At 74.2% G+C, this 53,236-nt stretch carries 40 protein-coding genes, 1 rRNA gene and 4 pseudogenes; 25 read left to right on the forward strand and 20 right to left on the reverse strand.

The features are described from left to right. Nucleotides 1-627: 627 nt before the first annotated feature. Nucleotides 628-1,890, reverse strand: a complete 1,263-nt coding sequence (locus B124_RS29280; protein WP_496506003.1) for a diacylglycerol kinase family protein — start codon at nt 1,888-1,890, stop codon at nt 628-630. Nucleotides 1,891-2,035: 145 nt separating this feature from the next. Between B124_RS29280 and B124_RS29285 the strand changes: the two genes are divergently transcribed. Further along, nucleotides 2,036-3,319: an adenylosuccinate synthase gene (locus B124_RS29285; RefSeq protein ID WP_496506004.1), complete on the forward strand. Its 1,284-nt coding sequence runs from the start codon at nt 2,036-2,038 to the stop codon at nt 3,317-3,319. A 24-nt stretch (nt 3,320-3,343) separates the two neighbouring features. On the opposite strand, the gene B124_RS29290 is transcribed toward B124_RS29285, so the two are convergent. The 3 genes and pseudogenes from B124_RS29290 to B124_RS29300 form a co-directional block, all read right to left on the reverse strand. Continuing rightward, nucleotides 3,344-5,224, reverse strand: a complete 1,881-nt coding sequence (locus B124_RS29290) for a protein kinase domain-containing protein (RefSeq protein ID WP_496506005.1) — start codon at nt 5,222-5,224, stop codon at nt 3,344-3,346. Between the two features lie 31 nt (nt 5,225-5,255). Beyond that, entirely contained in the window at nt 5,256-7,595 is a 2,340-nt protein-coding gene (locus tag B124_RS29295) for a serine/threonine-protein kinase (protein ID WP_496506006.1), read from the reverse strand. Nucleotides 7,596-7,846: 251 nt separating this feature from the next. Further along, nucleotides 7,847-8,425: pseudogene (locus tag B124_RS29300) on the reverse strand (MarR family winged helix-turn-helix transcriptional regulator); the annotation flags it as partial. 189 nt (nt 8,426-8,614) lie between these two features. On the opposite strand from B124_RS29300, the gene B124_RS29305 reads away from it, so the two are divergent. Continuing rightward, nucleotides 8,615-9,295: a GntR family transcriptional regulator gene (locus tag B124_RS29305; RefSeq protein WP_496506007.1), complete on the forward strand. Its 681-nt coding sequence runs from the start codon at nt 8,615-8,617 to the stop codon at nt 9,293-9,295. A gap of 129 nt (nt 9,296-9,424) precedes the next feature. After that, nucleotides 9,425-10,075 (forward strand): putative DNA-mimic protein, encoded by a 651-nt coding sequence (locus B124_RS29310; RefSeq protein ID WP_496506008.1) that lies wholly within the window; start codon nt 9,425-9,427, stop codon nt 10,073-10,075. 90 nt (nt 10,076-10,165) lie between these two features. Here the strand turns inward: B124_RS29310 and B124_RS29315 are convergent, their stop codons facing one another. Beyond that, nucleotides 10,166-11,035 (reverse strand): SLATT domain-containing protein, encoded by an 870-nt coding sequence (locus tag B124_RS29315; protein WP_496506009.1) that lies wholly within the window; start codon nt 11,033-11,035, stop codon nt 10,166-10,168. Nucleotides 11,036-11,326: 291 nt separating this feature from the next. Between B124_RS29315 and purD the strand changes: the two genes are divergently transcribed. From purD to B124_RS29350, 7 genes and pseudogenes are all read left to right on the forward strand, one after another. Continuing rightward, nucleotides 11,327-12,598: a phosphoribosylamine--glycine ligase gene (gene purD / locus B124_RS29320; RefSeq protein ID WP_496506010.1), complete on the forward strand. Its 1,272-nt coding sequence runs from the start codon at nt 11,327-11,329 to the stop codon at nt 12,596-12,598. 275 nt (nt 12,599-12,873) lie between these two features. After that, a complete protein-coding gene (locus tag B124_RS29325; protein ID WP_496506011.1) occupies nt 12,874-14,910 on the forward strand; it encodes a hypothetical protein in 2,037 nt (678 codons plus the stop codon). A 134-nt stretch (nt 14,911-15,044) separates the two neighbouring features. After that, nucleotides 15,045-16,496 carry a N,N-dimethylformamidase beta subunit family domain-containing protein gene (locus tag B124_RS29330; protein WP_496506012.1) on the forward strand — a complete coding sequence of 484 codons (1,452 nt, stop codon included), beginning with the start codon at nt 15,045-15,047 and terminating at the stop codon, nt 16,494-16,496. Between the two features lie 384 nt (nt 16,497-16,880). Further along, nucleotides 16,881-17,228: a cupin domain-containing protein gene (locus tag B124_RS29335; RefSeq protein ID WP_496506040.1), complete on the forward strand. Its 348-nt coding sequence runs from the start codon at nt 16,881-16,883 to the stop codon at nt 17,226-17,228. A gap of 123 nt (nt 17,229-17,351) precedes the next feature. Further along, nucleotides 17,352-17,693, forward strand: a pseudogene (locus tag B124_RS29340) (DUF7873 family protein); the annotation flags it as partial. A gap of 590 nt (nt 17,694-18,283) precedes the next feature. Further along, the gene (locus B124_RS29345; RefSeq protein ID WP_496506013.1) at nt 18,284-19,141 is read left to right on the forward strand and encodes a helix-turn-helix domain-containing protein; all 858 of its coding nucleotides are present in this window, start codon (nt 18,284-18,286) and stop codon (nt 19,139-19,141) included. A gap of 6 nt (nt 19,142-19,147) precedes the next feature. Next, nucleotides 19,148-19,390 (forward strand): DUF397 domain-containing protein, encoded by a 243-nt coding sequence (locus B124_RS29350; RefSeq protein ID WP_496506014.1) that lies wholly within the window; start codon nt 19,148-19,150, stop codon nt 19,388-19,390. 103 nt (nt 19,391-19,493) lie between these two features. On the opposite strand, the gene B124_RS29355 is transcribed toward B124_RS29350, so the two are convergent. After that, entirely contained in the window at nt 19,494-20,216 is a 723-nt protein-coding gene (locus B124_RS29355; RefSeq protein WP_496506015.1) for a maleylpyruvate isomerase family mycothiol-dependent enzyme, read from the reverse strand. Between the two features lie 182 nt (nt 20,217-20,398). Here B124_RS29355 and B124_RS29360 point away from each other — a divergent pair. Continuing rightward, nucleotides 20,399-21,593, forward strand: a pseudogene (locus B124_RS29360) (RNA-guided endonuclease InsQ/TnpB family protein); the annotation flags it as partial. Between the two features lie 105 nt (nt 21,594-21,698). Further along, nucleotides 21,699-22,619: a helix-turn-helix domain-containing protein gene (locus tag B124_RS29365; RefSeq protein WP_496506041.1), complete on the forward strand. Its 921-nt coding sequence runs from the start codon at nt 21,699-21,701 to the stop codon at nt 22,617-22,619. Nucleotides 22,620-22,701: 82 nt separating this feature from the next. On the opposite strand, the gene B124_RS29370 is transcribed toward B124_RS29365, so the two are convergent. Both B124_RS29370 and B124_RS29375 read right to left on the reverse strand, forming a co-directional pair. After that, complete coding sequence (locus B124_RS29370; protein WP_496506016.1) at nt 22,702-23,436, reverse strand: dienelactone hydrolase family protein; 735 nt, start codon at nt 23,434-23,436, stop codon at nt 22,702-22,704. A 169-nt stretch (nt 23,437-23,605) separates the two neighbouring features. Further along, complete coding sequence (locus B124_RS29375) at nt 23,606-26,425, reverse strand: helix-turn-helix transcriptional regulator (RefSeq protein ID WP_496506017.1); 2,820 nt, start codon at nt 26,423-26,425, stop codon at nt 23,606-23,608. A 101-nt stretch (nt 26,426-26,526) separates the two neighbouring features. Between B124_RS29375 and B124_RS29380 the strand changes: the two genes are divergently transcribed. Next, the gene (locus tag B124_RS29380) at nt 26,527-27,648 is read left to right on the forward strand and encodes an alkene reductase (protein WP_496506018.1); all 1,122 of its coding nucleotides are present in this window, start codon (nt 26,527-26,529) and stop codon (nt 27,646-27,648) included. 98 nt (nt 27,649-27,746) lie between these two features. Continuing rightward, entirely contained in the window at nt 27,747-28,664 is a 918-nt protein-coding gene (locus B124_RS29385; protein ID WP_496506019.1) for a phosphoribosylaminoimidazolesuccinocarboxamide synthase, read from the forward strand. 51 nt (nt 28,665-28,715) lie between these two features. Here B124_RS29385 and B124_RS29390 read toward each other — a convergent pair whose 3' ends face one another. The 3 genes from B124_RS29390 to B124_RS29400 form a co-directional block, all read right to left on the reverse strand. Then, nucleotides 28,716-29,453 carry a TetR/AcrR family transcriptional regulator gene (locus B124_RS29390; protein WP_496506020.1) on the reverse strand — a complete coding sequence of 246 codons (738 nt, stop codon included), beginning with the start codon at nt 29,451-29,453 and terminating at the stop codon, nt 28,716-28,718. A gap of 106 nt (nt 29,454-29,559) precedes the next feature. Further along, entirely contained in the window at nt 29,560-30,366 is an 807-nt protein-coding gene (locus B124_RS29395; RefSeq protein WP_496506042.1) for a sugar phosphate isomerase/epimerase family protein, read from the reverse strand. Between the two features lie 197 nt (nt 30,367-30,563). Then, nucleotides 30,564-31,490 carry a Ppx/GppA family phosphatase gene (locus B124_RS29400; RefSeq protein ID WP_496506021.1) on the reverse strand — a complete coding sequence of 309 codons (927 nt, stop codon included), beginning with the start codon at nt 31,488-31,490 and terminating at the stop codon, nt 30,564-30,566. 19 nt (nt 31,491-31,509) lie between these two features. Here B124_RS29400 and B124_RS29405 point away from each other — a divergent pair, with 19 nt between their 5' ends. Further along, nucleotides 31,510-32,355, forward strand: a complete 846-nt coding sequence (locus B124_RS29405; RefSeq protein WP_496506022.1) for a DUF3109 family protein — start codon at nt 31,510-31,512, stop codon at nt 32,353-32,355. 183 nt (nt 32,356-32,538) lie between these two features. Here the strand turns inward: B124_RS29405 and B124_RS29410 are convergent, their stop codons facing one another. Further along, nucleotides 32,539-34,407, reverse strand: coding sequence for an RNA polymerase sigma factor (locus B124_RS29410; RefSeq protein WP_496506023.1), 1,869 nt, complete (start codon nt 34,405-34,407; stop codon nt 32,539-32,541). Between the two features lie 73 nt (nt 34,408-34,480). Then, on the reverse strand, nt 34,481-35,059 hold the full coding sequence (locus B124_RS29415; RefSeq protein ID WP_496506024.1) for a phosphatase PAP2 family protein: 579 nt from the start codon (nt 35,057-35,059) through the stop codon (nt 34,481-34,483). A 127-nt stretch (nt 35,060-35,186) separates the two neighbouring features. On the opposite strand from B124_RS29415, the gene B124_RS29420 reads away from it, so the two are divergent. Further along, nucleotides 35,187-36,035, forward strand: a complete 849-nt coding sequence (locus B124_RS29420; RefSeq protein WP_496506025.1) for a hypothetical protein — start codon at nt 35,187-35,189, stop codon at nt 36,033-36,035. Between the two features lie 66 nt (nt 36,036-36,101). On the opposite strand, the gene disA is transcribed toward B124_RS29420, so the two are convergent. Together disA and radA are read right to left on the reverse strand one after the other, a co-directional pair. Then, complete coding sequence (gene disA / locus B124_RS29425; RefSeq protein ID WP_496506026.1) at nt 36,102-37,226, reverse strand: DNA integrity scanning diadenylate cyclase DisA; 1,125 nt, start codon at nt 37,224-37,226, stop codon at nt 36,102-36,104. 110 nt (nt 37,227-37,336) lie between these two features. Next, on the reverse strand, nt 37,337-38,791 hold the full coding sequence (gene radA, locus B124_RS29430) for a DNA repair protein RadA (protein WP_496506027.1): 1,455 nt from the start codon (nt 38,789-38,791) through the stop codon (nt 37,337-37,339). A 561-nt stretch (nt 38,792-39,352) separates the two neighbouring features. Between radA and ilvD the strand changes: the two genes are divergently transcribed. Both ilvD and B124_RS29440 read left to right on the forward strand, forming a co-directional pair. Next, nucleotides 39,353-41,206 carry a dihydroxy-acid dehydratase gene (gene ilvD / locus B124_RS29435; protein WP_496506028.1) on the forward strand — a complete coding sequence of 618 codons (1,854 nt, stop codon included), beginning with the start codon at nt 39,353-39,355 and terminating at the stop codon, nt 41,204-41,206. Nucleotides 41,207-41,306: 100 nt separating this feature from the next. After that, nucleotides 41,307-41,810, forward strand: coding sequence for a hypothetical protein (locus tag B124_RS29440; RefSeq protein WP_496506029.1), 504 nt, complete (start codon nt 41,307-41,309; stop codon nt 41,808-41,810). A 21-nt stretch (nt 41,811-41,831) separates the two neighbouring features. Here the strand turns inward: B124_RS29440 and B124_RS29445 are convergent, their stop codons facing one another. Further along, nucleotides 41,832-42,101, reverse strand: a complete 270-nt coding sequence (locus B124_RS29445; RefSeq protein ID WP_496506030.1) for a hypothetical protein — start codon at nt 42,099-42,101, stop codon at nt 41,832-41,834. A 310-nt stretch (nt 42,102-42,411) separates the two neighbouring features. Between B124_RS29445 and B124_RS29450 the strand changes: the two genes are divergently transcribed. Further along, nucleotides 42,412-42,828 (forward strand): ArsR/SmtB family transcription factor, encoded by a 417-nt coding sequence (locus tag B124_RS29450; RefSeq protein WP_496506031.1) that lies wholly within the window; start codon nt 42,412-42,414, stop codon nt 42,826-42,828. A gap of 31 nt (nt 42,829-42,859) precedes the next feature. On the opposite strand, the gene B124_RS29455 is transcribed toward B124_RS29450, so the two are convergent. Beyond that, nucleotides 42,860-44,053: an RNA-guided endonuclease InsQ/TnpB family protein gene (locus B124_RS29455; protein WP_496506032.1), complete on the reverse strand. Its 1,194-nt coding sequence runs from the start codon at nt 44,051-44,053 to the stop codon at nt 42,860-42,862. 158 nt (nt 44,054-44,211) lie between these two features. Between B124_RS29455 and B124_RS29460 the strand changes: the two genes are divergently transcribed. From B124_RS29460 to B124_RS29475, 4 genes are all read left to right on the forward strand, one after another. Beyond that, nucleotides 44,212-44,505, forward strand: a complete 294-nt coding sequence (locus B124_RS29460) for a hypothetical protein (protein ID WP_496506033.1) — start codon at nt 44,212-44,214, stop codon at nt 44,503-44,505. 194 nt (nt 44,506-44,699) lie between these two features. Then, nucleotides 44,700-46,838, forward strand: coding sequence for an MMPL family transporter (locus tag B124_RS29465; protein WP_496506034.1), 2,139 nt, complete (start codon nt 44,700-44,702; stop codon nt 46,836-46,838). Between the two features lie 182 nt (nt 46,839-47,020). Further along, a complete protein-coding gene (proC, locus tag B124_RS29470) occupies nt 47,021-47,848 on the forward strand; it encodes a pyrroline-5-carboxylate reductase (protein ID WP_496506035.1) in 828 nt (275 codons plus the stop codon). Nucleotides 47,849-47,856: 8 nt separating this feature from the next. After that, entirely contained in the window at nt 47,857-48,588 is a 732-nt protein-coding gene (locus tag B124_RS29475) for a response regulator (protein ID WP_496506036.1), read from the forward strand. Between the two features lie 40 nt (nt 48,589-48,628). Here the strand turns inward: B124_RS29475 and B124_RS29480 are convergent. Together B124_RS29480 and B124_RS29485 are read right to left on the reverse strand one after the other, a co-directional pair. Next, nucleotides 48,629-48,829: pseudogene (locus B124_RS29480) on the reverse strand (phosphoribosylaminoimidazolesuccinocarboxamide synthase); the annotation flags it as partial. Nucleotides 48,830-48,831: 2 nt separating this feature from the next. Continuing rightward, nucleotides 48,832-49,569 carry a DedA family protein gene (locus B124_RS29485; protein ID WP_496506037.1) on the reverse strand — a complete coding sequence of 246 codons (738 nt, stop codon included), beginning with the start codon at nt 49,567-49,569 and terminating at the stop codon, nt 48,832-48,834. A gap of 109 nt (nt 49,570-49,678) precedes the next feature. On the opposite strand from B124_RS29485, the gene B124_RS29490 reads away from it, so the two are divergent. Beyond that, nucleotides 49,679-51,421: a sensor histidine kinase gene (locus tag B124_RS29490; protein WP_496506038.1), complete on the forward strand. Its 1,743-nt coding sequence runs from the start codon at nt 49,679-49,681 to the stop codon at nt 51,419-51,421. A gap of 24 nt (nt 51,422-51,445) precedes the next feature. Here B124_RS29490 and trpS read toward each other — a convergent pair whose 3' ends face one another. Next, the gene (gene trpS, locus B124_RS29495) at nt 51,446-52,495 is read right to left on the reverse strand and encodes a tryptophan--tRNA ligase (protein WP_496506039.1); all 1,050 of its coding nucleotides are present in this window, start codon (nt 52,493-52,495) and stop codon (nt 51,446-51,448) included. Nucleotides 52,496-53,125: 630 nt separating this feature from the next. On the opposite strand from trpS, the gene B124_RS29500 reads away from it, so the two are divergent. After that, nucleotides 53,126-53,236 (forward strand): 16S ribosomal RNA (locus B124_RS29500); the annotation flags it as partial.

Consider the following 53,236-nt stretch of genomic DNA (forward strand, 5'->3'; position numbering starts at 1 on the left):
TGACCCTCCGTCGTCGTAGGGAGCGGCGGGGTGGGGGCGGGTTCGGCGCCGCTCGGGGCGGAAGGCGCCCTCCGCAGGCGGTGCGGGCGCGATACGAGGGCGGATCNCCGCCTGCTCCGTGACATCGCCGGCGAAGCGGGAGTGCGGCACTCCTGGGGAACGGAGCAGTGCGGCCCGGGAGGGCCGATGCTCACAACCCCCGTCGCCCCAGCCCTACGCGCACGACGCCCACCCCGACACCGCGCCCATCCGCCCTGCGGGGTCACCCGCCGACCCGGGCAACCCCCGCGATGCAGGCCGCCGTTGCGCCGTACCACCCCCAGCCGGGCCCACCCGACAGGTCGTGTCCCACGGCATGGTGCAGGCAACGCACACCCCGAGCACGACTGTCCCGAGTCCGAACACCGGCTCCACGCTGTCCGCGGCACATTCACGCTTTGCGCGCGGCGGGAGTGCCGGCCACGTCTCCGGCGAGCCCAGCGGCGGGACCACGATCCGCGGAAGTCATGGCGCCGGGTCCCCTGCACCTCCCCGCGGGACACCATCCGTCTCCTTAGGGCAAGCCACACGCACGGCGAGGCGGTGGTGGCTGTTCTGGCGCCAGGCGTGCGGAGTGCCTCCGGCCGGTCAGCGGGTCGGGGCGGTGATCAGGCTCCAGGCGTTGGGGTGGGCGGTCCAGGTGCGTTGGCTTACCGGTTGGCTGAGGAGGGCGTCTGCGCGGTAGCGGAAGTCGCTGCCCCAGACTCGTACGCTACGGGCCTCTGCGTGCAGCGGGTCGTGGCCTCCGCGGGGGCGGATCACCACCTGGGCGAGTCCGCTCGTCGGGTCCGTGACGACCCTGACCTGCGCCGTCGTGCCGTCCAGGTCCGCCAGCAGCACTCCGTCCGCCTCCACGCGCAGGCGGAAGCCGGGCGGGGTGGCCGGGGCCGGCTCTTCGTCGGTGTCCGTCGGCGAGCGGTGTTCCGCGCCGCCCGACTCCCAGCCGCCCGTCGCGTCCTCCGCGCCCCACTTCGTGACCATCGGTGGCCGGCCCGGTACCGGGCCGGGGACCGGGTCGCCGCTGGGGCGCTGGCCCGCCGCTCGTGCCGCCGCCGCCCGTGCCGCCAGTGCCCGCAGGCGCGCCGCCGGGGTCCAGCGCCGGCCGGCGCCGGCCGCTCCCGCGCTCACCCGCTGGGTCAGCCCCGCCAGGCCGCCGCCCAGCCCGCCGCCCAGCCCGCCGGACGCGCCCACGCCCTGGGCGCCGGGCGGGCCGCCGCTCGGCCTGCCCCCGGGGCCGCCGCCCGACGTGGCCCCGGGGCCGCCGCCCTGCGCGCCCCCGGCCCCCGGCCTCCGGCTGCCCGTCCGCGGCCGGGGCCCTGCCCCCGGCCGGTCGCCGTCCGGCGGACCCGCGCTGCCCGGCCACTCCGCGCTGCCCGGCCACTCCGCGCCGTCCGCGCCCGCGCCGTCCGCCGACTCCGCCGGCAGGCGCAGCGCGTCCAATACCACCCCGCCGCCGTCGTCCACCAGCAGGCCCAGCCGGCGCTCCTCGCCGTCCAGCACCGTCCTGGCCGCGTCCACCGTGCCCGTCGGCACCCCCAGCGTCGCCGCCAGGCTCCGTGCCGTACCCACCGGGACCAGCGACAGCGGGGCGTCCGCCAGCGTCTCCTGGCGGCGCAGCTCGCCCACCACTCTCAGGAACGCTCTGTCGTCACCGATGACCACCGGCCGCCGCCCGCCCCGGCGGGCCAGGGCGCGGGCCAGTTCCGGCTCGGTCTCCGGCACGCAGATCTTCGTGGCCGCCGCCGCGGAGAGCACGTCCCTCGCGATCCGTACGGCTTCCCCGTCCGCCCGCCGTGCAGCGGGGTCGATGAGCACGAGCAATGAGCGCCCGGTGGGGTCTGGAGCCGACACCACGGTCCTTCCTCAGGTAATCTCTCGGTGCAAGAGCCCCTGTCGCACTTGTGCCAGGGGCTTCGTCTATCCGGGGCCCGGTCCGATCCCCGGTGCACGGCGCACCGCACGTTGGACATGCCCCGCCCGGAAGGGGTGTACGCCTGTGCCCGCACTTGTGCTGGTCGGTGCTCAGTGGGGTGACGAAGGCAAGGGGAAGGCCACCGATCTGCTCGGCGGCTCGATGGACTACGTGGTCCGCTTCCAGGGCGGGAACAACGCCGGGCACACGGTGGTGGTCGGCGATCAGAAGTACGCGCTGCACCTGCTGCCGTCGGGCATCCTGTCGCCGAGCTGTACGCCGGTGATCGGCAACGGCGTGGTCGTCGACCCCGAGGTGCTGCTCAGCGAGCTGAGCGCGCTGCAGCAGCGCGGCGTGGACACGTCCAAGCTGCTCCTCAGCGGGAACGCGCACCTCATCACGGCGTACCACACCGACCTCGACAAGGTGACGGAACGGTTCCTCGGCACGCGCAAGATCGGCACCACCGGGCGCGGCATCGGCCCGGCCTACGCCGACAAGATCAACCGCGTCGGGATCCGGGTGCAGGACCTCTTCGACGAGTCGATCCTGCGGCAGAAGGTCGACGCGGCGCTGGACCAGAAGAACCAGGTCCTCGCCAAGCTCTACAACCGCCGCGCCATCCGCCCCGACGCCGTCGTCGAGCAGCTCCTCGGCTACGCGGAGCAAGTGCGCCCGTACGTCGCCGACACCACCCTCGTGCTCAACGAGGCCATCGACGCCGGGAAGGTCGTCCTCTTCGAGGGCGGGCAGGGCACGCTCCTCGACGTCGACCACGGCACGTACCCCTTCGTCACGTCGTCCAACCCGACCGCGGGGGGCGCCTGCACGGGAGCCGGCGTCGGCCCCACGCGGATCAGCCGGGTCATCGGCATCCTCAAGGCGTACACAACGCGCGTCGGCGCCGGACCGTTCCCGACCGAACTCTTCGACGAGGACGGCGACCGGCTGCGCACCATCGGCGGCGAGCGCGGCGTGACCACCGGCCGGGACCGGCGCTGCGGCTGGTTCGACGCGGTGATCGCCCGCTACGCGACCCGCGTCAACGGCCTGACGGACTTCTTCCTCACCAAGCTCGACGTCCTCACCGGCTGGGAGCGCATCCCGGTCTGCGTCGCGTACGAGATCGAGGGCCGCCGGGTGACGGAACTGCCGTACAGCCAGACCGACTTCCACCACGCCACGCCCGTGTACGAGATGCTGCCCGGCTGGTCCGAGGACATCTCGAAGGCCAAGTCCTTCGACGAGCTGCCGAAGAACGCGCAGGCCTACGTCAAGGCGCTGGAGGAGATGTCGGGCGCGCCGGTCTCGGCGATCGGCGTCGGTCCCGGGCGGGACGAGACGATCCAGATCAACTCGTTCCTCTGAGCGTGCCGCTAAGCCTGTCAGCCGTCAGACCGTTCCCTTGAGGCGCTGCTCCTGGAGCGTCGTCAACTGCTGCACCGTGAGCAGCGCCAGGACGCTCGTCGTGATCAGCACGAACGAGAACAGCACGTCGAACAGCACGATCCGGACCGCATCGGTGGTCGAGCTGCCGACCTCCCAGTTCTCCGCCGTGACCAGGCCGAGCACCAGGGTGGTGATCCATGCGGCCCACCAGCAGTTCAGCACGCCCTTCCCGTACGTCACGGGCCGCCGGCCGTAGCCGGCGGGCGGGCGCGCGTGCGGCGGGTAGGGGCTGCTGATCCGGAAGATGTCGTTGGCGATCTGGAGGGGGATCCAGAACTGGGCGACCGGGATGTACCAGGAGCCGATGGCCATCCCGGACGAGTAGCGCGTCTGGCCCGGGGCGAACGCCTCGGCGTTGTTGCGCAGCCGGAAGAACCAGACCGACCACAGCACGCCGCACACGATGAGCAGCAGCAGGTTGCCGGCGGTGAGGTTCTCCATCCGGTCGAGGTCCTCGGCCATGTACCAGGTGTCGGCGCCGTCCTCGCTCAACGTGACCAGGAGGTTGAACTCCTGGATGACCTGGAGGCAGACGTACGCCGCGTACACGCCCAGCATCACCTGGAGCGCCGTGGCGATGGACCGCACCCGGCGCGGGCGGCCCGGCAGCGGCGGGCGCGGGGTCTGCCAGCCGGTCTGCGCGTAGCCGGTCTGGCCGTAGGGGGGCGCCGGGGCGCCGTAGGGCGCCGGGCGCGCGGTGGGCGCGGCGGCGCCGTAGGCGGGGCGGTGCTGCTGCGGCGGGGTGTGGGGGCCGTGGGGCGGGGTGCCGTAGGGCTGGGGGTGCTGCGGCTGCAGGCCGGTCTGCCCGTACGGGCCGGGGGCGGCGCCCGTGGGCGGCGGCCCGTACGCCGGGGCGGGGCCGGGAGGCCCGGCGGTTCCGGCGGTTCCCGTGATCCCGGCGGTTCCGCCCGCGGTCTGCGGGGTCTCCGCGTCCAGCAGCTCCACCGCCCGCCGCGCCAGCAGCTCCAGCAGCGCCCCCGGCAGCCACGGCTTGACCTGCGTCGCCTCCTCCGTCAGCGCCACCAGCTCGTCGACCTGCGGGCGCGCGTCCGGCTCCTTGGCGAGGCAGCGCTCTATCAGCGTGCGCAACTCGCCGTCGATGCCCGACAGTTCCGGCTCCTCGGCGGCTATGCGGAACATCAGCGCGTGCGCGCCGCTGTCGTCCGTACCGAACGGCATCCGCCCGGTCGCCGCGAACGCCAGCACGGTACCCAGGCAGAACACGTCGCTCGCCACCGTGACCCGCAGGCCGCGTACCTGCTCGGGTGACATGAAGCCGGGCGAGCCGATGACCGCGCCGGTACGGGTGAGCCCGTCGCCGGCGGCGGTGACCGAGTCCAGCGCGCGGGCGATGCCGAAGTCGATGACCCGCGGCCCGTCGATGGTGACGAGGATGTTGGACGGCTTGAGGTCGCGGTGGACGAGCCCGGCGGCGTGGATCGCCTGCAACGCGCGCGCCAGCCCGCCGGCCAGCGCGCGCACGGAGGCGTCGGGCAGCGGGCCGTGGTCCCTGGCGATGACCTCGTGCAGCGAGGGGCCGGCGACGTACCCGGTGGCCACCCACGGCGTCGCGGCCTCGGTGTCGGCGTCGAGCACGGGCGCGGTCCACTCACCGCCCACCCGGCGCGCGGCGGTGATCTCCTGTGCGAATCGCGTTCTAAACTCCGGCTGGCGGGCCAATTCCGCCTTGACCAGCTTCACCGCGGCGGTCCTGCCGCGTTCGGAGCGGGCGAGATAGACACGTCCCATGCCGCCCTCGCCGAGCCGTCCGAGCAGTTGGTACGAGCCGACGCGGCGCGGATCGTCCGGTCCGAGGCTGTCCATGCTGCCCCCTTTCCCCCCTCGTCGAGCGAGCCTATTGTGCCGGGTCGGCAGGCGAACCGTCCGCCCGTGTGTAGTGCCGGGTGCGCTGCTGGCCGCCGAGGAACTGGCGGTCCAGCACGGAGCCGTCGGCGGTCGCCTGCATCGCGGACGAGAACCCCGGCACGCACGGGCCGCCGAGCCGGCCGGCGGTGTCGTCGCCGAGGCCGTCGGCGGTCTCTTCGGCGTCGGGATTCCCGGAGTCCCCGGAGTCCCCGGAGTCCCCGGAGTCCCCGGAGTCCCCGGAGTCCCCGGAGTCTTCGGGGGCCTTCGGGCCCGTGACGGAGGTGATCTCGGACGGGCCGAGCAGCAGGCGGTCGTCGCGCTGGTCGACGCCGACGAAGTCTGCTTTTGCCTGGCAGGTGTTGCCGTCCGGGGTACGGGTCGTGAACCGCACCGCGATCTGCCCCGGCGCGGCCTGCACGACCCGCATCACCTGCGTGCCGGAGCCGGCCGGCCGCTGCCAGCGGCCCAGCAGCTCGCGCGGCACGCGGCGGTCGCGGGGCTCGACCTTGGTCAGCTCGGCGGTGCGGCCGTCGTCGGCGCGCCAGCGCAGGGCGCCGTCGGCGTACGTGAGCGTTGCCCCGCCGGCGGGGGTGCATTCGCCGGCGGGGGCGGACTCGATGACCTTGGTGTCGAAGTGCAGGCCCTTGGCGGTGGCGGTCAGGGTGCCCTCGCTGGTGCACTGCGACGTGCCGGTCAGCACGATGCTGGCGGCCGCGACCTCGCCTTTCTTGCCGGGGCGGATCGTGAACTGGCGGTACGTGCCGGTGGGTTCGCCGTCGCGGAGCTGGGTGCCGAGCCAGGCGCCGAGGTAGCGGTCGGGGACGTCGGAGCGGGGGGTTCCGGCGGGGGTGCCGTCGTCGCGTTGGGTGGCGAGGGCGACGGGCACGGCGACGCCGGCGGCGAGGAGGACGGCGAGCGCGGCGAACAGCCGGGCGCGGGGGCGGCGCCGGGAGCGCCGACGGCGGGGCGGGGCGGAGTTCTCCCCGTCCCCGCCCCTTCCCGAAACCCGGGGCTCCGCCCCGGGACCCCGCACCCCGGCCGGCGGCTGCGCGCCGACCGCGGTCCGCCGGACGGTGACGTCCTCGGCCCCCGCGTCGGCGGCGCGGGGCCAGGACCCGCCTGCGGCGGTCGCCGCGCGGTCGCCCGCCGCATTGCCCGGCCCCCGGCGCTCCGCGCCGGATGTCCGATCCGCCGCCGCGCCTGCGGCGGGCGTCGGGTGGCCGCCCGCTCTGTTTGTTCCGTCTGCAGCCCCTCCGCGGCGCTCCGCGCCGGGGTCCCGGGGGGTCCCGGTCCCGGTGGGTGTCCCGCCGACGGCTGAACCGCCCGCGGCTCCGGGGCCTTCGGTACCCGCCACCCCCGCGCCCGTCGGCCCAGCCCACGCGGCTCCGGCGGCGGTCGCCCCGGCGCTCTCCGCCCCGCCCCACGCCGGAGGCGTGTCCGTGTCCAGGAGGCGGACCGCCTGGCGGCCCAGGTCGGCTATCAGCGGGGCCGGGAGCCAGGCCGACTCCGGGGGCGGGGGGCCCGTCAGCCTGACGAGCTGGTCCGTCGTGTGGCGGTCCGCCGGGTGCTTGGCCAGGCAGCTGGAAATGAGGCCGTGCAGCGCCGGGTCCGTCACGCCCGCCAGATCCGGTTCCTCCTGGACGACGCGGAACATCACCGCGTGCATCCCCGACGAACTCGACCCGAACGGCGCCCGCCCGGTGGCCGCGTACGCCAGCAGCCCGCCCATGCAGAAGACGTCGCTCAGCGCCGACACGTCCGCCCCGATGATCTGCTCCGGGGACATGAAGCTCGGCGAGCCGACGACGATGCCGGTGCGCGTCACCGTGCCGTCGGACAGCGAGTCCAGCGCGCGGGCGATGCCGAAGTCGATGACGCGCGGGCCCTCGATGGTGACCAGCACGTTGGACGGCTTGAGGTCGCGGTGCACCAGCCCGGCCGCGTGGACGTCGCGGAGTGCGCAGGCCAGCCCGTACGCGAGCGGGAACAGCGACTCCGGCGGCAGCGGCCCGTACCGCTCGACGACCTCCTGGAGCGTCGGCCCCGCGACGTACCCCGTGGCCACCCACGGCACCGGCGCCTCGGTGTCGGCGTCGAGTACGGGCGCCGTCCAGGTGCCGCCGACGCGCTGCGCGGCGTGCACCTCCGTACGGAAGCGGGCGCGGAACTCCTCCTCGGCGGCCAGCTCCGGCTTGACGAGCTTGACGGCCACCGTCCTGCCGCCCGCGGTGCGGCCGAGGTAGACCCGGCCCATGCCGCCGCTGCCGAGCCTGCCCAGCAGCCGGTACGCCCCTATTCGTGGTGGATCCTGCGACGTCAGCGGTTCCACGCTCTCCGTTCCCCCCACCCCCGTGGTCTACCGGTAGAGCGTAGGCGGTGACCGGGGGCCGGGATGAGGGGGGCGCGATTGTCGTTGCGGTGCTGTCACACCATCGTCGTGGGGCGGTGATCCCGGCGCGGGGCGGATCATTGGCCGGTACGGGTCTTGCGCCGCCTCGGCGCCGCCGGGTTCCCGGCCAGGTCAACGGCTGTGTCGGAGTGAGGTTTCCCCGTCTCTTCACCGGCATCCCCGCCGGCCTCCGCCTCCTCCGCCGCCACCGCGTCCTCCGCCTGCAGCGCCTCCAGCGCCGCCGACAGCCGCCGCAGCGCCGTCAGCGACTCGCCCAACCCCTCCTCCCCGCCCAGCCGGTGCGCGAGCCGGCCGGCGAACTCCGCGTGCCCCGGCCCCAGCCGGGCCAGCGCCCGCCGCCCCGCGGGCGTGGGGCGGAGCAGCTTGGCGCGGCGGTGCGCGGGGTTCGGTTCGTACGCCGCGAGCCCGCCCGCCACCAGCGCGTCCGCAATCCGCTGCACGCTCTGCCGGGCCACCCCCATGCCGCGCGCCACGCCGGCGACGGGCCGCGGCTCGCGGCGGACCGCGTCCAGCACCTGCCGGCGCGCCGCGGTCAGCCCGGCGGGGGCAGCCAACCGGTCGCCGCGCGCGAGGAACTGGCCGCCGAGGCGGACCGCGACGGCGGCGGTGGCGTCGAGGAGCGCGGTGGCGTCGAGGAGCGCCGTCGCGTCGAGGAGTGCGGCGGTGCCGGGTGCCGTCAGGTCGTCCTCGTCCGCCACATCCGCCGCGCCCGTCACACCCGCCACGCCGCCGCCGGTGTCCTCGCGCATGGTCCGCCGCCTCCCGCTCCGTCGGTTTTCGGCCGCTTACGCGCAGACGGCCAGGTGAACCGTTTCCGCGCACCCCGGGCCCGCGGTTCCGTCCCGACAGCATGCTGGCAAAAGGACAGCATGCTGTCGATCACCGCCACCCGGTGCGCTTATCGTGTGGGGGCATCCCCCATCAGGAAGGCCCACCGCATGACCCCCGCAGGAGCCGTGGTCCGGCGCGACACGCTGCGTGCACAGATCGCCGACGCCCTGCGCGACGAGATCCTGGCCGGCCGGCTCGCGGCCGGGCAGCACATCACGGTCGGCGAGATAGCGGAGCAGTACGGGGTCTCCGCAACCCCCGTACGCGAGGCCCTGGTCGACCTGTCCGCCCAGGGCCTCCTCGACGTCGAGCAGCACCGCGGCTACCGCGTGCACGCCTTCACCCTCGACGACTACCGCGCCATGGCCGACGCCCGCACCCTCGTCGAGATGGGCGTCTTCCGCGCCAGCCCCCCGCACACCGTCGCCCCCCGGCCGGGCGCGCTGGCCGCGATGCGGCGCCGCGGCGAGGAGGCCGAGCGGGCGGCGAAGGCCGGGGACCTCGACGTGCTCGTCCACTACGACCTGCGCTTCTGGCGCGAGATCACCAGCCTCGTCGGCAACGACTACATCACCGAGTTCCTGGAGCGGGTACGGATCCACTGCTGGGTGTTCGCCGTGCCGTATCTGCGCGAGGAGTGCGAGAACCGCGTGCCCGGCACGTTCTGGCAGGGGCACATGCAGCTCGTCGAGGCCATAGAGCGGCGCGACGTGGCCGCCGCCGAGGAGGTCGTACGCACGTACAACCGGCATTCGCTGGAGCTGATCGAACGGCTCGCGGGCGGCTGACGCCCCGCACCGCACGGCCCGGTGGCCGAGACCCGGCCCAGGCGGGCGCGGTACCCGGCCGGGGGGTGCTGCCGGGCCGCGGTCTCCGGTTACGCTGAGCCGGACCCGCGCAGTTAAGGAGCGTACCGCTTGGCCTGCGACCTGTGGCTGGTGCCCCTCGTCGACGTGCTGTGCCACAGCCCCGACAACCCCTTCGCCGAGGAGATCGCCGCCTACGACGCCGCGCTGGCGCAGGCGGGGCTGCCGCCGGTGCCCGTGCAGAGCTACATGCCGGGCCTCTCCGGGGACGTCGCCCCGGTCGCCGGCTTCGACTACGACGCGCTGCACTTCCTGCGCCGCGCGTACCTGCTGCAACTGTGCGGGCTCGAAGTCACGCCCGTCGGCGAGCTGGGCGGGGACTACGAGCAGTTGCTGGAGATGTTCGAGTCCACGGCGCAGCAGTCGCACCTGGTCTGGCACTACGACCACGCCGGCGCGTACGTCCCCGTCGACTTCCCGCATCCGCTGGTCACGGAGGAACTGCTGGCGGGCGGCGGGCCGCTGGGCTCGGCGCAGGGGCTCGTACGCGAACTCGTCGCCGTCGCCCCGGCGATCGGCATCGACCCGGACAACCCGCCGCCGGCCCCGGCCCCGCCGCCGGGGCCGACGGAGCTGTCGGAGCCGGCGGCGACGGCGCCGGCGGAGGGCGGGGACTTCGCGCAGGAGCGGCACGTGTGGCTGGGCCTGCACGCGGCGGCGACGCGGAGCCTGGCACAGGGGTCGATGATCGTCTTCAGTTGACGCCGGTTCAGCCGGTTCAGCCGGTTCAGCCGGTCCAGCCGGTCCAGCCGGTCCCGCAGGCGGGACCGGCGGGCGGTGTGTCGTGGCCGGTCAACGGCTCGGGGGTTCCGGGGGGCGTTGGCGGGGCATTGTGGGGCGCAGGCCCGCCGGGGGGAGGGGGGCGCGGGCCTGGGGCTGGGTTTCGGGGCAGCGGGCCCACGCCAGCGACTGCGTCGCCAGCGCCGCGCGCCCGCCGCCGAACGCCACCATCCAGTCCGCGGTCTCGGCCCGTACCAGCTCGGTCACGTCCTCGGTGAAGCGCCGCAGCACCACGAGGCACCGCTCCGCCGCCTCGCTCGCCGTGCCCTCCGTCGGGCCCAGCACCTCCCGTACCGACTCCGACGCCCAGTCGAACTGGAGCGCCTCCAGCCGCCGCTGCACCGCCTGCGCCGTGGCCATGTCGCGCATCCAGCCCGCCGTCACGCCGAAGAACCGGTCCGCCGCCAGGCACGCCAGCGCCGCGAACAGCGCCACGAACGCCCAGCCGGCGAACCGGTCCGGCACCGTCTCCGTCAGGTGGAGCACCGGCAGTGCCGCGCCCGCCGTCGCGCACACCGCCGCCCCGGCCCGCAGCGCCCGCGCGGCGCGGCGTTTGACGCGGCGGGCGTCGAGGTAGGACCGCGCGGTGTGCAGCGCGCCCTCCTCCGCCCACAGGTACAGCTCGTCCAGCCGCTTGGCCGGGTCGCCCCAGTCGCCGAGCGGGAACGGCCGGGCCAGCAGCTCACCGGGGCGCGCCGCGGAGCCGGGGCCGCAGCCGGGACCGCAGCCGGGACCGGGGTCCGGGCCGCCGACGCCGACACCGCCCGCGCCGCCGGCGTGCCCGGCCCGGTTCCTGCGGCCGAAGCGACCGCGCCCGCCGCGGCCTTCGTGGGTGACGCCGGTCGCGGTGCCGGTCGTCCTGACTTCCTCCGAGTGGTTCATATCGGGACTCCTTGCTCTCGTCGCTCTCGCTCGAACTCGCCTGCTTCTTGAGGTCTCTTGCTGCTGGCTTGCTTCTGGGTCGGTGTGATCTGTGTGCTCTGTGTGGCGCATGTGCCGTGTGATCACTGGGCAATCGGATGGTGCGCCCGCGGCGGCCTTCCTACCGCCGTACGAGGGGACACGAGCCGAAAATGGCGTTATTTACCCTCGTAAGGAGTGGTTGCTCGGGTATAGGGGCGAAACCGGCGTCACCCGGACGGTGGCCCCGGAGCCGACCGCTAGGCTGCTCCCGTGAAGGTCCTCGTCATCGGCGGCGGCGCCCGCGAACACGCCCTGTGCCGCGCCCTCTCCCTCGACCCCGACGTCCGCGAGCTGCACTGCGCGCCGGGCAACGCCGGCATCGCCGCCGTCGCCACGCTGCACGCCGTGGACGTACTCGACGGCGACGCCATCGCCGACCTCGCCGCCCGCCTCGGCGCGGACCTCGTCGTCGTCGGCCCGGAAGCGCCGCTCGTCGGGGGTGCGGCCGACGCCGTACGGGCGCGCGGCATCGACTGCTTCGGACCGGGCGCCGAGGCGGCCCTGCTGGAGGGGTCGAAGGCGTTCGCGAAGGACGTGATGGCCGAGGCCGACGTGCCCACCGCCCGCTCCTACGTCTGCTCCACCCCCGAGGAGGCGGACACGGCGCTCGACGCGTTCGGCCCGCCGTACGTCGTCAAGGACGACGGGCTCGCGGCCGGCAAGGGCGTCGTGGTCACCGAGGACCTTGAGGCGGCACGCGCGCACGCGCGCGCCTGCACCGCCGCCGGGCAGGTGGTGATCGAGGAGTTCCTCGACGGGCCCGAGGTGTCCCTCTTCGCGGTCACCGACGGCGAGAGCGTCGTACCGCTGTCGCCCGCCCAGGACTTCAAGCGCGCCTACGACGGCGACGCCGGCCCGAACACCGGCGGCATGGGCGCGTACACGCCGCTGCCGTGGGCGGACCCGAAGCTCGTCGGCGAGGTCGCCGAGACCGTGCTCCAGCCGACCGTCGACGAGATGCGCCGCCGCGGCACCCCCTTCACCGGCCTGCTGTACGCGGGTCTCGCGCTCACCTCGCGCGGCGTACGGGTCGTGGAGTTCAACGCCCGCTTCGGCGACCCCGAGACCCAGGCCGTCCTCGCCCGGCTGCGCACCCCCCTGGCCGGGCTGCTCCGGGCCGCCGCGCAGGGCCGGCTGGCCGAGTTCCCGCCGCTGGTGTGGAGCGACGACGCGGCCGTCACCGTCGTCCTCGCCGCCCCGGACTACCCGGCGAAGCCGCGTACCGGCGGCGTCATCACCGGCCTGGACGAGGTCGAGGCCGAGGACGCCCCGGAGGCGTACGTACTGCACGCCGGTACCGAGCTCGATGACTCCGGCCGGGTCGTCAGCTCCGGCGGCCGGGTGCTGTGCGTCACCGCCGTGGGCGCGGATCTCGCCGTCGCCCGCGACCGCGCCTACAAGGCGATTCGGCGGATCGGGCTGGACGGTGCGCACTACCGCGGGGACATCGCCGCGCGCGCCGCGGAGGCCGCCGCCGACTGAAATTTCACCTCGTCCTGACCTTTGCCCAAGGCCATACCATCGGGTGACCGGACAGCGGTCCTGCTGACGTGGCCGCGCCCCCCAACTATGGTGCACCTGCCCGACGTACCGGCCGTCCGGCCGGCCGCGTCCGGGCGGTGGGGGCCTGATCAGGCCAACTGGCCTACCGGCATTGCACTGGCGGTGGCCGGTGCGACAGTGGTGGAGTGCGGCCGTTTCGTCTCGTTACGGCCGCAGCCCTGCCCGTCGGCGGCCCAAGGGGGTGAGGTACGGACGTGTCCACAGCGACCGGTACGGAGGCGAGTGCGCAAGCCGCCCGCTCCCGGGCCCTGGCCGTCCTGCGCGTACGGGGGGCGGCCCTCGCGGTCGTCCTGCTGCCGGCGGCGGCGGCCGTCGTGCTGCTGGCCGGCTCGGCCATGGGGCGGGTGGACGGGGTGCTCGCGGCGCTGCGCTGGCCCGTCGCCGCGCTCGCCGTCCTGGTGCCCGTGCTGGCCGCCGCCGTCGCGCGGACCGTCTCCCGCGCGGAGCCCGCGGCCACGCTGACCGTCCCGGTGCCGCGCCGGGCCGCCCCCGACCTGTACCGCCTCGTCGGCGACCTCGCGGAGCGGCTGGGTGTGCCGGTGCCGGCGGCGGTGGCGCTCACGCCGGACTGCGACAGCTGGCTGGAGGACCCGGCGCCGGCGCCGACGGGGGTGCGCAGTTGGCTGCGCCGCTTCGGGAGACGGGTGGCACGGGCGCTGCGGCCCCGCGGGCCCGGCGGCTCCGGTGCCCCCGCGGACGCGGGGGTTCCGGGCGCGTACGGTACGGGCGACGCCGCGGTCTTCGGCGCCGGTGACGGGCTCGGCGCGCCGCGCGGGCCCGCCGCGGAGAGCCACGCCGCCGCGGCGGCGGCCCGGCGGCAGGCGTCGGCCGAGGCGTCGTACGCGCCGAACTGGCGCGAGGTCGTCGAGCGCGCCACCGCGGAACCCGAGGGGCCCGTGCTCGTCATCGGCTCGCCGTTCCTGTGGTGGATGCGCGTCGGCGAACTGCGCGCGGTCCTCGCCCCGGTCGTCGCCGGCACGGCGGCCTCGGCCCAGCCCGACATCGCCGCGGCGCGCCGCTTCGTACGGGCCCTGGACGCGGCGGCGGCGCTGCCGGCGCGAGCGGTGCAGGAGCCGTCCGAGACCGGGGCCGCGGCGGCGTACGAGACCGGGGCGACGGGTACGTACGACGCCGGCCCGGGGCCGTACGGAACGGCCTCCCGCGCGGCGCTCGGCCCGCCCGGTCCGTACGGCCCCGGCCCCCACCCGGCCGACGGCCCCGCCCACCCCGCCGACGCCCCCGCGCGCCCGCCACGCCCCGCACTCCGCGCCCGCGCGGCCCGGCGCTGGCAGCGGTTCACCGCCGGCGTCGCGCGGCTGCTGCTGCGCGCGTGCGGCGAACACCCTGTCGAGATGGAGCGCGCCGTCGCCGCCGCCGCGGCCGAGCGCGCCCAGTCCGTGGACTACGGCCTGCGGATCGTCGCGCAGGAGCAGGTGGGGCTCGCGTACGCGGGCTGGGACCGGCTGCTGACCCGGGTCGCGCTGCCCGCCTGGCGCATGGGCCGCTGGCCCTCCCGGCTCAACGCCGGCGTCGTCTCCGCCCTCACCGAGCTGTCCCGCCGCGACCGCCTCGCCGAGGGCTTCGCCACCCGGCTCGGCGAGCGCCCCGCCTGCGACCTGCTGGAAGAGCCCGGCATGGTGGACGAGGCGGCGTCGCTGCTGGCCGCGGAGCTGTTCAGCGGCCCGGGCGGCGCGGCGGCCGGCGCCGTGGTCGGCGGCGAGCCGGCGGCGGGGTTCGCGGGGGTGAGCTGGGAGCAGTATCCGGACGAGGTCGTGGACCGCAAGTGGCGGCTGGAGGCCGCCCGGCTGCACGCCGTGCTCGACCGCCTCGAAGACTGCCCGGAGCCCGCGGGCCGCCCCGACCGCGGCACCCTCACCCGCGTCGTGGACCGGCTCACCGCGGGCCCGGAGGAGACCGACCGGATCGGCGCCGCCCTCGTCCGCGCCCAGCAGCAGGCCCCGCCCGGCCCGGCGGCGCCGCTGACCCCGCCCCGTACCGGCCGCGAACTCCTCGTGGACCACGTCCTCGCGATGGTCTGCTGCGCCGCCGTCGACACCGCCGGCGCCAACCCCGGGCTCGACTGGCTGGACGGCCCCGTCCTGCGCACCCGCCGCGGCGGCAGCCCCGCGACGGCGGTCCGCGCCCTGGTCGAGACCCGCGACGACACCGCGTTGCGCGCCTGGCTGACGGCCGCGGGCGTACGGCCCGAGAAGCCGGTTCTGCTGGTCTGACCTCCGCGTTCGAAACGGCCCTCCTCGTACGGGCGTCACGTCGAACGAATGTGGGCGTTCCGTGCAGGGCCGTTGGCGTTATGTGATGTCCTGGACTCGCCGGCCCACGCGGGGGCGAGGGAGGGAATCGGCACGTGGTTCACGACAGCATCCGGCGGTGGGAGTCCGGGGCGCTCGCGCACGCCGTCTCCGACCCGTTCGCGGCAGGCCCGCTGCCGTGGCTGCACCCCGGGGAGGCGTCCTTCGAGGACGGTCGCCTCGTCCCCTGGTACGTCGACGCCGGCACCACCGGCGACGGCGGGGTCCACCTCGCGAACGACGTACTCCAGCAGATCAAGGGCTTCGCCGCGCCCTCGTGCGCCGAGCCCGGCGAGTCCGTCGACTTCCGCATCTCCGTCGACCCGCCGCAGCAGTTCGGCGTCGACATCTACCGCATCGGCCACTACGCCGGCGAGGGCGCCGCGAAGATCACGAGCAGCCCGCGGCTCGCCGGCATCGTGCAGCCGGTGCCGCTGGCCGCCGGGCGCACGGTCTCCTGCCACCACTGGTGGCTGTCCTGGCGGCTGCAGATCCCGGCGCACTTCTCCCCGGGCGCGTACGTCGCGGTGCTCACCACCGCCGACGGCCACCGCTCGCACGCGCCGTTCACCGTACGCTCCACCGAGCCCGCCGACCTGCTCCTGCTGCTGCCGGACGTCACGTGGCAGGCGTACAACCTCTACCCCGAGGACGGCCGTACGGGCGCCAGCCTCTACCACGCCTGGAACGACGAGGGCTGCCTCCTCGGCGAGGCGGAGGCGGCCACCACGGTCTCCTTCGACCGCCCCTACGCGGGCGCGGGCCTGCCGCTGCACGCCGGCCACGCCTACGACTTCATCCGCTGGGCGGAGCGCTACGGCTACGACCTGGCGTACGCGGACGCCCGCGACCTGCACGCCGGCCGCGTCGACCCCACGCGCTACCGCGGCATCGTCTTCCCCGGCCACGACGAGTACTGGTCCCCGCGGATGCGCCGCGCCGCAGAACGCGCCCGGGACGCGGGCACGTCGCTGGTGTTCCTCTCCGCCAACACCATGTACTGGCAGGTCTCCCTCGCCCCCTCCGCCGCCGGCGAGCCGGACCGGCTGCTGCACTGCACCAAGCGCCAGGGCCCGGGACGCCCGGCCCTCTGGCGCGACCAGGGCGCGCCGGAGCAGGAGTTGCTGGGCGTGCAGTACGTGGGGACGGTGCCGGAGCCGAGCCCGCTGGTCGTACGGAACGCGGACCACTGGCTCTGGGAGTCGACGGGCGCCGCCGAGGGCGACAAACTCCCGGGCCTGGTCGCGGGCGAAGCCGACCGCTACTTCCCGCGCGCCCCGCTCCCGCAGCACACCGGCCGCAAACTGCTGGCCCACTCGCCGTACACGGACAGCCGGGGGCTGCTGCGCTACCAGGAGACGTCGCTGTACGAGACCCCGGCGGGCGGGCTGGTCTTCGCGGCGGGCACGTTCGCGTGGTCCCCGGCGCTGGACCGGCCGGACCACGTGAACCCGGTGATCCAGCGGGCAACGGCGAACCTGCTGGACCGCATCTGCAAACGCGACTGAGCGGGCGGGGCGCGGGGGCTCGGTCCGCCCGAACGCCGGTGTGCCACGCCGGGGGGCGGGGCTACGGGAGAGCGGGGTGCTGGTGTACGACGGAGACTGACCGAGCGGCAGCGCTCGCCGTACGCAGCAGGGAGGCAGCCGATGCCCGAGACACCGCCCCCGGACCGCCAGCCCGACCCCGCCGAGGCAGCCGGGCCCGCCGGGGCAGCCGGCGCCGCCGGGACCACCGGGCCCGCCGAGACGCCCGGGACCACCGGGCCCGCCGAGACGCCCGGGACCACCGGGCCCGCCGAGACGCCCGGGACCACCGGGCCCGCCGAGACGTCCGGGACCACCGGGCCCGCCGAGGCCGCCGACGTCACCGAGCCCGCCGAGGTCGCCCGCGTGCTGTGTGACGTACGGGCTCTCGCGGACGAACCCCCCGCCCCCTCCGGCGTCCTGTGGAAACTGGCCGAACCGGGCCGCCAGCTCGACGCGAACCTGATCCGCCTGCCCGCGCGCGCACGCATCGACACCCACGCGGAACCCGACCTCGACGTCCTGGTCCTCGTCGTCACCGGCACCGGCGCGCTGGACACCCCCGATGGCCCCCGCCCCCTGTCCGAAGGCGCCCTCCTCTGGCTCCCGCACGGCTCCACCCGCAGCCTCTCGGCGGGCCCGGAGGGCCTGGCGTACGTCACGGTGCACCGCCGCCGCCCGGGGATGCAGATCGGCCGCCGCGCGGACGGCTGAGGCGGTGGAGACGGACGCCGCCGTGACAAACTCGCGGTAACCCATCCCCGAAACCGGGTCAAATCACCCGCGCGACCCGACTTTCGCCTCCCCGCACGCACTGCCCCGCCGAAGTGGGCCCGCCTCGACGCCTCCGAGTCGTGGAACCTGGACCCCTCGACGGACTCGTGGAAGACGGACCCGGTGCGGACCATCCGCACGAAGAAGGTTCCGCGCAACCACGTGAAGGCCGAGGCCACGGAGAAGCACCCGGCGCAGGTCGAGGTGTACTACGAGGACGTGGCGGTCGGTTACTGGACCACGGTGAAGTTCTCCGGCGCGCTGCCCGCCCGGCGGGTCAACGAGCTCCTCGACCGCGTCGAGAAGCTCCAGCAGGCCGTCAAGTTCGCCCGCGAGGAGGCGAACAACACCGAGGTCACCGACCAGCGGGTCGGCGACGCGGTATTCGGCTACCTCTTCCGGTAGCCCCAGATACGCCCTCCGTCGCGAGCGGAGGGTGCGCGATGAGCGCAAGCTGAAACTGATGTTGAAGCTGATAAGGGGTGTCAGTTGGGGGTTCGAATCCCTCTCCCCGCACCGCGTGCGGGGGTGGCCCAAGCCCGGCAGAGGCGGCTCCGTGAAACTCAGATTCTCGCTCCAGTCTCAGCATTCGCCGCCGAACACCGGATCGACCGACCGTGGGCGAACATCGACGGATGGGGGTTCAAGTCCCTCCGGCGCCTCTCTCGTGGCGCTGTAGTTCAAAGGCAGAACACGTCGATCTCAACATGACCCGCGGTTCTTAAACGCCGCCGGTGTGCGCAACTGGGTGGCAAGCTGGAGCCCGGGAGCTGGACATGCTCCCGGGCTCCGTCACGTTCCGTACGGGATGAACGCCGCTGTGACGAACTCCCGGTAACCCACTCCCGAAACCGGGCTAAATCGCCCACGCAGCCCGACTTTTGCCTTCCGGCACGCACGGCCCCGCGCCGGGCGGATCGGCACACCAACTGGCCTGCCGTAAGGCAGACTTGCGCCCCTCAAGCACCCGACGAGGACCCCGCAGGAGAGAACAGGTGAACCCGAACGGCCCCACGGTCCGGCGCCGCCGGCTGGGATCCGAGCTGCGCCGGCTCCGCGAACAGGCCGGGCTCGACCAACTCGCCGCAGCCACGTACCTGGAGTGCTCGAACTCCAAGATCAGCCGTATCGAACTCGGCCAGGGCCTGCCCAAGATCATCGAGCTGCGCAGCCTGCTCGATCTGTACGGGGTCACCGACGAGGACGAACGCGCGAAGATGCTGGAGATCCGCAAGGCGGCCAGCGAGGTCGGCTGGTGGGAGCAGGCGGAGTACGAGACCGTCCTCCCCTCCGGCCTCGGGGTCTACGTGGGTCTGGAGTACGACGCCCGAGCCGTACGGGCATGGGAACTCGGCTATGTGCCCGGGCTGTTGCAGACGGAGCCGTACGCGCGCGCGGTCCTCTCCAGCAGCGGGCTCAAGACGCCCGACGAGGTCGGCCGGCTCGCCCGGGTGCGCATGCAGCGCCAGGAGCGACTTACGGCCACATCCAACCCCGTAGAACTGGTGGCGGTGATCGACGAAGCCGCGCTGCTGCGCCCCGTCGGCGGCCGGGCGGTCATGCGCGATCAGCTCGCCCACCTGCTGCGTACGGCCGAGTTGCCGAACGTCACCCTCCAGATCCACCCCCTGGGCGCCAACGCACACGCGGGCATGCTGGGTGCGTTCACCCTGCTGAACTTCAGCGCCTCCGATCCTGTGGTGGGCTACGTCGAATCCCCTGCCGGGAACAACTTCCTGGAGCGCGACAGGCAGACCCGCATGCTTGTCCACGCCTTCGACCTCTTGAGGGAGGGCGCTCTCGACCCCGGTGAGTCCGCGGCACGCCTGGCCGAACTCGCTGGAAAGGAGTGAACGACCATGACCGGAACCACCCCGCCCACACCACCCCCGGCCGTGAACCCCGACGGCCTGACGTGGACAAGGGCGACGGCGTCCGGCGAGAACGGCGCCTGCGTGGAACTCGCCTCCGCAGGCGGCGGCTGGGTGGCCCTGCGCGACAGCAAGAACCCCGACGTCCCCCCGCTGATGTACACCCGAGCCGAACTCGCCGCGTTCCTCGACGGCGCCAAGAGCGGCGAGTTCGACCACCTGCTGACGTAGGCAGGGGAGGGGGCGCCGCGGAGCGGCTTCTGGCGGCTGGCCAGCGGCACGCTGGAGGCGTGACGGTCAGGACACCGTGGAAGCACCGCGGCGGCGCCCCCGTTCACAGCGCCGTGTGCTCCCGCCAGTGCTCCATGAGCCGGCGGTCACCGGTGATGTCCACGTCGTCGAGTGTGAGGCGGCGGTAGAAGCACAGCAGGAGATCCTGCGCGCTCCCCGTCACCGTGACATCCGCCTCGCCCGTCCCGTGCTTCCAGCGCACCCCGGCGGGGGTCCGCGTGATCAGCCACGCCGCGTCGTCCGACCGGAGCTGGAGGGTCTGGCCGTCACCGCGCAGTTCGGCCAGCCCGGGCTTGAGCGCCTCCCCGGCCGGCGAGGCGAGGAGTTCGAGGCCCTCGTCTATCGCGTCGACCGCCAGCTCGGCCGGGATCTCGTAACCGACGCCGGCGGCCAGTGCCGCGTCGGCGTAGTGCACCGCGGTGTCGTTCGCGTTCCGGCGGAGCCAGAACGACGCGGGCTGCGGGCCGATGAAGGTCCACACGTCCGTCGAGCACGATGCGACGGCCGCGGCAAGCTCGTCGGCGCTGTCCAGAAGCCAGCGCGACCACGTCGCGGGCGGTCCGGGGTCGGCGTCGCGCGGATCCGGGATGTCCGCGGGCGGGCCGGTCCTGACGATCCCGGCGGCCCAGCGGTGGGACTGGCCGATGTGTCCGACGAGCACGCGCAGCGGCCACTCCGGGCAGGTCGGCACGGGCGTATCGGGGGCCAGGCCGGCGACGGTCCCGGCGAAGGCGGCGGTCTGCCGGCGTAGTGAGTCGATGTTCATTGAGACTCCTTCGTGGATACCCCCGGCTTCAGCCGGGGGAGGAAACGAAGTTCCCGCGTGAGCGGGGCAGGGAGAGCCGAATCGCCGTCAGGGCGATTCGGTGTCCACCAGAACTCCTGGTGAGGGACACGGCAAAGATCAATCGGGGTCAACTGTCAGTCCTCCCGGGTAGGTTCTGGTGCATGACGACAGAGGTGGCGGCGGAGGCGGCCGGGCATGCCCGGTACACGTTTCGTCTTCGCGTGTCGTCCACGGCGCGTGTGGCTCTTGAGGCCGAGTGGGGCCGGGTGCGCTGGACGTGGAACGAGTGCGTCGCGAAGTCCCGGCAGGTGCACCAGCTCAACCGGATGACGGGCAAGCAGGTGACGTGTGGGCCGGTGCAGCTTGCGGCGATGCTGACCGGGGCCCGTGCGCGTACGCCGTGGTTGCGGGAGGGGGCGTGTGTTCCGCAGCAGCAGGTGATCCGCGACTTCGCCAAATCCCAGGCCAAGGCGATCAAGGACATCAGGGCCGGGGTGCCGGTGCGGCAGCGGGCGGGGATGCCGAGGTACAAGAAGAAGCAGGAGGCACGACCCTCTCTTGAGTACACCCGGCGCGGGTTCCGTCTCAAGGACGGCCGTTTGCAGCTGGCGGGCGGGATCGTCGTGCGCGTGGTGTGGTCGCGGGAGCTGCCCGAGGCGCCCAGTTCGGTGCGGGTGTACCGGGATGCGGTGGGGCACTGGCAGGCGAGCTTCGTCGTCCCCGCCGTGACCGAGCGGCTTCCCGCCACCGGACGGGTGATCGGCATCGACTGGGGTGTGAAGGAGACCGCCACCACCACGTCCGACGACCACGACCTTCCCCACCCGCAGCACGGGAGGACGGCGGCGCAGAAGCTGGCGAAGTACCAGCGGATGATGGCCCGCAGGAAGCCGAAGCGCGGGCACGCCGCATCGAACGGATACCGCGAAGCGAAGCGTCATGCCGCCAAGCTTCACAAGAAGATCACCCGGCAACGCCAGGACACCGCCCGCAAGTGGGCCAAGAAGGTGGTCCGTGATCATGATGTCCTGGCGGTTGAGGACTTCCGCCCGAAGTTTCTGGCGAAGTCGGCCATGGCCCGCAAGGCCGCTGACGCGGCGATCGGCGCCACCAAGGCCGCACTGGTGGAGATGGGCCGCAAGCACGGCCGGGTCGTGCACCTGGTGCACCCGGCGCACACCACCATGGATTGCGCAGAGTGCGGAGCGAGAACCAAGCACGCGCTGCCTCTCTCGGAACGAACGTATACGTGCACCGCGTGCGGAGTGTCCCGGTCCCGGGACAAGAACTCCGCCCGTGTGATGCTCGTCCGGGCTGGTCTTCAACCCGGCTGGTGCTGATCGTGTAAGACCTGCACCCCCGCCCGGGGGAGCAGGCGACGTGAGCCAGGAATCCCCCTCGTTCACGAGGAGGAGGAGTCAAGGCCGTACCGTAGGATCTCCACCCAAGTGGAGGTTCAATGTGACTCCGCGCACACTCGGGATCGGTGAGCTGGCCCGCGCGACGGGTGTGTCCGTACGGACGATCCGGTTCTACTGCGACGAGGGGATCGTGGAGGCGGCGCGCAGTGCCGGAGGGCACCGCCGTTTCGACCGCTCCGTGATCGACCGGCTCGGTCTCGTCCGGCAGTTGCGCGGCCTCGGGCTGGGGCTGCCGTCGATCAGGGCCGTGCTGGACGGTGAGCGTTCCGTGGGGGAGGCCGCAGCCGCCGAGCGCAGCGCGCTCGACGCCGAGTTGACGGCCCTCGCCTGGCGGCGTGCCTCGCTGCGCGCGGTCGAAGAAGCCGCACCGGCGGACCGCGCCGCGCGACTGGAGTTGCTCGCCGCGGTGCAGGACGCACCCGCCGCACACCAGACGCTGGTCGCGTTCTGGCAGCGGTGCTACCTCGGGCCGTTGCCGGCCGATACGACCGAGATGTTCCTCTCCATGAGCACGCCCGCGCTGCCGGCGATGCCGACACCTGAGCAAGTCGTCGCGTACGCCGAGATGGTTCTCGTGCTCGACGATCCCCATCTGCAACGGCGAACCCTCGCGCGTACGCGGGCCACGCGGTCGCAGGTCTCCGACGCGGTCGCGCTGCTCGCCGGCATCGGCGAGGCGGTCGAGATCGCCCACCCCCTGGTGCTCGCCGGGCAGCCGCCCGGGCCGGGAGGTGCCGTCGACCACTTCGTCGGCGTCCACGCCAGGGCACGGGGCGCCCGCGACACCCCGTCCTTCCGGCGCGACCTGCTGGAGTCCTCGGCGCTCGACCGCAGTTCCCAGCTGCGCCGGTACTGGAGCCTGGTCGGCACCGTGACCGGCGAACCCGCCACCGCCGGCGAAGCCCACACCTGGCTCCTCGACGGTCTCGACCTGTCCCTCTCCCGTGAACTCCCGGGCTGACGCGGTACGCCACCACCAGACGCGGTGGTGGCGTACCGTGTGCGCGGCCGGGAATGCGTCGAAGCCGCGGGGCGCGCGCCCGCTAGCGCAGGTGCCGGACGAGGAACCGGCCCGCGGCGTCCCCCGCGAACTGCGGGACCCCGGTGTGCCCGCCCATGTTGGCGTGCAGCGTCTTCTCCTCGGAGCCGAAGGCGTCGAACAGCTCCAGGGCTGCCTGCCGGTCGTTGCCCTCGTCGTCCCACTGCAGCAGGACGTGCAGAGGAATGGTGACCTGCCGGGCCTCCTCGACGATGGCGCGAGGGATGAAACTCCCCGCGAACAGAACAGCGGCCGAGATACGCGGCTCGACCGCCGCCAGCCGGGTCCCGATGGAGATCACTCCCCCCGAGTACCCGACTGGGCCGCCGAACCCGGGCAGCGACAGCAGGGCGTCCAGAGCGGCCTGCCACTCCGGGACCGCCCTGTCGACCAGGGGGAGGATGAGGGCGTCGATGATCTCGTCGCTGACGGGCTCGCCGGCCTCCAGGGCCCGGCGCAGGCCGGCGAGGGCCTGCTCGGCGCCGGGGAGGCGGGGCCGGTCACCGCTGCCGGGGAGCTCGATCGTGGCCGCGGCGAAGCCGTGCGCCGCGGTGTGCCGGGCCCTGGCCAGCAGCCGGGGGTACGCCCTGCGCAGCCCGACCGGAGGCGGGCTGACCAGGATCAGCGGCGTCGATACGGACTCGGAGGCGGGCGTCCACAGGATGCCGGGGATCTCGCCGAGGGTGAATTCGCGCTCGAGGACGCCGTCGTCGAGGCGCTGTTCAGAAGTGAAGTGCACGGTCGTGCCTTTCGGGAGTGCGCAGAACGGCGCTCCCGGACGACGACCTATCGCCCGACCGTGACTCCGGAGGAGAGCACCCACGTCGATACGTTCACGGGTACCACCTCCTTGATCTCTCGCACGGCCGCCGAAAGGCTAGCAGACGGGCGGCGCCTGGTCCTGCCTGCTACCTCATCGCCGCCAGGGCGGCGGGGAGTTCGCGGCGGGAGGTGACGCCGAGTTTCGGGTACGCCTTGTACAGGTGGTACTCCACCGTGCGGGGGGAGAGGAACAGGCGGGCGGCGATGTCGCGGCTGCTGGTGCCTTCCGCCGCGAGGCGGACGACCTGGAGTTCCTGGGGGGTCAGGCGGTCCGCCGGGTCGGGGGCGGTGGCGCGGGCGGTGGCCTGGACCTCGCCGGCCGCGCGGAGTTCCGCGCGGGCGCGGTCCGACCAGGGGGCGGCGGCGAGGCCGTCGAAGAGCTCCAGTGCGGTGCGCAGGTGGGTACGGGCCTGGGTGCGGCGGCGTTCGCGGCGGAGGTGCTCGCCGAACAGCAGCTCCGTGCGGGCCCGTTCGAAGGGGCGGCCGGGGGCTTCCGCGTGCAGGCGTACCGCTTCCGCGTACGCCGCCTCGGCGGTGCTGTCTCCCACCGTGCCGCCGGCTCCCTCTCCGCCGCCGGCTCCCTCCCTGCTGCCGGCCCTCGCCGCGTCGCCGCTCGTCCCCGCGCCGCCGTCGCCCGTCGCCGCCCTCAGCAGCGCCTCGTTGCGCAGCGCCACCGCCCGCGCCCACGGCTGGCCGCTCGCCGCCGCCCACGCCGCGAAGCGGCGGGCCGGGGCCGCGGCCCGGTCCGGGGTGCCGAGGCGGACCGCCGCCTCCACCTCGTCCGCCGCCGCGAACAGCAGCGCCGCGCTGTACCGCGCCGCCCCCGTACGGGCCTTCGCCAGCCGGGTCAGCACGTCCTCGTAGCGGCCGAGGCCCAGGTCGAGGAGGGCCAGGGCGGTGATGCCGTAGGTGCCGCCCGCGGTCATGCCGGGGGCCGCGAGGGTCCGTACGCGCTCCTCGTCGCCCTCGATCGCCGGGATGCGCGCCAGCAGGTTGTGCAGCCGGCCCACGCGCATCGCAAGACCGGTGTCGCGGGCGATCGCGGCGGCCTCTGCCACCGTCCGCTCCGCTTCGCGGTGGTCGCCCGCGTAGAGCTGCTGGCGGGCCAGCACGTGCAGCAGGTACGGCAGCCGGCCGATCATGCCGCCGTCCCGCGCGAAGTCGGCCTCCTCGGTGACCAGGGGCAGTTGCACGCTGTCGGGGAGCAGCGAGGCGGAGGAGATCGCCTGCATGCGCGCCGGGCTGCCGACGGGCGCGTCGTCGAGCAGGGCGGCGACCATCGGCAGCCCGCGCGCGAAGTCGTCCGCCGCCATGTGCGCGAGCCCGCGCACGGCCCGGTCCGCTCCCCGGTTTCCGTCGTCCCGGGGGCCCTCCGCACCGCCGCCGGTCTCCAGCAGCTCCGCCGCGCGGTGCAGCGCCGCGGCGTCCCCGCCGAACCACGCGTACGTCGCCGCCGTGCGCAGCATCTCCCGCCCGTACGCGCGCGAGTCCGGCGCGTGCGTCACCAGCAGCGCGCCGGCCTCCGCCGCCGCGTCCTGCTCGAAGAGCCAGAACGAGCGCACGTACGCCAGCTCCGCGCGCCGCTCCGCGTCCTGCGTCTGCCCGTACGCCGACTCCGCCAGCTCCGCCGCCCGCTCCGCGTGCCCCGCCGTGTTCGCCGCCCACGCCGCCGCCGTCAGCCGGCGCACGCGCGGTTCCGGGTCCGGGGTGAGGCGGGCGGCCTCCGCGTACGTGTCCGCCGCCGCCGCGGGTCCGCCGCGGGCCAGCGCGCGCCGCGCGGAGCCCTCCAGTTCGGCGGCGACGTCCTCGTCGGGACCGGTCGCGGCCGACGCCAGGTGCTGGGCGCGGCAGTCGGCGTCGCCGGAGATCGCGGCCATCGCCTCGTGCACGGCGATGCGGTCGGCGAGCGGGGCGGCGGTGTAGGCGGCGGTACGGATCAGGGGGTGGCGGAACTCGATGGACTCCCCGGCGACGGCCACCAGCCCCTGCTGCTCGGCCGGCGCCAGGTCGGCAAGACCGATGCCCAGGTGCCGGGCGGCGGCGACCACGTACTGCACGGTGCTGCGGGAGTCGGAGGCGGCGGCGAGCAGCATCAGCCGGGTCCGCTCCGGCAGCTCAAGCACGCGGCTGCGGTACGCGGCGAGCACCCGGTCGGCGGCGGGCAGCGGCTGCCCGGCGGCCTGCGGGCGGCCCGCGACGCCGGGTCCGGCGGCGCCGAACTCGCGCAGCGCGAGCGGGTTGCCGGCGGACTCGTGCAGCACCCGGTCCCGTACCGCCGCGGGCACGTCGAGGCCGGCGAGGAGCTGCAGCGCGTCGTCGCGGCCGAGCCGGGAGAGCGGGAGCTGGGGCAGCCCGGCGGCGGGAAAGCCCGCGGTGCAGTCCCCCGGGTCCCCGCCCGGCTCCGTGCCGCGGGCGGCGAAGAGCAGGGCGACGCGCTCCACGCCCAGCCGGCGGGCGGCGAAGAGCAGCGCGTCGGCGGACGGTTCGTCGAGCCAGTGCGCGTCGTCCACCAGGCACAGAGCCGGGGCGTCGTCGGCGACCTCGGCGAGCAGCGAGAGCACCGCGAGCCCGACCACGAACCGGTCGGGCCGCTCGGCGGCGCCGCTGCCGACCGCGGCGCGCAGCGCGTCCGCCTGCGGCTGCGGCAGCTTGCCGGCGCGGTCGAGCACGGGACGCAGCACCTGGTGCAGCGCCGCGAACGCGAGCGCCCGCTCGGCCTCCCAGCCCACCGCGCGCAGCACGGTGAAGCCGCGCCGCCGCGCCTCGTCCTCGGCGTGCGCGAGCAGCGAGGACTTGCCGATGCCGGCCTCGCCGCGCAGCACGAGGCTCTGGCCGCGCCCGTCGGCGGCGGCGGCGATCAGCGCGTCGAGCTCGGCGAGCTCCTTCTGACGCCCGTACAAAGTCATCCGGTCAACACCTACGGGGCGGGTCGGCGGCGCGGTTACGTATCCGAATACCGAAGCGCTACGGATCCGGCGGGCATTCCCCCGAACCTAGCGTCGAGAATATGACGAACAAGATCTTCGAACCCGTACGGGTCGGGCGGCTCGACCTCCCGCACCGGCTGGCGATGGCCCCGATGACCCGCTCCCGCGCCACCGCGGACACCGGCCTGGTGTCCGAGCTGACGGCCGAGTACTACGCACAGCGGGCCGGGGCCGCACTGATCGTCACCGAGGGCACGCAGCCCAGCGTGCGCGGCCAAGGCTACATCCAGACGCCCGGCATCCACACCGCCGCGCAGGTCGCCGCCTGGCGGAAGGTGACCGAGCGGGTGCACGCCGCGGGGGGCCGGATCTTCCTGCAGCTCCTGCACACCGGCCGCGTCGGGCACCCCTGCCTGTACCCGGACGGCGGGCTTCCGGAGGCGCCGTCGGCCATCGCCTCCGGCGAGTCGCTGTACACCAACGACCAGGGGATGCTGCCGCACCCCGTGCCGCGCGAGCTGACCACCGGCGACATCGACGGCATCGTGAAGGACTTCGCGAACGGCGCGCGCAACGCGATCGAGGCGGGCTTCGACGGCGTCGAGCTGCACGGTGCCAACGGCTACCTCATCCACCAGTTCCTCGCCGACGGCACCAACCGGCGCACCGACGCCTACGGCGGCTCGCCGGAGAACCGCGTCCGCTTCGCGGTCGAGGCGGTACGGGCCGTCAGCGAGGCCATCGGCGCGGACCGCACCGCGCTGCGCATCTCGCCCGCCAACGGCGCCGTCGGCGTCACCGAGAGCGACGCGCCCGAGACGTACGCGGCGCTGCTCGCGGAGCTGGCCCCGTACCCGCTGGCCTATCTGCACACCCTGGAAGCGGACCCGGGGCTGCGCGGCGTGACCGAGCAGATACGCCGCGACTGGGCGGGCCCGCTGATGCTGAACTCCATGCACCACGGCGGCGGCGACCCGGTCGAGGACGCGGAGCGGCTGCTGGCGGCGGGGACGGCGGACGTCGTCGCCCTCGGTGCGCGCTGGCTGGCCAACCCCGACCTGCTCGCCCGGGCCCGCGCGGGAGGTCCGTACAACGAGGCCGACGAGGCGACGTACTACGGGGGCGACCACCGCGGGTACACGGACTACCCGACGCTGGTGCCGGCCGCCGCTTCCGCTTCCGGTTCCGCTTCCGCAGGCTGAGCGGGCGCCGGGGCCGCCGGCCGCGGGGTCGCCGCGCCTGGTCGGGGCGTCGATGCGAGACAATTCGACTGTCGCATCGGCAACCCCCGGAGGAATCCGTGCCCGGTTTCGTGGAGAAGCCCCAGCCCGTCCAAGTGCCCGGCCTCGTCCATCGGCACACCGGCAAGGTCCGCGACCTGTACGAGGACGCCGACGGCCGCCTGGTGATGGTCGCCAGCGACCGCATGTCCGCGTACGACTGGGTGCTCTCCACCGAGATCCCCGACAAGGGCCGGATCCTGACCCGGCTGTCGATGTGGTGGTTCGAGCGGATCGCCGACATCGTGCCGCACCACGTGCTGTCCACCGAGGTGCCCGAGGGTGCCCCCGCCGGCTGGGCGGGGCGCACCCTGGTGTGCCGGCCGCTGCGGATGGTGCCGGTGGAGTGCGTGGCCCGCGGCTACCTGACGGGCTCGGGGCTCGCGGAGTACGACACGACCGGCGCGGTCTGCGGCGTCGACCTGCCGCCGGGGCTGACCGACGCCTCCGCGCTGCCCGCGCCGGTCTTCACGCCGGCGACGAAGGCGGAGGTGGGGGAGCACGACGAGAATGTCACATTCGAAGAGGTGGTGCGCCGCGTCGGCCCGGCCGTCGCGGCGGAGCTGCGCCGGGTGACGCTGGCGGTGTACGGGCGCGGGCGGGACATCGCGCGCCGGCAGGGGCTGATCCTGGCGGACACGAAGTTCGAGTTCGGCTACACCGGTGACGCGGTCGGCGAGGGGGAGCTGGTCCTCGCCGACGAGGTGCTGACCCCGGACTCCTCGCGCTACTGGGCCATCGACGACTGGCTGCCGGGCCGGCCGCAGCCGTCCTTCGACAAGCAGTACGTACGCGACTGGCTGACCTCCGCCGAGTCCGGCTGGGACCGGCACGGCGAGGCGCCGCCGCCGGAGCTGCCGGCGGCGGTGGTGGCGCGTACGCGGGAGAAGTACGTGGAGGCGTACGAGCGGCTGACGGGGGAGCGCTGGGACTCCTGAGCCCCGGGCCCGGAGCGCTGAGCTGCGCCGGTGCGGGCCGGGGCGGGGCCGTCAGGGCGTAGGGCTGCCGCCGTCGGCGGAGCCAGGGGCGTCACCGGAGCCAGGGGCGTCAGCGGCGTCAGGGGCGCCGGCGGCCTCAGGGGGCGCGGGCCGCTGCAGCGGCGAGTCCGTCAGGTGGTACTGCACGATCGGCGCCAGTTGGCGGATCAGCTCCTCCGGATCGGCCGAGGCCATCGGGTCGAGCCGGACGATGTAGCGCAGCATCGCCGTCCCCACGAGCTGCGCCACCGCCAGCTCCGCCCGCGTCGCGCCGTCGGGCCCCGGCATCAGCGGCGTCATCCGGTGCAGCACGTTGCGCGTGACGATGCGGCGGAAGATGTCGGCGGCCGTCTCGTTGCTGACGGCGGAGCGGATGACGGCGAGCAGCGGCTCGCGCGTGAGGCGGTCCTCCCAGACGCCGAAGAAGAAGCGGGTCACGCGCTCGCCCGCGCTGTCGAGGGGACCGGCGAGGACGGCCTCCTCCACCGCCTTCGCCGGCGCGAAGGTGATCTCCAGCGCGGCCTCGAAGACCTGCTCCTTGGTGCCGAAGTAGTGGTGGACGAGCGCCGGGTCGACGCCCGCGGACTTGGCTATGCCGCGGATGGACGTCTTCTCGTAGCCCCACTCGGCGAACTCGGAACGGGCCGTCGCCAGTATCTGGTCCCGGGTGCCGGGCCCGTCCTCCGCGGCGTCGCGCCGGGGCCGGCCCCGGCCCCGTTTCCGGGCCTTGGCTGCGTTCTCGGACGTCACGACGGCGTTCCCTTCCCCGGCCTCACGACGGCCTTCCCCCTTCTCCCGGTTCTCCCGGCTTCCCCTGTCTACGACTGCCTGGCGACTGCCCTACGGTCCGTCCGGCTCAGGACGGTGCGCCGCGCGGGACCGGCGCCGCGAGGTTGAACCGCGTGAACGCCAGCGACTCCGCGAGGTCCGCCTCGCGCTCCGCCGCCGACATCGCCCGCCGGGTGTTGATCTCCACCACGACCTGTCCGCCGAACCCCCGCGCCGCCAGCCGCTCCAGCATCTCCGCGCACGGCTGACTGCCGCGCCCCGGCACCAGGTGCTCGTCCTTGCCGGAGCCGGAGCCGTCGGCCATGTGCACGTGGCACAGCCGGTCGCCCATGCGGTCGGCCATCTCCAGCGCGTCGTTGCGGGCGGTGGCGGTGTGCGAGAGGTCCAGGGTGTGGTGGCGGTAATCCTCGTTGGTGACGTCCCAGTCGGGCGCGTACGCGAGCATCTCCCGCTCGCGGTAGCGCCACGGGTACATGTTCTCCACCGCGAACTGCACCGCCGTCTCGTCGGCCATGCGCCAGAGCCCGTTGACGAACTCGCGCGCGTACGAGCGCTGCCAGCGGAACGGCGGGTGCACCACGACGGTCTCGGCGCCCAGCCGCTCGGCGGCAGACCGCGCGCGCCGCAGCTTCTCCCACGGGTCCTTGGACCAGACACGCTGCGTGATCAGCAGGCACGGCGCGTGGATGGCGAGCACCGGCACGCCGTGGTGGTCGGAGAGACGGCGCAGCGCCTCGATGTCCTGGCTGACGGGGTCGGTCCAGACCATGACCTCCACACCGTCGTAGCCGAGGCGGGCGGCGGTCTCGAAGGCGGTGGCGGTCGACTCGGGGTAGACGGAAGCGGTGGACAGGGTCACGCGCGCGTCGGGCACCGAGACCCCGCGGGCGGTGCTCCGCGGCTCGGCGTCGCCGTCGGTGCCGCTGCCGGCACCGGTGTCGCCGGTCGCGTCACGCCCGTCCGTTTTGCCGGTCTCGCCGGTTTTGCCACTCTCGTGGTGCTCGTCGGTCCGGTAACGGGATGCTCCTGCCACGGAGACAGCGTACGCGGCCTCACGCGCGCCCCGCCCCGTCACGGCAGTTGGTCCAGCCGCTTCAGGATGACCCCTTCGCGCAGCGCCCACGGACAGATCTCCACCGTCTCCACCCCGAACAGGTCCATCGCACCCTCCGCCACCAGCGCCCCCGCGAGCAACTGCCGCGCCCTGCCCTCCGACACCCCCGGCAGCTCCGCCCGCTGTGCCGCCGGCATCGCCGCCAGCCGCGGCACCCACTCCTCCAGCGCCTTCGCCGGCAGCGACCGGTGCGTGTACAGCCCCTCCGCCGACCGCGCGGCGCCCGCGATCCGCGCGAGCTGCCGGTACGTCTTGGACGTCGCGACCACGTGATCCGGCTCGCCGAGCCGGCTGAACTCGCCGACGATCCGGGCGATCTGCGCCCGTACGAACCGCCGCAGCGCCCGTACGTCGTCGGGGGCGGGCGGGTCCCCCGGCAGCCAGGCGGTGGTCAGCCGGCCGGCCCCGAGCGGCAGCGACACCGCCTTGTCGGGGTCCTCGTCGATCCCGTACGCGATCTCCAGCGACCCGCCGCCGATGTCCAGGACCAGCAGCTTCCCTGCCGACCAGCCGAACCAGCGGCGCGCGGCCAGAAACGTCAGCCGCGCCTCCTCCTCGCCGGTGAGGACGGTCAGCTTCACGCCGGTCTCGTCGGCGACCCGCGCGAGCACGGATTCGACATTGGCCGCCTCGCGGACCGCGGAGGTGGCGAACGGGAGCACGTCTTCTGCGCCCTTGTCCTCCGAAACCTGCAGCGCCTCGTGAATCGTGGCGATCAGCCGCTCGACGCCGTCGTCGCTTATCGCGCCCTCGTCGTCGAGGAGTTCGGCGAGCCGCAGCTCCGCCTTGTGCGAGTACGCGGGCAGCGGGCGGGCGCCGGGGTGCGCGTCCACCACCAGCAGGTGCACCGTGTTCGAGCCCACATCCAGAACGCCGAGTCGCATAACGGGCAACGCTAGCGCCTTGCCGGGCGGACGTACGCTGGGTTCCGTGAGCAAGAGGAAGAAACAGGGCAAAACGCAAGCCGGTTCGGGCGTCGTACGCGAGAAAGGCGCACGGGCGGAGGAGACCGGGCTCGACTTCGCCCGCGCGTGGGTGGAGTTTGCGGACCCCGCCGACGACGAACAGGTCTTCCGCTGCGACCTGACGTGGCTGACGTCACGCTGGTCGTGCATCTTCGGCCGCGGCTGCCAGGGCATCGACGCCGCCGGCCCCGACGACGGCTGCTGCACGCTGGGCGCGCACTTCTCCGACAAGGACGACGAGAAACGGGTCGCCGGCCACGTGCGGCGGCTCACCCCCGAGCTGTGGCAGTACCACGAGGAGGGCCGGAGCCCGGACGGCTGGATCGAGACCGACGAGGACGGCGAGCGCAAGACGCGCCGCGTGGAGGGCGCCTGCGTCTTCCACAACCGCGCGGGCTTCCCCGGCGGCGCGGGCTGCGCGCTGCACCTGCTGGCCCTGCGCGAGGGCCGCGAGCCGCTGGAGACCAAGCCGGACGTCTGCTGGCAGTTGCCGGTGCGCCGGTCGTACGAGTGGGTCACGCGCCCGGACGACACCAAGGTGCTGATGATCTCGATCGGCGAGTACGACCGCCGCGGCTGGGGCCCGGGCGGGCACGACCTCCACTGGTGGTGCACGTCGGCCCCGTCCGCCCACGGCGGCGGCCAGCCGGTGTACGAGTCGTACCGGCCGGAGCTGGTGGAGCTGATGGGCGAGCAGGCGTACGCCCGGCTGGCGGAGCTGTGCGAGGAGCGCCTGCGCGGCGCCCGCCACGGCGCGCTCCCGGCCCCGCACCCGGCGGACTGAGGGCGCACCCGGGGCGGGGGCCGTAGGGAGCGGACGGCGGGCGCCAGGCCGGCTGCCCGGCTGTCCGGCGGTCCGGCTGTGCCGGACTGCGCGGTGGGCCGAGGCGGACGGCTCGCGGACCAGGGCCGGTGGACGCACGCGGCGCTGCGGGCGCGGTGTGCGGGCCGGTGCGCCGCGCGGGCGTCAGCCCGTCGGGGACGGTTCCTCCGCCGTAGGCGGGGTGGACGCGGTCGGCGCGGGGGCGGGCTCCGAGGGGCCTGGGTCGGAGGAGCCTGGCTCCGACGGGGACGGGTCTGGGTCCGAGGGCGAGGGAGCCGGGTCGGAGGGGCCCGGGTCCGAAGGGGCCGGGTCGCCCGGGTCCGGGTCGCCCGGGTCGCCCGGGTCGCCCGGGTCCGAGGGGTCCGGGGCCGAGGGGGACGGGGCCGGGGCCGAGGAGGGCGGCGAGTGGGGTGGCCGCGACGACGGCGGGCGGGCCGGGGCCGGCGAGCCCCGCCCCGTACGGCCGGTGCCCGTGCCGGTGATCAGGATGGCCGCGTCGTCCGGGGCCACGTACACCCGCGCCTGCCAGGCCCCCCGCGGCTCGCCCGCCTCCGCCACCGTCACCGCGACCGTCGTCGCCTCGCCCGGCCGCAGCGTCCCGTACGTCGCGCTGAACCGCAGCCACCCCGCGTCCGTCCCGACCCGCCAGTCGACCGGCGCGCCACCGGACGACCGCAGCCGCAGATACGTGGTCTCCCCGCTCGGCCACGCCGCCACCGTCAGCCGCCCCGGGCCCACCCACGGCCGGCCCGCGTCCGGGCCGCCGTGGTCGACGACCTCCACCGACACATCCGGCCGGTTGCCGCGGCTGCGCGCCCCGCGCCCGGGGTCGTCGTGCGCGCTGCCGGCCTTCTCCACCGGGCGGCCGTCCAGCGACTCCGGGCCGTGCGCGTCCGCGCTCGCACTCGGCCGCGGCCAGCCGCGCTGCGCCTCGCCGTCCGCGGGCGCGCCGCGGTTCGCGACCCACAGCGCCAGCACCGGCGCCGCGATGACGGTGGCCACGACGGTCGAGGTCATCGCCCGGGAGCGCATCTGGCTGCGGCGGTCCCGCGTGTGCCGGGGGTAGCGGGGGTAGCCGCGGCGGTCGAAGCGCGGCGGGTGCGCGAGCCGGGTGCGCTGGGCGTGCAGCATCGCCCTGTACGCCGCCGCGCGGGGCGCGTCCAGTACGGGCAGCGGGGCCGCGGGCCGGGCGGCGCGCAGCGTGCCCGGCCAGCCCCAGCCGGCGCCCGCGCGCTCGGCGGCGCGGCGGCACTCGGCGCAGTCGTCGACGTGCCGGACCAGCTCGCGGCTGAGCGCGGCGCTGAGGAACAGCCGGCTGTCGCCGGCGAGCCGGGCGATGGCGGGGCAGCCGTGCTGGTCGACGACGGCGAGCGCGGCCCGGGTCCGTTCGACCTCGGCGGCGGCGGTGGACAGCAGCACGCGCGCGGCGTCGGGGTGCTGGCCGAGCACGGCGGCAACCTCGTCGGCGGGCAGCCGGTGGCGTACGGCCAGCTCCAGCGCTTCGCGCTGCTCGGGTGTGGTGCCGGCGGCCTCGGGCCAGGCGAGCGTGGCCAGTTCGCGGCGGTGCAGGCGGGCCGCGGGGGCGGCCCCGGCGGGGACCGCGGCGGCCTCCGCGTCGCCCGCCGGCTCCGGCTCCGGCTCCGGCACCGGTACGGGCGCGGGCTCCGCGGCGGTGGCGGATCGCTTCTCCTCGGCCGCGGCGGCGGGCTGCGGGGGCCGGTGCTCCGGGTCGGGCGCCGGGCGCCGCCCCGGCTTCCGGTCCAGCCGGCGCACACACGCCCAGCGGGCCAGCGAGTACAGCCAGGGGCGCCACTCGGCGGGCGTCGCGGGACGCCGCCGCGGCTGGCGTTCGGCGATCGCGAGTACGTCGCCGAGGGCGGCGAGGGCGTCGTCGTGGTCGCACAGGATCGACATGCAGTAGGTGAACAGGCCGTCCAGGTAGGGCTCGTACTGCTCAGGAGGGCGCTGCGGCGGTGGCTGCCGGGCAGGTTCTGGGCCGGGGCTGCTTGTCACCCCGCGAACGTAGGCGCATAGTCGCGTACGGATCGGCGGAGTTCGGCGCTTCTCACCCCCACGAGTGACGTTCTCACTCAATGGGGGACGTTGCCGCCGGATCCGTGACCACGGCCCGCCGGCGGTGCCGTCCCACGGCCTCGATCCGTACGCGCGCGACGGCCGCGCAGGGCGCCGCGACCGCCGCGCCCAGCGCGAGGCCCGCCGCCACGTCGAGCGGGTAGTGCACGCCGAGGAAGACCCGGGACGCCGCCAGCAGCGCGCCCAACGGCAGCACCCACGCCGTGATCCGCGGCCACGCCACCGCCAGCGCGACGGCCGCGGCCCCGGCGATCGTCGCGTGGTTGCTGGGGAACGACCAGTCGCCCGGCGGCGGGCACTCCGCCAGCGGCGCCACCGCCCCGCGCACCGCCCGGCACGGGCGCTCCCGCTCCAGCCACTCCTTCAGCAACTCGCTCACCCCGTACGCCGCCACCGTGCCCGCCGCCCCCGCGACCACCGGCGCGCGCCGCGGCGCCGCCCACCACGCGGCGGCGAAGAGCGCGGCCAGCAGCACCAGTCCGGCGTCCGTGCCGAACTCGGCGAGCGTGTGCAGCACATCGGGGGTGCGGCGGGCGACCGAGGTGACGTCCCGGTACAACTCCTCGTCCATGCCCGGACGGTACGAAGCGTGTCCGGTTCACCACTTCCGGCGAAAGTAAGTACGCTCCCCTGACGAAAGTCAGACTGCGCGGCGGGTACGGGACCGCCTTGCGCCCCAAGTCTCGTAAGGTTTCCGCGTGGGATCTTTCCGCCGTCCTGTCGGTCCGCTGCCGTCCGCCATCTACTGGCGGCGCCGGGCGGTCCTGCTCGGCCTGCTCGCCGTGCTCGCGATCTTCGCCATTCTGGTCATCAATCTCGGGGGCGGCGACAGCGAGAACGTCGCCGACGAGGGCAAGCGCCCCGCGGAGTCCATCACTCCGGGGCCGACGGACGACTCGTCGGTGATCGACGAACGCCCCGGAGGCCGCGACGAGCCGGGCGGCGGCTCCGCCGGCTCCGGTGACGACGAGGACGGCGGCGGCGCGGGCGGCTCCGAGGGCTCGGGCGGCTCCGGCGACGGCGACGGCGAGGACAGCGACGGCGAGGACGGCGGCTCCGCCGGCGGCGCCGGGGGCGGTTCCGGCTCCGCGGGCGGCGGCTTCGGCGTGGGCTCCGACGGCGTGCCGGCCGGCTCGCCCATGGCCGCGTGCGACGCGGACGACGTGGAGCTGACGCTGCGCAGCGAGGAGCGCTCGTACGCGCCGGGGGAGCGGCCGGTGTTCGAGCTGACCGCCGTCAACTCCGGTGATAAGGACTGCAAGCTGGACTTCTCGCCCACCTCGACGGTGCTCACGATCTCGGCGGCGGCCGGCGGCGAGAGCCGGTGGTGGGCGTCGGACGACTGCCCGTGGACGAGGGACCCGATCGTGCTGGCGGTGCCGGCGGGCAGCGAGGTCTCGCGGACGTACGAGTGGGACCTGCGGGCGAGCGAGCCGGGCTGCGCGACGCCGCAGGCGGACACGGCGGGCGCGGGGAGCTACGAGGCCGAGGTCAGCACGGACGGCTTCGCGACGGCCGCGGCACCGTTCGTGCTGGAGCAGGCGTAGCGGCGCACCCGCCGGCCCCGCGAACGGCGCCCCGCCGGCGAGGCGCCCGCGCCGCCCAGATCAGACTCAGACGTAGCGCTCCAGGATCGACGACTCCGCCAGCCGCGACAGCCCCTCGCGCACCGACCGGGCCCGCGCCTCGCCCACGCCGTCGACCGTCTGCAGGTCGTCCACGCTTGCCGCGAGCAGCTTTTGCAGGCCGCCGAAGTGCTCCACCAGCCGGTCGATGACGGCGCTGGGGATGCGCGGCACCTTGGCCAGCAGCCGGTAACCGCGCGGCGAGACCGCGGCGTCCAGGGTCTCGGGCGCCCCCGTGTAGCCCAGCGAGCGGGCCACGATGGGCAGTTCGAGCAGCTCGCCGTGGGAGAGCCGGTCCAGCTCGGTGAGCGCGCGGTCCACGGTGTGCGGGCGGCGGCCGGTGCGCTCCGGAACGTAGTCCCGGACGACGAGCTGGCGTTCCGGCTCGACGCCCGCGATCAGCTCGTCGAGCTGGAGGGACAGCAGCCGGCCGTCGGTGCCCAGCTCGACCACGTACTCCGCGATCTCGGTGGCGATCCGGCGCACCATCTCCAGCCGCTGCGCGACGGCGGAGACGTCCCGCACGGTCACCAGGTCCTCGATCTCCAGCGCGGAGAGCGTGCCGGCGACCTCGTCCAGCCGGAGCTTGTACCGCTCCAGGGTGGCCAGCGCCTGGTTCGCCCGGGAGAGGATCGCGGCGGAGTCCTCCAGCACGCGCCGCTGGCCGTCCACGTACAGCGCGATGAGCCGCATCGACTGGCTGACGGAGACGACGGGGAAGCCGCTCTGGATCGACACGCGCTGCGCGGTGCGGTGGCGGGTGCCGGTCTCCTCGGTGGGGATCGAGGCGTCGGGCAGCAACTGCACGCCCGCGCGCTCGATGCGGGTGATGTCCTTGTCGAGGACCACGGCGCCGTCGAGCTTGCACAGCTCCCGCAGCCGGGTCGCGGTGAACTCGACGTCCAGCACGAAGCCGCCGGTGCAGATCGACTCGATGGTCTTGTCCGTGCCCAGCACGATGAGCCCGCCGGTGTTGCCGCGCAGGACCCGCTCCAGGCCGTCGCGCAGCCCCGTGCCGGGCGCGACCGCGCTCAGCGCGGCCCTCACCGCGGCGTCGGAACCGGGACTGCCGCCGGCTCTGCCCGGGGCGCCCGCCCGGTCGCCTGCTGCCACTGGAACCCTCCGGAGTCCTCCGGTCGTCGTTTCGGTGCTCTACGCGTGCGCTTGGCGGCGCATGCACGAGCCCCCTGCGCTCCCCCGCACGGAAGAGACCGGGGCAAAGTCTACCGGCGAGCCTCCTCGGGCTGCCGGGACTCCCTCGGCTCTCTCGCTCCGCCCGGCTCCCGGGACCCGCCGCCCGGGTGCCGCCGGCCGGCCGGCAGCGCGCGCAACGCGTCCCCTATGTCCGCGACTTCCCGCACCTTCATCCCCGCGGGGACCTTGCCGGGATCCATCGGTACGAGGGCCCGCGTGAACCCGAGCCGGGCCGCTTCCGCCAGCCGCCGGGCCACTCCCGTCACCCGCCGCACCTCCCCGGCGAGGCCGACCTCCCCGATCGCCACCAGGTTCTTCGGCAGCGGGGTGTCGCTGGCGGCGCTGGCCAGGGCGAGCGCGACGGCCAGGTCGGCGGCGGGCTCGGAGAGCTTCACGCCGCCGACGGTGGCGCTGTAGATGTCCCGCTTGGACAGCGCGCGGATGTCGCCGCGCTGCTCCAGCACGGCCAGCATCATCGAGACCCGGGAGGTCTCGAGACCGGACGTGGTGCGCCGGGGGGAGGGGATCTGCGAGTCGACCGTCAGCGCCTGCACCTCGGCGACCAGCGGCCGGCGGCCCTCCAGGGTCACCGTCAGGCAGGTGCCCGGCACGGGCTCGTCCCGCCGGGTCAGGAAGAGGCCGCTGGGGTCGGCGAGGCCGATGATGCCTTCGTCGTGCAGCTCGAAGCAGCCGACCTCGTCGGTCGCGCCGTACCTGTTCTTCATGCCGCGGACCAGCCGCAGCCGGGCGTGCCGGTCGCCCTCGATGTGCAGCACGACGTCCACCAGGTGCTCCAGCAGCCGGGGTCCTGCGATGGCGCCGTCCTTCGTCACGTGCCCGACGAGGATCGTGGCCATCCCGCGCTCTTTGGAGGCCCGGATCAGCGCGCCGGCGACCTCCCGGACCTGGGCCATGCCGCCGGGGGCGCCGTCGATCTCGCCGGAGGCGACGGTCTGCACGGAGTCGAGCACGAGCAGGGCGGGCTTGACCTCGTCAAGGTGGGCGAGGACGGCGGCGAGGTCGGTCTCGGCGGCCAGATACAGCCCGTCGCTCAGCGCGCCGATGCGGTCGGCGCGCAGCCGGACCTGGCCGGCGGACTCCTCGCCCGTGACGTACAGCGTGCGCTGCCCGCCGACCGCGGACTTCGCGGCGACGTCGAGCAGCAGCGTCGACTTCCCCACACCGGGCTCGCCGGCCATCAGCACCACGGCACCGGGCACCAGCCCGCCGCCGAGCACCCGGTCCAGCTCCGGCACGCCGGTGCCGCGGGCCTCGACCTGCCGGGCGTCGACCTGCGCGATGGGCAGCGCGGCGGTCGTGACCCGCCCGGCGGCCGTGGTCTTGACCGCGGGCGCGCCGACCTCCTCGATGGTGCCCCACGCCTGGCACTCGGGGCAGCGGCCGAGCCACTTCACGGTGGACCAGCCGCACTCGGAGCACCGGTACGCGGGGCGGTCCCTGCCGCCGCTCTTACGGGAAGCCATGCGCCTAACGTAGCGGGACCCGCTGACACCCCCCGGAAGTTGTCCACAGCCGCCCCCACCCACCCCCGCCCTTACGGGGTACGGGCGGGGGCCGGAGCGAGCCCCGCGGGGTCGGGGGCGGAGCGCGGCGGGGGTCGGGAGGAGGGCTGCGACTCCGGGGGGTCGGGGGCGGGGGCCGGGAGGGGGCTGCGACTCCACGGGATCGGCGGCGGAGCCCGGCGGGGGCCGGGAGGAGGGCTGCCACTCCACGGGATCGGGGGCGGGGCCCCGCGGGACTCGGGGCGGAGCCCCGGCGGGGGTCGGGGGGCGGCAGCCCCCGCTTTCCGGAAGGGGTGCTGACACCTCCACGGGACAGGGCGACCCCCGCGGGGATCGGGGCGGAGCCCCGGCGGGGGGCCGGGGGCGGCAGCCCCCGGTTTCGGGAAGTGGGGGTACCGCCCACGCCCGCAGGGCGTAGGGGGAGGGATCGGGGAACAGTCCGGACTGTGGACAAACGGTCCGGAGGGTGGGCAGGGGGCGTAGGCTCAGAAGCTCAGATGTGCCGCTCCCCGGGAGGGAAACATGCCCGCGCTGAGGTCCCGTACCGTCACCCACGGCCGCAACATGGCGGGCGCCCGCGCCCTCATGCGCGCCTCCGGCGTAGCGAACGAGGACATCGGCAAGCCCGTCGTCGCGGTCGCCAACAGCTTCACCGAGTTCGTCCCCGGCCACACCCACCTCGCCCCCGTCGGCCGCATCGTCTCCGAGGCGATCAAAGCCGCCGGCGCGGTGCCCCGCGAGTTCGACACCATCGCCGTCGACGACGGCATCGCCATGGGCCACGGCGGCATGCTCTACAGCCTCCCCTCCCGCGACCTGATCGCCGACTCCGTGGAGTACATGGTGGAGGCGCACTGCGCCGACGCCCTGGTCTGCATCTCCAACTGCGACAAGATCACCCCCGGGATGCTGATGGCCGCCCTCCGGCTGAACATCCCCACGGTCTTCGTCTCCGGCGGCCCCATGGAAGCCGGCCGCGCCACCCTCGTGGACGGCACGGTCCGCAAGCTCGACCTCATCGACGCCATGGTGGACGCGGCGAACGACGGCGTCTCCGACGCCGACGTGCTGCGCATCGAGGAGAATGCCTGTCCCACCTGCGGCTCCTGCTCCGGCATGTTCACGGCCAACTCGATGAACTGCCTGACCGAGGCCATGGGCCTGTCCCTCCCGGGCAACGGCTCGGTGCTCGCCACCCACACCGCCCGCCGGGCGCTCTACGAGGCCGCGGGCCGCACGGCCGTCGAGCTGACCACGCGCTATTACGAGCAGGACGACGAGACCGTCCTCCCGCGCAACGTCGCCACCCGCAGCGCCTTCGAGAACGCCATGGCCCTCGACATCGCCATGGGCGGCTCGACGAACACGATCCTGCACCTGCTGGCCGCCGCCCAGGAGGCCGGCCTCGACTACGGCCTGGCGGACATCGACGCCGTCTCCCGCCGGGTGCCGTGCCTGGCCAAGGTCGCGCCGAACGTCACCTCCACCGGCACGTACTACATGGAGGATGTGCACCGCGCGGGCGGCATCCCCGCCATCCTCGGCGAGCTGTACCGCGCCGGCCTGCTGAACGAGGACGTGCACGCGGTGCACTCCGACTCGCTCGCGGACTGGCTCAAGCGGTGGGACGTCCGCGGCGGCTCCCCGTCGCCGGAGGCCGTCGAGCTGTGGCACGCGGCGCCCGGCTGCGTGCGGTCGGCGGCGGCGTTCTCGCAGTCCGAGCGGTGGGAGTCCCTGGACACCGACGCCGAGAGCGGCTGCATCCGCTCGCTGGAGCACGCGTACTCCAAGGACGGCGGTCTCGCGGTGCTCAAGGGCAACATCGCGGTGGACGGCGCCGTGGTGAAGACCGCGGGCGTGGACGCCTCCATCCTCACGTTCGAGGGCCCGGCCGTCGTCTGCGAGTCGCAGGAGGAGGCGTGCGACAAGATCCTCGGCAAGCAGGTCAAGGAGGGTGACGTCGTCGTCATCCGCTACGAGGGCCCCAAGGGCGGCCCCGGTATGCAGGAGATGCTGTATCCGACGTCGTTCCTGAAGGGCCGCGGCCTGGGCAAGGCGTGCGCGCTGGTCACCGACGGCCGCTTCTCCGGCGGCACGTCGGGGCTGTCCATCGGCCACGCCTCCCCGGAGGCGGCGGCGGGCGGCACGATCGCGCTGGTCGAGGACGGCGACCTGATCCGTATCGACATCCCGAACCGCACCATCGAGCTGCGGGTCGACGAGCAGACGCTCGCCGAGCGCCGCGCGGCCCTCGGCGGGCGGTACGCGCCGAAGAACCGCGAGCGCAAGGTGTCCATGGCCCTGCGGGCGTACGCGGCGATGGCGACCAGCGCCGACAAGGGCGCCGTGCGGGACGTCACGAAGCTGGAGGGCTGACCGCGGCGGCTGGGCTGCGGGCGGCCCGCCCGCAGCCGCGCCGATGCGAGCCCGCAGGGGGGCGGGACGCGCCGCGGAGGGCTCCGCGATAATCGGGTGCGTGAGCGACAAGCAGCAGTCCGAGACCCCCGGCGACGCGCCGCTGCCCGAGCCCCTGCGGTTCTTCGGCACCACCTGGGTCGACCGCTCGGGCGGCTACTGGGCCCGCCGCGTCGGCGTCGCCGTCGTGGCCCTGGTGCTGGCCGCCGGCGGCGCGTTCGTACTGGCGCTGTCGTACAACGGCCTGCAACTGGCCGACAGCGGCGGCCTCATCCAACTGCTGATGATCGGCGCGTTCGCGGTCTGCAGCTCGCTGGCCTTCACCCGCACCCTCGGCGGCTTCAACCGCCCGCACGAGGCCGGCCCGGCGGACGGCTCGTGGCGGCCGATCCGGGTCATCGGCTTCGTCGGCGTGATGGCGGCGTACACGGTGCGGAGCTTCGTCGAGGCCCCGGGCGAGGGGATGCTGCGTCGGGACTACGAGCACCGGCTGGAGCAGCACGCGCGCCGCCGCTCGTCCCGTACGGGCAACCCGTCGAAGCGCAAGCGCAAGAAGCGCCGCTGACCCGCGCCCCGTCTCCGCGGGCTACGCCTCCGTCCGCCCCCCGCGCGCTACGCCCTCGCCCCCCGCGTACGCGGCCACCCACCCGTCCGCCAGATCCGCCAGCCGGTGCACCGCCGCCGTGGTGCGCTCCCGGTCGCCCGTGTTGAGCACGTCGATCCGCAGCCCGGCGAACGCCGCGTTGAGCAGCGTCGCGCAGCCCGTCGCCGCCTCCGCCGGCACGCCCCGGTCGCGGAACCAGCCCGCGACGAACTCCACCCGGTCCGCCAGCAGCCGCGACGTGGCCAGCGGCACCACGAGCACCAGCGGGGCAGCGCGAGTGGCTGGCCGGCCTGCCCGGCGCGGACGTCGCCGCGGGCGGCGCGGTCGGCGGCGCCCTGCTCGACGCCTTCGGCAGCGGCGCGCTGCCGGCCGGTGCCGCGGCGGCGCAGGGCGTGGCGCTCGCCCTCTTCGCCCTGGCCTCCCGCCAGGCTTCTCCGGGGAAACCCTGAGGCCCGCCCGGGGGCACCCCCCAGTCGTCCCGGACATGTGTCAGTAATCTTTGACAGGTGTACGAGGCACCTGTCAGCTTTGTCTTACACACCGACGCACGAAGGGGCCGCAGATGGCACGGACGCCCGCTCCGGCCCCGACCGGAGACGAACTGCTCAAGGTCTTCGCGGCGCTCGGCAATCCGCATCGCCTGCGGATCGTCGCCGCGCTGCACGAGGGCCGGAACTACGTCAGCCGGCTGGCCCGTGAGATCGGCATGAGCCGCCCGCTGCTGCACATGCACCTGCAGCGGCTGGAGGCCGCCGGCCTGATCACCGGCTCGCTGGAGCTGTCCGAGGACGGCAAGGCGATGAGGTTCTACGAGGTGGTCTCGTTCCGGTACGAGCTGACCCCCGCACTCGTCGCGGAGGCCGCTCGCACCATCGGCGACGGTGACGGCGAGCCCGAAGGCCCGCCCACCCGGGACGGACCAGACCTGCACCGGGAAACCCGAGAAACGACGACGACGATGAAAGAGGAAGCCACTTGACCTCTTCCCCCGTTGCGAACAAGGGGGATTCCTACGGCTCGCGCCGTGGGGGTTCCTGCTTCATCGCCGACTGCCCCGTCCGGGAGGACTCCCGTTGAGGTCTTACACCAGCTCCACAGGCAGCTGCGGCCAGCCCGGCCGCCTTGATGTTGCGTGCCGCGTTCACATCGCGGTCGTGCACCGTGCCGCAGGTGCACGTCCACTCACGGACGTTCAGCGGCAGCTTCTCGCGGACCGTGCCGCAGTTCCCGCACAGCTTGCTGGAGGGGAACCAGCGGTCGACCGTCACGAGTTCGCGCCCGTACCAGGAGCACTTGTACTCCAGCATGGAGCGCAGTTCCGTCCAGGATGCATCCGAGATGGCGCGCGCGAGCTTGCCGTTCTTCAGCAGGTTGCGGACGGTCAGGTCCTCCATCACGACCGTTTGGTTCTCACGGACGAGACGAGTCGACAGTTTGTGGAGGAAGTCCCGGCGCCGGTCGGCGATCCGCGCATGCACGCGCGCCACCTTCCGACCGGCCTTGTCCCGGTTCGCCGATCCTTTCACCTTGCGCGACAGCCCGCGCTGCGCGCGGGCCATGCGGGCACGGTCGCGGCGTTCGTGCCGGGGGTTGGCGATCTTCTCCCCGGTGGACAGGGTCACCAGGGACGTGAGCCCGGCGTCGATACCGACCGCCGCGTCCGTGGCAGGAGCCGGAGCGATCGCGTCCTGGCACAGCAGAGCGACGAACCAGCGCCCGGCGCTGTCCCGGGACACCGTCACCGTGGTGGGCTCCGCACCGTCGGGCAGCGGACGCGACCAGCGGATATCCAGAGGTTCCGCCATCTTCGCCAGCGTCAGCTCTCCCTTCCGCCACATGAAGGCGCTGCGAGTGTACTCGGCCGACGCGCGGGAATTCTTCAGGCTCTTGTAGCGCGGGTACCTCGCACGCCGGGCGAAGAAGTTCGCGAACGCGGTCTGAAGATGGCGCAGCGCCTGCTGCAGCGGGACGGAGGAAACGTCGGCAAGGAATGCCAGCTCCCCGGTCTTCTTCCATTCCGTGAGGGCGGCGGACGTCTGCGCGTAGGAGACCCGGCGCTGCTCGCTGTACCAGGCCCGGGTGCGCTCCTCCAGCGCCTTGTTGTACACGAGCCGGACGCAGCCGAACGTGCGCGACAGCTCCGCCGCCTGCGCCTCCGTGGGGTAGAAGCGGTACCTGAACGCCCGCTTTACCTGCCGCGCCATGCTTCACATTCTACCAAGTCCCGTGTGAGTCGAGGACGTTCGCAGACGGCCAGTAGACGCCGGACCGCCCCGGCGACGCTCCGGCTCTCCCTGCCCTACTCCGCAGGAGTCCGTTTCCTCCCCGGCCTGAAAGCCGGGGTAACCAGGGAGGCATCCCGATGAACGAGCAGACGGTGCACCTCGCCGACAGCGAAGGCGCGATCGGTGCGATGGTCGGCGCGGTCGGTGCGGCCGGGTTCTTCGCGCTGCTGATCGTGGTGGTCTGGCAGATCGCCGCCACGTGGCGGGCCAAGATGATCGCGGCCCGCGAGGAGCAGTACCGGGAACTGGTCGTCAAGTACCAGCAGTTGCTGGAGGACAACCTCGAACTGCACCGCCGCAGCATCGACGAGCTGACCGACGCGCGGCGCTCCCTCACCTCGATGGAGAAGATGATGCGCGAGGTCGAGTAGCCCGGCCGGACAGCACCGGACAGCACCGGACGGCAACAGACGTGCGTACGGGCCGGAAGCGGCAACTTCCAGCCCGTACGAGGACGAAGCAAGCCCCGGCACACATCCCCGCCACGGCCAGGTCGGCAAACCACAACGGCCGCGGTGCGGGTCAGTCATGCGCCCGATTCACTTCCCTTGAAGGAGACCATCCCATGTCCGCTCGGATCAAGCAGCTCGTGGCTGCCCCCGGAGGACGCCGGACGAAATGGCTCGTACTGGCCGCCTGGATACTCCTCCTCGCCGCGCTCGGCCCCCTCGCGGGCAAGCTCGGCGACGTCGAGGACACCAGCCCCAACGCCTTTCTGCCGCGCAGCGCGGAGTCCGCCGAACTGAACACGGAGCTGGAGAAGTTCCGCGGCGACCCCGAAGACGAGATCATGCCCGCCGTCGCCGTCTACAGCGTCCCCGACGGCGCGATGACCGAGGCCGGCCGGCAGAAGGCGGCGGCCGACGTGCGGGCGTTCGCCCCGTACGTCGCCGAGGGCGAGCGGGTGACGCCGCCCGTGCCCTCCGATGACGGCAGCGCGCTGATGACCGTCGTCCCGATCACCGACGAGGAGGACGTCGGCGACGTCATCGACGACGTACGCGAGGTCGCCGCCGACGGCGCCCCGCCCGGCGTGGACGTACAGGTGGGCGGCCCGGCCGCCTCCCTCGCCGACTCCGTCGCCGTCTTCGACTCCCTCGACGCGACGCTGATGCTCGCCACCCTGGCCGTCGTCACCGTCCTGTTGCTGATCACGTACCGCAGCCCGCTGCTGTGGCTCTTCCCCGTGCTGGCCGTCGGCTTCGCCGCCGTCCTCACCCAGGCCGGCACGTACCTCCTGGCCAAGCACGCCTCCCTGCCCGTCGACCCGCAGTCGGCCGGGATCCTCATGGTCCTCGTCTTCGGCGTCGGTACGGACTACGCGCTGCTGCTCATCGCCCGCTACCGCGAGGAACTGCACCGCCACGAGGACCGCCACGAGGCGATGCAACTGGCGCTGCGCCGCTGCTTCCCCGCGATCCTCGCCTCCGCGGCCACCATCGCGGTCGGCCTGTCCTGCCTGTACTTCGCCGACATCAGCTCCTCCCGCTCCCTCGGCCTGGTCGGCGCGACCGGCGCGGTCTGCGCGTTCCTCGCGCTGGTCACCGTGCTGCCGGCGCTGCTCGTGATCGTCGGGCGCTGGGTCTTCTGGCCGTTCATCCCGCGCCACGGGACCCCCGTGCACGGGCACCGCACGGTGTGGTCCCGGATCGGCGCCGCGGTCGCGCGCCGGCCGCGCTGGTCGTGGCTGACGTCGCTGGGCGTGACCGCCGTGCTCGCCTTCGGCGTCGTCGGCATGGACTTCGGCCTCAAGCAGTCGGAACTCTTCCAGGACAAGCCCGAGTCGGTCGTCGCCCAGGAACGCATCTCCGCGCACTACCCCTCCGGCGCCTCCGACCCGGCCGACATCGTCACCCGCGCGGGCGCGAAGGACGCCGTACGCGGCGCGGCCGAGCAGGTCGACGGCGTGGCGGTGGTGGCGGATGACGGCACCACCCGCGACGGCGAACTGGCCGCCCTGCGCGTCACCCTCGACGACGAGCCCGACTCCGACGCGGCCAAGGACACGATCGACGCCCTGCGCACCGCCGTGGGCGCCGTCGACGGCGCGGACGCCCTGGTCGGCGGCACGACGGCGGAGGCGCTCGACACCCAGCGGGCCGCGGACCGCGACCTGCGGGTGGTGGTGCCGATCGTGCTGCTGGTGGTGTTCCTGGTGCTGATCGGGCTGCTGCGCGCGCTGGTGGCGCCGCTGGTGCTGCTCGCCACCACCGTGCTGTCGTACGTGGCCGCCCTGGGCGCCTCGTACCTGCTCTTCGACCACGTCTTCGACTTCGCCGCGGTCGACTGGTCCATCCCCCTGATGGGCTTCGTGTTCCTGACCGCGCTCGGCATCGACTACAACATCTTCCTCATGACCCGGGTCAGGGAGGAGGTCGCGCGCCACGGCCACGCGAAGGGCGTGATCAGCGGCTTGACGTCGACCGGCGGCGTGATCACGTCGGCGGGCATCGTGCTCGCCGCCACGTTCTCGATCTTCGCGGGGCTGCCGCTGGTGACGATGGCGCAGATGGGCGTGCTGGTCGGGCTGGGCGTGCTGCTGGACACGTTCCTGGTCCGCACGGTCATGGTGCCGGCGCTCGCGCTGGACCTGGGCCGGTGGACGTGGTGGCCGGGCGTGCTGTTCCGGCTGGAGACCCGGCGGGCGGCGGCGGGCGGGGACGCGGAGCCCGCGCTGCCGGAGGCGGATCCCGTACGGGCCTGACGGCTGAGGATCCGGTACGGGCCTGAAGGCTGGGGCCGTACGCCGAGCAGGGGCACCCGGCCGCCGGGCGCCCCTGCTCGCGGGCACCCCCGCACCCCGCGTCGTACGGCGTGACCTGCGGCCCCGTCCCGCCCTGTGGATAACTTCGCGGGGCGTCGGGGCGCGGTGGGAGGATGGGCGGCATGACCCAGAAAGTCGCCGTACTCGGCGCCGGAAAGATCGGCGAGGCGCTGCTCTCCGGCATGATCCGCGCCGGCTGGTCGCCCGACGACCTGCTCGTGACCGCACGCCGCCCGGACCGCGCGGAAGAGCTGCGCCATCGCTACGGCGTCGAGCCCGTCTCGAACGGCGACGCCGCCAAGCGCGCCGACACCCTCATCCTCACCGTCAAACCGCAGGACATGGGCACGCTCCTGGAGGACCTGGCGCCGCACCTGCCGGCGGACCGGCTCGTCGTCTCCGCCGCGGCCGGCATCCCCACGGCCTTCTTCGAGGAGCGGCTGCCGGAGGGCGCGCCGGTGGTGCGCGTCATGCCGAACACACCGGTGCTCGTGGACGAGGGGATGTGCGTCATCTCCGCGGGAAAGCACGCCGTGGAGCAGCACCTGGTGCGGACCGAGGAGATCTTCAAGCCCGTCGGCAAGACGCTGCGCGTCCCCGAGGCACAGCAGGACGCCGCCACGGCGCTGTCCGGCTCCGGCCCGGCGTATTTCTACTACCTCGTCGAGGCCATGACCGACGCCGGGATCCTCCTGGGCCTGCCCCGCGAGAAGGCCCACGACCTCATCGTGCAGGCCGCCATCGGCGCGGCGGTCATGCTGCGCGACAGCGGCGAGCACCCGGTCAAGCTCCGCGAGGCGGTCACGTCCCCTGCGGGTACGACGATCAGTGCGATCCGCGAGCTGGAGAACCACGGCGTACGGGCAGCCCTGATCGCGGCGATCGAAGCGGCCCGCGACCGCAGCAGAGAACTGGGCACGGGCCCCGCCCCCGGCGCCAGGCGCGGGTAGGACCCACGATGACGCAGCCCCACGACCCACCCCCGCCCGGAGGCCGGCCGATCCGGGTCCTGCTCGCCGACGACGAGGCCATGGTCCGCGGCGGGGTGCGGGCCATCCTCGCCGCCGCGGACGACATCGAGGTCGTCGCCGAGGCCGGCGACGGCCGCGAGGCCGTCGAGCTGACCCGGCGGCACCGCCCCGATGTCGCCCTGCTCGACATCCGCATGCCGGTGCTCGACGGCCTGGGCGCCGCCGCGGAACTGCGCCGGGCCGCGCCGGGGACGGCGGTGGTGATGCTCACGACGTTCTCCGAGGACGAGTACATCGCCGGCGCCCTCGACAGCGGCGCGGCCGGCTTCCTGCTCAAGTCCGGCGATCCGTACGAGCTGATGGCCGCCGTCCGCGCCGCCGCCGGCGGCGCGTCGTACCTCTCGCCCCACGTCGCCCGCCGCGTCATCCAGCGCGTCAGCGGCGGCCGGCTGACCCGCGAGAAGGAGGCCCGCGAGCGCGCCGCCGCACTCACCCCGCGGGAGCGCGAGGTGCTGGCGCTGGTCGGCGCCGGACTGTCGAACGCGGAGATAGCCGGACGCCTGCACCTGGTGGAGGGCACGGTGAAGGCGTACGTCAGCCAGGTGCTGGCGCGGCTGGAACTGAAAAACCGCGTCCAGGCAGCGATCCTCGCCTACGAGGCGGGCCTGGTCGGCGCGGAAGGGGAGGAAGGGGCGGACCGGACACAGGGCTCGCGGTGACCCGGCAGCCCCGGTCCGACCACCACCACGACGTCACCGCCCCCACCTCCGCCTTCGTCGCCGGCGTGAAGACCGGCGCGGGCAGCGCGGAGGCGTCGGTCAGCCCCGGCGGCAGGTCGACGCCGCAGACCGCGCCGGACGCGTGGTAGTCCGCGAGCCCTGAGCCCGTCAGGTAGCCGCGGGCCACGCACTCCACCGGGACCATCCGCAGGGGCCGGTACACCAGGGTGCGCCCCGCCCAGCTCAGGCCGCGCGGCCCGCGTCCGTCACCCCGCCCGGCTGGCCGTTGACCGGCTCCCCGCCCCCGCCCCCGCCCTTCGACCCGCCGCCGCCCGTCCCGCCACCCGCCGGGCGCGCCGCGCCGCCGCCCGCAGGGCGCCCCGCGTGGCGCAGCCGGAGGGCCCGGACCCCCTCGTGCAGCAGCGTGATGCCGAACGCGAGGCCCAGCCCCAGCGCCACCCCCCGCAGCGGCTCCTCCTCGAAGGCCGCGCCGCCGGCGTAGCCGAGCGTCGTCCCGTACGCCGCCCAGGTCACGGCCGCGACGACCGCGTACCGCGTGAACGTCCGGCGCGGAAAGCCCGTCGCCCCCGTCGTGAGCGTGGCCGCCGTCCGGCCGCCCGGAATGTAGCGCGCCACGACCAGCACCAGCCCGCCCCGCTCCGCCAGCATCCGGCCCACCCGCTCGTACGCCCGCTGCGCCCGGCTCCCCGGCCGCAGCTTGTCGAAGATCCGCGGCCCGGCCCGCCGGCCGAGGGCGTACGAGACATGGTCGCCGGTCAGCGCCCCCAGGGCCGCCACCGCGGCCACGAGCACCGCGTCCGGCTGCCCGTCGGCCGCGGCGAACACCCCCAGCGTGATCACCAGAGTCTCGCTCGGCACCACGGGGAAGAAGCCGTCCAGCGCGGCGATGCCGAAGAGCGCCAGGTACACCCACGGGGTGCTGACCACGTCCTCGACGGCATGGATGATCGCGTCATTCATGCCGTAGACGCTAGGAACGCCGCCCGCGCGCCGCCGTGCACGGAAGCCAGGGCCTTCCCCTGACTTTCGTCAGGTGCCCGCCGCCCCCCGCCCGCCGTACCGTGGCCGCATGACCGGCACCGACCGGCTGCCCGGCACCCTGCGTCGCACGCTGCCCGACCGCCTCAGCCCGAGCCGCCCCGCAGAAGACCGCTCCCCAGACGAAAACCCCCGCGGCGACCACCCCGCCGACGACCACCCCGGCCCCCGGCGCCCCACCCGGCTCCCCGCGCTCCGCCGCGTCCTGCGCAGCGAACGCGCCGCCGACCTGCTCCTCTGGCTGGTCCTGACCCTCCCCGCCGTCACCGCCGGCGGCCTCCCCGGCGTCGAGCAGGCCGCCGGCATCGACCTGCACTGGATACGTGCCGCCGCCGTCCCCCTCCTCGCCCTGGCAGTCGCCGTCAGCCGCACCCGCCCCGCGCTCGCCGCCACGATCCCCGCCGGGCTGGCGCTGACCGCGACGCCCGAGCTGTTCACCAACCACTTCGTCCTCGCCCAGGTCACCCTCTCCTTCCTCCTCGGCCGTCGCACGGACCGCCCGCGGCGCGCGCTTCTGCTCTTCGGCGCGATCGCCGCCGCCGGCCTCGTGCTCACCCGCGCGGTCCCCGACGCGACGTTCGCCGGCTGGGGGACGCTCGTGCTCACGGTGCTCTTCGCGATGGTGCTGCCGTGGCTGCTCGGCCGGTACGCGCGCCAGCACTCCGCGCTCGTGAGCACCGGCTGGGAGCTGGCCGAGCGGCTGGAGCGCGAGCAGGAGCTGACCGCCGACCGCACCCGGCTGCGCGAGCGCTCCCGTATCGCCGGCGACATGCACGACTCCCTCGGCCACGAACTGACCCTGATCGCCGTACGCGCCGCGGCCCTCCAGGTCTCCCCGGGCCTCGACGCCGCCGCCCGCAAGGAGGCCGCCGAGCTGCGCGAGGCCGCGGCGACGGCCACCGAGCGGCTGCGCGAGGTCATCGGCGTGCTGCGCGAGGACGACGAGGGCGCGCCGGTGCACCCGGCGGACGACAGGGTGGAGGAGCTGGTCAGGCGGGCGGCGGCGTCGGGGATGCAGGTGGAGCTGGTACGCGACGCGGAACCGGCCACCCCCCTCCCCCCGGTGGCCGACCGGGCGATCCACCGCGTCGTCCAGGAAGCCCTGACCAACGCCGCCAAGCACGCCCCGGGCGCCCCCGTGACCATTCGCCTCAGCCACGACCCCGCAGCGGAGAACATCGAGGTCACCGTCGTCAACGGCCCGCCACCACCGGGCGCCGCGCACGCCCCGAACGTGTCACCGACCCCGGGCGGCTACGGCCTCGTCGGCCTCGACGAGCGCGTCCGCCTGGCCGGCGGCACCCTCCGTGCACAGCCTGTGGACGACGGCTTCGCCGTCACCGCCCGCCTCCCCCTCACCCCGGGCGCCGCCCCCGCCCCACCGCGCGAGTACGCCGCCCGCCGCGAGCTGGCCGCCGCCCGCCGCCGGGTACGGCGCGGCATCCTCGACGCGATCTGGATCCCCGTCGTCGGCACCGTCGTCCTCGGCGTGCTCCTCTTCGGCGTCAACCTCTACACCTCCCACCGCGCCGTCCTCGACGCCGACACGTACGACACGTTCCGCATCGGCCAGCCCCGCGAGGACGTCGAGCGCCGGCTCCCCGCCTACGAGGCCGACGTCAACACCCGTCCCGACGCCGCCCCCGCCGACCCACCCGGCACCGACGACTGCGTCCTCTACCGCACCACCCCCTTCACCCTCGACCCGTCCTACCGCCTCTGCTTCACCGACGGCCGCCTCTCCCACAAGGACAAGGTCAACGCCGACCCGTAGCCGTCCCGCCCCACGCCGGCAGCGTCACGATCCGAAGGCGGGCAGCAACCCGGCCGCGTCATACGCCGCGTCCACCCGCGGACGCGCCATCCCCCGCGCCCGCTCCGCCCCGCGCCGCAGCACGCCCTCGACGTACGCGGGATCGGCACTCAGCTCCGCATGCCGCTCCCGCACCGGCCGCAGCACCTCCACCACGGCCTCGGCGGTATCCCGCTTGAGCTGCCCGTACGACGCGTACTCGCCCGCCAGCTCCGCGGGCTTCCCCCCGGTGCACGCGGCCAGGATCTCCAGCAGATTCGTCACCCCGGGCTGCGCCTCCCGGTCGTACGCCACCTCACTCCCGCTGTCCGTCACGGCCCGCATCACCTTCCGCCGCACGGTGTCGGGCTCGTCGAGGAGGTGCACGATGCCCGCCTGCGCGGCGACCCCGTCGTCGGACTTGCCCATCTTCGACGCCGGATCCTGCAGGTTCATCACCCGCGCGGCAACGGACGGCCGGGTGACCCGCGGCACGGTGAACACCCGCCCGTAGCGCTGGTTGAACCGCTGCGCCAGATCCCGCGCCAGCTCAACGTGCTGGGCCTGGTCGTCGCCGACGGGGACCTGGTCGGTGTCGAAAGCGAGGATGTCGGCGGCCATGAGCACGGGATACGTCAGCAGCGACAGCCGCACGCTCCCGCCCTTGGCCCGCTCACGCGCGGAGCGCTCCCTGTACTGGATCATCCGCCGCATCTCCCCGTCCACGGCCGTGCACTCCAGCAGGTACGACAGCCGCGCATGCTCGTCCACGTGACTTTGCAGGTAGACCGTGCACACCTCGGGATCGAGCCCGGCGGCCAGCAGCAACTGCGCGGCCTGCCGACTGAGCCGCCGCAGCCGCGCGGGGTCGTACGACACGGTCATGGCATGCAGGTCGACGACGCAGAACAGCGCCTCGGCCTGATGCTGATCCACCTCGACCCAGCGCCGCACGGCACCCAGGTAGTTCCCGAGCGTCAGATGCCCGGTCGGCTTGACCCCGCTGAAGATCCGCACCCGCGAGCCCCGCGAGCCCCGCGATCCGTACGCCGTCATCGTCGTCGTCCCTCTCGTCCGCTGCCGGTGACCGCCGTATCGCCGGCCGGCGAGCGAGAGAGCTACGCGAAACGGCCGCCGAACCGGCGACCGTTGAAGTCGTGCGCACACACGCACCCGAGGTTCGGCCGCCCTCAGGCGGCCCACCACTGCTGGGTACATGTACGTGCTGTCACGCCCCCCACCGTATCGCGGAGGTACGCTGGAGGGGCAGGTGGACCTGACCATGGCCGGGACCAGCGCGACGCTGCTTGACAAGGACGCCATGGATCCGTAAAGTTCTTCGGGTTGCCACGGAGCCGGTTCGGTTCTGGAGTGCGACGGTGGCCGTCCCTGAGGGGCGGCTCGTCCCATCTACTCGTAGTGTGATCGACTCCCTTTCGTCGGGGTTGAATCGGCATGCCCGGTTCTTTTCGGCGGGTGGCCGGATTTTGCGCCGCCGGGACAATCCGCTACGGTTATGGAACACCGAAGGGAAACGCCCGGAGAAGCCCGGTGAGGGTTTTGAAGGTAGTGTCCGTTCTTTGAGAACTCAACAGTGTGCCAAGTAATTGATGCCAAGTGTTTGATGTAGTGACACAGCAGTAGCGAGGCAGACTCGTTCTGTAGTGCTGCATTCTTTTGTATGCATTTACGGAGAGTTTGATCCTGGCTCAGGACGAACGCTGGCGGCGTGCTTAACACATGCAAGTCGAACGATGATCCGGTTTCGGCCGGGGATTAGTGGCGAACGGGTGAGTA

Source organism: Streptomyces sp. CNP082, assembly GCF_059570535.1.

Bases quoted from the DNA above. Each gene is read 5' to 3' on its own strand.
- B124_RS29290 (WP_496506005.1), bottom strand. From the start codon at position 5,224: ATGGACAGCCTCGGACCGGACGATCCGCGCCGCGTCGGCTCGTACCAA.
- B124_RS29305 (WP_496506007.1), top strand. From the start codon at position 8,615: ATGACCCCCGCAGGAGCCGTGGTCCGGCGCGACACGCTGCGTGCACAG.
- B124_RS29315 (WP_496506009.1), bottom strand. From the start codon at position 11,035: ATGAACCACTCGGAGGAAGTCAGGACGACCGGCACCGCGACCGGCGTC.
- B124_RS29350 (WP_496506014.1), top strand. From the start codon at position 19,148: ATGACCGGAACCACCCCGCCCACACCACCCCCGGCCGTGAACCCCGAC.
- B124_RS29355 (WP_496506015.1), bottom strand. From the start codon at position 20,216: ATGAACATCGACTCACTACGCCGGCAGACCGCCGCCTTCGCCGGGACC.
- B124_RS29375 (WP_496506017.1), bottom strand. From the start codon at position 26,425: ATGACTTTGTACGGGCGTCAGAAGGAGCTCGCCGAGCTCGACGCGCTG.
- B124_RS29380 (WP_496506018.1), top strand. From the start codon at position 26,527: ATGACGAACAAGATCTTCGAACCCGTACGGGTCGGGCGGCTCGACCTC.
- B124_RS29400 (WP_496506021.1), bottom strand. From the start codon at position 31,490: ATGCGACTCGGCGTTCTGGATGTGGGCTCGAACACGGTGCACCTGCTG.
- B124_RS29415 (WP_496506024.1), bottom strand. From the start codon at position 35,059: ATGGACGAGGAGTTGTACCGGGACGTCACCTCGGTCGCCCGCCGCACC.
- radA (WP_496506027.1), bottom strand. From the start codon at position 38,791: ATGGCTTCCCGTAAGAGCGGCGGCAGGGACCGCCCCGCGTACCGGTGC.
- ilvD (WP_496506028.1), top strand. From the start codon at position 39,353: ATGCCCGCGCTGAGGTCCCGTACCGTCACCCACGGCCGCAACATGGCG.
- B124_RS29450 (WP_496506031.1), top strand. From the start codon at position 42,412: ATGGCACGGACGCCCGCTCCGGCCCCGACCGGAGACGAACTGCTCAAG.
- B124_RS29455 (WP_496506032.1), bottom strand. From the start codon at position 44,053: ATGGCGCGGCAGGTAAAGCGGGCGTTCAGGTACCGCTTCTACCCCACG.
- B124_RS29460 (WP_496506033.1), top strand. From the start codon at position 44,212: ATGAACGAGCAGACGGTGCACCTCGCCGACAGCGAAGGCGCGATCGGT.
- B124_RS29465 (WP_496506034.1), top strand. From the start codon at position 44,700: ATGTCCGCTCGGATCAAGCAGCTCGTGGCTGCCCCCGGAGGACGCCGG.
- proC (WP_496506035.1), top strand. From the start codon at position 47,021: ATGACCCAGAAAGTCGCCGTACTCGGCGCCGGAAAGATCGGCGAGGCG.
- B124_RS29475 (WP_496506036.1), top strand. From the start codon at position 47,857: ATGACGCAGCCCCACGACCCACCCCCGCCCGGAGGCCGGCCGATCCGG.
- B124_RS29485 (WP_496506037.1), bottom strand. From the start codon at position 49,569: ATGAATGACGCGATCATCCATGCCGTCGAGGACGTGGTCAGCACCCCG.
- B124_RS29490 (WP_496506038.1), top strand. From the start codon at position 49,679: ATGACCGGCACCGACCGGCTGCCCGGCACCCTGCGTCGCACGCTGCCC.
- trpS (WP_496506039.1), bottom strand. From the start codon at position 52,495: ATGACGGCGTACGGATCGCGGGGCTCGCGGGGCTCGCGGGTGCGGATC.